Raw genomic sequence first — 56,143 nt, forward strand, 5'->3', positions numbered from 1 at the left:
ATATATTGGAATTAAAAGGCAGTAACAACTATCATATAATACTTTGCAGAAATGTTTTGATATATTTTAGTGATGAAAATATCAAAAAGACTTTGAATAACTTAATAAATAATCATTTAACCGATAATGGCTACTTGTTTGTAGCACCGGGGGAATTTGCCTTGCTACAAAGGTTTGGTTTTCCCATATATGTAGATTCGGATGTAACATATTTCTGTAAAGATGCAAAATTAAATCTTCAAAAGAGTATTACGTCGCATAAAACAACTGCTCCTAAAAAATATTCATTTGACTTCAAAAAAACTTTCAATTCACTCTTAATGCAAAGAAAATATGAAAGTGCAAAAAACCTTCTAAAAAATATAGAAAAACAAGCTCAAGAAGAGCCACAATCTAAAAAAGAATTAAAATTATCAAATATTAAACTTTTAATCGCACAAAATAAAATAGGTGAAATATCCGAATCAGACTTAAAAGAGCTAAGTAACGATGAAAAATTTTTCATCTTAGGGCTTAAAAACTATATCAATAAAGATTATGCTAAAGCAGTTGACTATTTTCGCAAGGCTACCTATTTAAAAGATGATTTGATATACAATTACTTTCAGGCTGTAGCACTTTTCAACCTACAAGATTTAATTAACGCAAAAAGAATCTTTACAAATATAAATTCATTCACTAAAATAGAATCACGGTTTTATGACATTTTTGATGAGCAGATACTAAAAAAAACTGCTCTGAGTTTTTCCTCTGCCCTTCAAAGGAGGCAACCATGAGATATAAGTACAAAATTTTGGCAGTAGATGATGACCCTACTGTCCTTGAGGCATTAAAAAAGAATATTACAAAGCAGATAATTTTTGACTTTATCGGATTTACTAATTTTGATGATGCCTATAAATATTTGTTAAATAATCGTGTTGATGTTATCCTTCTTGACGTTAATATGCCTGACAAAGATGGTTTTGAGTGTTTTGAGATTATAAAGAATGATGAAAAAATAGATAAAGACATCCCTATTATTTTCCTTACTGTAAGTGCTGATGAAGAAACAGTTAACAAGGCATTTGAAATAGGTGCCGATGATTACGTAATCAAGTCTAAATATGAGGCTGAACTTTTGGCAAGGATAAAGCGTATTATTACCGAAAAAGAAAATAAAGAGAAGATGATGCAATACGAAAAGGATAAAGTAGTATTGCAATTTGCAGGCTCAGTGGCTCATCATTTTAATCAACCGCTTACTGCCCTTACTATGATAAATCCTATTCTTTCTGAGCTTATGGCTACAAAATATCCTGAAGCGTATGACTCAATAAAAAAATACCTGACATTTATAGATGAAGCTACTGAAAGACTAACAGAGCTTGTCAATAAAATTTCCAAACTTAAAAGGTATTCAACAATCGAGTATATTCAAAATATAGACATACTTGACCTTGACCAGGTGGAAAATAACAAGGCACTTTTAAGTATAAAAATAAATAGAAATATAATGAGCTGAAGTCCCTAAAATTACAAAGATATGCCATATTTCGTGGAATCCAAACATACCGGGGACAGGATTTGGTCTTTTTAAAGCGTATATAACTGCACCTACAGTATAGAATAACCCTCCGGCAGCAAGCCACATAAACCCATTTAAAGACAGATTATTATAGATAGGCTTTATGGCAAAGATTATTATCCACCCCATAACAACATAAATTGCCGTATACAATATCCTCGGTGCATTTAAACAGAATATTTTAAAAAAAAGCCCCGCAAGTGCAACAGACCAAATTATGCCAAAAATTGACCACCCTAATACCCCCTTTAAAGTTATCAAACAAAATGGGGTATATGTCCCTGCAATGAGAAAAAAAATCATAATATGATCTAATTTCTTAAACAATTTCTTTATGTCAGTCTTGCTTGGCAAAAAATGATAAATACCGCTTGAAAAATATAATAAAATCATCGAAATGCCAAAAATAGAGTAAGAAACAATATGATATGGACTCCTTAAACTTACCCCTTTAATAATGGCAATAATAGTCAAAAATATTGCAAAAATTCCAAAAATAAGATGTGTAAGTGAGCTGATTAACTCTTCCCTTTGCATGTGTAACATATTATAAACTTTAGATTTTTATGTCAAGAAAATTCAATATGATGTCATTTCATTTTTTTGCATCATTTAATTGTTCAAACTTCAAGGTTAGTGCTAAGTGTTAAGTACTAAGACTCTAAGACATAATTAGGCGAACATGCTCCAATAGTGTAGATAAATCTGAAAAATCGGTATATAATATTTTAGGCAATAACATTAAAAGGAGTAAACATGAATGACCAGTTGCAAAAAATGATTCTATCAAAAGTAAAAAACCTTCCTCCCATACCTCAAATAGCTTCTAAAATTATACAAATTTGTGAAAAACCTGATTATAACGTTTCAGAAATAATAATGCTTGTATCAAAAGATATAAGTCTTACAAGTGCTATATTAAAATTTGCAAACTCGGCAGCATTTTCACCGGCTTCTGAAATAACAGACTTGAGGCAGGCAACAACATATATCGGGATAAACAATCTGAGAAACTTAGTTATATCCCTTTCATTAAAATCGGTTTACAGTAAAAATCTTGACTTTATTTCTCAAAAGATATGGGAGCATTCTATAGCTGTGTCAATATTAGCAAGGCTTGTATCGTTAGTTAAAAAACCTGATATAGCTTCTGAAATGTTTACACTTGGTATGATGCACGATATAGGTCAAGTTATTTTCAAAATTTCTATCCCTGAGTATGAAGAATTTGTAGAAACAGCATTTAATAATAATATTCCACTTGAAGAAGTAGAGAGAAACTTTATCGGCTTTGACCATGCGGAGCTTGGGGGGTATACAATGAAAGCATGGAAAATGCCTATGCTGTTTGTTGACACCGTTTATTTTCATCATCAATATCAACAATCTCAGTATAAAAATCACAGCTTAATACTCGCTTATTCAAATAATCTGGCTAAACTTTATGCTGACTCTATCAGCAAAACAGTTAATGAGGAAGAAATCAATTTTTGTGAAGAGTTACTTAAAATATCTCAATCAGAAAAGGATGAATTAATTAATAATTTTAAAGAGATTTACGAACACGAAAAAGAGATGTTTCAACTTAGCTGAGGTGAAATATGAAACTTATTTGGAGCGATGATTTAAGGGTAGGCTTTAAAGCCATCGATAATCAACACAAGACATTAATCAATATAATAAACAAATTCCAAAATGCACTCTTAAGTGGAGAAGGGGTCGAATCGATTCAGAGTGTGGTTAATTTTCTTGAACTTTACACAAAAGTTCATTTCTCCACGGAAGAAAAATACATGGAGCAGTTTCAATACCCAAATACCGACACACATAAGCAAGAGCATAAAAAATTAATAGAATATTTAGCTGATTTGAAAAATAAGATTAAGGAAAATCCTAATAACCATAACCTTGCACTTGACCTTAATAACAAATTGAAAATTTGGTACGCTGAGCATATCAATAAAATTGATAAGCATCTTGGGGCCTTCTTAAAAATGAAAAAAGAAGAGAGAAACCTGCGTATTGAGGAAAATATAAAAAAGGCCCCATAAAAGGGGCCCTTTATTATTTATCCTTATTAAAAGCCAAAAACCTGCTGCCGTTTCTGGAAATTACTTTAAGGCCTACAACATCATCTTTCTTAATGGAATCGTAAATCTTATAAAAATCTTCACTGCTCTTTACCTCTTTTCTATTAATCCATACAATTATATCACCTTTTCTTAGACCTGCTTCATAGGCATTTGAGGTAGTATCTACATCTATTACTTTTACACCAAAATTGATATTAAGCTGTTTCATCTCATTCTCAGTCAAATCTTCTACAGAAACAGGCAAATCCTCCCTGATTTTTGACTCGCCCACTTTTACACTACCTTTCCTTTCTCCTAGTTTGACTTTGATATCTATCTTTTTACCATCTCTTAAAACTTTTAATACAACTGTTTCACCTGGGGATTTTGACCCTATAATATTTATAAGCTCTTTTTGATTTTCAAGCTTGTTACCGTTAATTTCAAGAATTATATCACCAGCTCTAAGTCCTGCTTTATCAGCCGGGTCACCTTTTATCACATCGGATACCAGTGCCCCTTCAGGCTTGTCAAGTCCAAAAGTTTTTGCTAATTTTTCATCCATTTCCTGCAATACAACACCAAGCCAACCTCTCTTAACCTCACCTTTCTTAAGCTTTGGAAGAAGGTCTTTTAACATATTAACTGGAATTGCAAACCCAAGTCCCTGCCCTGAAGGAATTATTGCTGTGTTTATACCGATAACTTCTCCGTCCAAGTTTACCAAAGGACCGCCACTATTCCCCGGATTGATGGATGCATCTGTCTGCATAAAATTATCATACGGTCCTTCACCCAATTCTCTCCCTTTGGCACTAATAATACCTGCGGTTACAGTCCAGGAAAGTCCAAAAGGGTTACCAATAGCAACTACCCAATCTCCTACTTCTATCTTATCAGAATCACCCAGCTCTATTTCGTGTAATTCTTCTTTCGTAGGGTCAATTTTCAGCAAAGCAAGGTCTGTAAGTGGGTCGCGCCCTACCACCTGTGCGGGTATTTCATTATTATCGGTAAATTTGATGAGGATTTCATCTGCCCCTTCGATAACATGGTTATTAGTAACAATATATCCTTCTTTGGCATCAATCACAAAACCTGATCCAAGAGATTTTGATTTGTATTCTTGCGGGGCGTTATTGTGAAAATTATCAAACTGATCACCAAAAAATCTTTTAAAAAGGTCGTCATTGAAAAAATCAGGGATAGGTTTCCTTTTAATTATCTTGGTAGTGCTGATATTAACCACACTGTTTTTTGTCTTTTTTACCACATCCGAAAATGAGTCGGGGGTAAATGCATAACTTTGTACAGCCACCAGAAATAACATTGTAAAAATAGTCAGTAACTTCTTCATTTTAATTTCCTCCTTTTGTATCTATTTTCTTATCTTTTATAAACTTTATCACCTCATTCATCTCACTATAAGGTATCGTCCCCACAACCGTATAAGTTGAGTTGTCCAAATTTGTTGAGTAAACGTAATTTCCCAAAATTATTCTTTTAACCTCCTCTTTCATAATAGCCGGCGTTGTTTTAAAAATACTAAAGCTATTCACCCCATCATCATACAAAATATGCAAAGCTCCATTCGATAGTCTCTTAACCATCTTTATATCAAAACCTCGATATCCAAAACCTTGAAAATATTCTTTCGCAGATTGTGCGTATTCGTTATTTTCTTCAAAACTGTCTTCTGGCATATCCCCTGCATGACCGTAGGCATACATAAGCTTTCCTTCAAGATCGTAAACCTCTTTTCTTACGATACAATTTTTATTGACCCATAGTATCTGGCTAAAACGATCTTTAAATACCGGAAAAAGTTCATATACACTGACCGATTTTCCATTAAATTTTAAATTTGACTTTTTCTTGATATTGTAAAATTCCTTTTTTGTTTTATTAATATCAAAATATAAGTCCTGATATTTACTGAATATAAAGTGAAGATTCTTATTTACATTTTCAATTTCAGAAAACTCAAAGGATGAGTAATGAGTTTCGTCTACTGCTATTTTGAAAAATATTCTGTCAGCAAACAGAAGGTTGGGGAGCAAAAACAGTATGAATATTATATATTTCATTTTTCATAGACTACGCTTGACACTGCCATAGTTGAAAAGTTATTTATATTCGTCCTATCAAGATGCTCAAACACAAATTCTTGTAATTTTTCCTCAGCACCACTATTAATAACAGCTTTATCATTATTAGCAAAAGTATTGGTTGAATAAGTTCCTTGAAAAAAAGCAGCCATACCACCTAAAAATGCAAACAAAGCAAAACCGGCCACATAATACATAAATCTGCTCTTTTTTTGAACCTTTTTGACACCTATTTTAGACATCACAGATGCAGTAACATCAACCCTGACATTAGAAGCAGGAAATGATGATTTTATATATTCTTTTAATTTTAGTTCATTAAGATAAAACCTTTTGCAGTCGCCACACTCAGCAATATGCTCAAGCACTTCATCCACATAAGAAGAATCCAAACAGTTATCTGCATAATCAGAAATAAGTTTATGATACTTTTGACATTTCATCAGCCAACCCCTGTCTAATTAATCTTTGTTTTATAAACTGTCTGGCATTAAATAGTCTTGACCTTACTGTCCCGATAGGAATATTTAACATTTCAGCTATCTCTTCATAGCTAAAATCTTCAACTTCCCTTAATATAATAACTGCCCTTAATTTATCAGGGAGGGCATCTACAAATTTTCTTACATATTTGCGCATCTCATCAGTGAGAAGCTCCTCTTCAGGATTTGAGTAGTCAGATACTCTGTCAAAAAAAGATTCGTTATTTTCATCTATATCTCGGTCAACATCAACCATCCTTCGATTCTTTTCAAAGTGCATAAAAGCATTATTTATGGCAATTCTCTTTATCCATGCATAAAACTGGTCTCTATTTTTCAACATTTCAAGTTTTTCAAAAGCCTTTACAAAGGCATCCTGAACAAATTCCTCAGCCATATTATAATCTTTAGTTATATTGATAAGTGTTGAAAAAAGCTGCTGCTGATATTTTATAACCAACAACTCAAAAAGCTCTGACTTTCCAGCAAGTATTTTCTCAATTATCTGTGCGTCGGTCAAGGTATCCTCCTACCATAACTGATAAAAAGATTTTTATATTAAATAAAAGTTCAAAAAAAATTATCAGTTTTAATTTAAATATTCTAACCTTAATGGAAAAGTTTGTCTATAATTTCTCTATATTTCTTTTCAATATAATGTCTCTTTTTCTTCAAAGTATTTGTCAGCTCCTCGCCAAGAGTAAATTCTTTGTCTAAAAAGAAAATATTATGTATTTTTTCATAAGGCTTAAACCCTTTTTTTGCATGAAGAAGCTTGTTAAACTCCTGCTTAATCTTATCTACCAATTCTCTATCATTTAAATTTTTGAAAGTATCACTTATCTTGTTATATTTTTTTTCCATATACTCTTTAAGAGCGTCAAAATCAGGGACTACCAAAGCTGCCAAACCTTTTTTATCCTGCCCAACTAATACAGCATCTTTTACAAAAGGTAGCTGAGAGATTTCAGATTCAATTCTTGATGGGTCAATATTCTCACCACTTGATAAAACAATTATCTCTTTTGAGCGCCCTGTAATAACAAGCTCACCAGTAATTGTAAGCATACCCAAATCACCTGTCTTAAAAAAACCATCTTCAGTAAAACATTTTTTATTTTCTTCTTCATTTTTATAGTAACCGGGCATTACCTGCGGTCCTTTAATAAGAATCTCACCTTGGACACCCGGCGGTAATTCATTCCCTTCATCATCAACAATTTTTACTTGCGTATTTTTTAGAGGCTTACCAAGCGTTCCAAATATATCACAATCTAACCCTCTTCCTGCAATCCCCGGAGCACATTCTGTCATACCATAAGCATTTACAATTCTAATCCCCAAAGCATCAATCCATTCATCCAAATAAGCGGGTAAACTTCCCCCGCCACTTACTGCAAGTCTCAATCTTCCGCCAAATTTTTCTTGAACCGCCCTAAACTTCTTTCTCGCAAGTTTATTTGGCAAATAAAGAAAAACGAGTTTAACAAAGGCTATGAATTTTTTAAAAAAGCTGACAATAAAAAAATCTTTTTTAAATCTTGGAAGCTTATTTGTTAGTACTCTCATATTTCTATTATATTTTGCAGCTATTTTTACAAGTAAATTAAAAATCTTGTGTTTTGAAGCTGACTGCTTTGCCAAAGCAGTATTTATTTTGGCATACAAAGATTCCCATACCCTTGGCACAGTAGCGACAACTGTCGGTTTAAACTCCTCCAAATCTGTAGCAAAATTTTTCACTGAGCTATAAAGTGTAGCACACCCTTTTGCTACTGCCACATGTTCAACAACCCTTTCAAATATATGCCATGAAGGCAAAATTGAAACAAAGCTGTCATCCTCCCTTAGACCTACAAGGTCGGGGATAACATTTAAGTTTGCCAAGAAATTTTTATTTGTAAGGACAACCCCTTTAGGCACACCTGTAGTACCTGAAGTATATATAAGTGTAAATGGATCTTCTAAGCCGGTTATATCTCTTCTTGATAAAAAATCGTTCAAGTCGTCAGATGTGTATTCTCTATCCTTTAAAATCTCATTATAAGAATAAATATTATTCAAAAACTTATGAAGATTTTCCCCCTCAATAACAAAAATATTTTTAAGTTTTATCTCTTTAAAAATTTCCTCATGCTCTTTATATAACTTTTCATTTTCCAAAATAGCAAAATCTGCCTCAGAGTGCTCTATGATAAACTTAAGCTCTTTTGTAGGAGTATCACTGCCTCGAGGGACACTTATGGCACCTAAACTAATTAGTGCAAAATCACTCACTATCCATTCATAACGGTTATCAGAAAGGAGCAAAACCTTAGAACCTTTAACTATCCCTTTGCTCTTAAAGGCTTTAGACAGTATTAAAACATCTTCAAAGAGTTTTTGGTATGTTACCTCAAGTTTACTTTTTCCAAATCTATATAAAAATGCAATCTTACCTTTATTTTTCTCACAAGTGTCAAGAAACCCCTGAAAAATATTTGTATACCCCATATAAACCCCCGTTGTGTTTAATATATAATTTAATATAATATCGCTTATTAATCAACCAAATAATCACTTTTGCGTTTTGTATCAGTCAATAAAAAGATTAAATAAAGATTTTTAAGAGTTTCAGGTTTCACCCATAAACCATTTAACTTAAAAATTTTAAAAGATAAAATCGCTAAAATATTTAGTTAAAAAAAAGCGACCCGAAGGCCGCCTAAGCATCACTTCCTACTTTTTCAAGAACTTTTTCACATATCTTTTCAGGGTCTTCCAAACCCCAACATAACGGCTTGTCATTCATGGAAACATATGGCAACGGCAGCCTGTTTTCCACAATAGTATTCACATCATCGATATAATCAAGCACCTCAGGTGAAGATATATCTACATACTGCAACTCAAAGCTTTCAGAACCAAGTTTCTTCGTTAACAATGCATCCAAATCTTTAGAAAGCTCAAAATACGGATCAGTCGTCGTCCCGCAACCTGCAGGAAAGTATGAAGGGCTTCAGCCTGACACAAAATCCATACTTGTACCAAAAAGCCTAATCTTGTTTTTTTCCATTATACACCTCTTTATTAATTTACCTTAGGATTAAACTCATCTTCATCAATATACATGGTTGGATAGTCACCACTAAAGCATGCATCACAATAGTTCATCTCACCTACACATTGGCACATCCCCTGTAGGCTCAAATATCCAAGACTATCAGCAGTAATATATTTTCTTATCTCTTCCAAATCATGCGTAGAAGCAATAAGCTCTTTTCTCGTAGGGGTATCAATACCATAAAAGCAAGGAAACATTGTAGGCGGCGAAGAAACTCTGAAATGCACCTCTTTTGCACCTGCTTCCCTTAGCATTTTTACTATTTTCCTACTTGTTGTCCCCCTTACAATTGAATCATCCACAACTACTATACGTTTACCATTAATAACCGATTTTACCGGATTAAGTTTAATCTTCACGCCAAAATGTCTAATAGACTGTGATGGTTCAATAAATGTCCTGCCAACATAGTGATTCCTTATTAATCCGAGTTCAAAAGGGATTCCGCTTTTTTCAGAGTACCCAAGGGTAGCAACAATCCCCGAATCTGGTACAGGGATAACTAAATCAGCATCAACGGGATTTTCCTCAGCAAGCTTTGCACCCATCTTTTTTCTTATATCGTAAACATAGTTATTGAAAATGAGTGAATCAGGTCTTGCAAAATATATAAACTCAAATATGCACGGCTTTGGTACCGCCTTATCAAACGGTTTCACACTCTTTATCCCTTCTTCACCAATAATTATCATTTCCCCGGGCTCAATTTCCCTTATAAACTCTGCTTCAATCAAATCAAGTGCACACGTTTCACTGACTAAAACATAACCTGTCCTTTTTTTGCCCAAAATAAGAGGTCTTATTCCAAGGGGATCTCTAATCCCAATCATATGATTTTCAGTCATAAAAATTATGGAATATGCCCCTTTTAGCTCCGACAAAGAATCAATAATCGCTTCTTCAAGATTATCTTTTTCACTTTTTGCAATAAGATGGATTATAATCTCACTATCTGAAGTAGAAGTAAAAATAGCACCTTTTTGAACAAGCCTCTCCCTTATTTTATGTGCATTTACAATATTGCCGTTATGTGCAAGGGCAACCTGCCCTTTGTTTATTTCAGCAACTATCGGTTGAGTATTTTTCAAGAGATTTGCACCGGAAGTCGAATATCTGTTGTGACCGATGGCAACGCTACCATTAAGACGGCTAAGTCGTTCTTGTGTAAATATATCGCTTACAAGTCCAAGCCCTTTTTCGGCATGTATTTGATTGCCATCAAGAGCAGCAATGCCTGCTCCTTCCTGCCCTCTGTGCTGTAATGCATAAAGGCACAAATATACTAAATTTGCAGCCTCTTCATCACCGTAAACACCGGCGACACCGCACTCCTCTCTAAATTTATCAAAAATCATTGCATCTTACCTTTAATTGCATTTTCATAAATATATTTTGCAGCCAACACATTAATATCTATTAGCTTTTCACCATTATTCTTAACAATAATAGAGTTCCCTAAAGTCTTCCCTGCAATAGTGTAATACAGGCCAAACTTATTTAATAAATCTTCTACCTTTTCAAGATTAATAGAATTCACTTCTACTATAGCCCTTGCTTGAGTTTCTGAAAAGAGCAAGAGATCACTTCGAATATTTTCATTAAAAGCAACTTCACAACCAATCTCATTCTCAAGTGTCATTTCAGCAAGTGCAACGGCAAGTCCACCTTCTGAAATATCATGAGCAGAATTAATAAGTCTTTCATCAACTGCTTTTACCATAAAGTCAATGAGCTTTTTTTCCGCATCCAAATCTGCTTCAGGTGCATCCCCTGCAACAGTAGAGTGGCAAACTTTTAAATATTCGCTTGCACCTATCTCATATTTATCTTTTCCAATTATAATAATGTAACTTCCAAAGCTTTTAAATGAAGACTTGATTGCCTTAGTCACATCATCAATTGCTCCAACCATTACTATTGTAGGTGTGGGGTATACCCCCTTCCCTTCCGTTTCATTATAGAAACTGACATTTCCGCTCACAACAGGTGTAGACAGAACAAGACATGCTTCTTTCATCCCTTCAAGGGCTTCAACAAATTGCCACATAATTTCGGGTTTTTCGGGATTGCCAAAATTCAAACAATTAGTAATGGCAAGTGGTTTAGCTCCACTCATTGCTACATTTCTTGCAGCCTCCGCGACAGCAAGACTACCACCTTTTTTCGGATTAACATAACAATATCTCGGGTTACAATCACTTGACAACGCTATACCTTTATCAGACTCTTTAATTCTAAGGACAGCAGAATCTGAGCCGGGATTTACCACGGTATTTGTCCTAACCATATAATCATATTGCTCATATACCCATCTTTTTGAAGCGACATTGGGGCTATTTAAAAGATTAAAAAGACAAGTATTTAAATCAGCAGGCTCTTTTAAATTCTCAACACTAAAATCTCTCAATTTATCAATATAACCAGGTTTTTTATAAGGTCTATCGTAAACCGGTGCATTATTTGACAATGGGTCAGCTGGCAAAACAGCAACCTCTTCACCATTCCAATACAATCTTACAAAGCCATCATTAGTCACTTCACCAATTGTGGCAACATCCAAATCCCACTTTTTAAAAATTTCTATTACTTTGTCTTCATACCCTTTTTTAGCAACCAAAAGCATTCTTTCCTGTGACTCAGAGAGCATAATCTCATAAGGGGTCATATTTTTTTCTCTGACCGGGACTTTATCAAGATAAAGTTTTACACCAGCACCGGATTTTGATGCCATTTCAAAAGAGGAACTTGTCAATCCCGCTGCTCCCATATCTTGGATACCTATAAGATATTCATTTTTCATAAGCTCCAAGCAGGCTTCAAGCAAGAGTTTTTCTTTAAAAGGGTCGCCAATTTGAACATTTGGTCTTTTACTTTCAGAATCGGCTGAAAATTCTTCACTTGCCATCGTAGCACCATGGATGCCATCCCTTCCTGTTTTGGCACCAACATAAATAATTGGATTACCAACACCTTCAGCCTTTGCCAAAAAAATCTTATCCTTTTTGACAATTCCAAGAGCAAACGCATTTACAAGAGGATTTTTTTGATAGCATTCATCAAAGAAAACTTCCCCTCCAACAGTTGGCACACCAAAACAGTTACCATATCCTGCAATTCCCGATACAACTCCATCCATAATTTTAATTGTTTCATCATTATCAAGAGTCCCAAAGCGAAGAGAATTCATTGCTGCAACAGGCCTTGCTCCCATGGTAAAAACATCTCTTAAAATCCCGCCAACACCTGTAGCAGCCCCTTGATAAGGCTCTATATATGACGGGTGATTATGACTTTCTACTTTAAAGCATGCACAGATATCACCGTCAATTTCAATTACACCTGCATTCTCTCCCGGACCTTGCACCACCCAATCGGCTTCTGTGGGAAGCTTTTTTAAATGAAGCCTACTGCTTTTATAACTGCAGTGCTCACTCCACATAGAAGAAATTATACCTATCTCTATATAGTTTGGATTTCTACCTATAATTTTTTTAGCAAGCTCATACTCTTCAGGCTTTAAGCCCATCCCCTTTGCAACATTAACATCTACTTCAGGATATTTAAACGATTCATAAACACTCATATTCCACCTTTCAAAAACTTCTTAACGGAATTAAATATATGGATGCCATCAGTATTGCCAAGAATTTCCTCCGCACATCTTTCAGGGTGAGGCATCATACCAAGGACATTACCCTTTTTGTTTATAATTCCTGCGATATTGTCAATTGAACCATTAGGATTAGCATCATCAAGAGTTTCACCTGTATCATTGCAATATCTGAAGACTATTTGCTCATTTTCAATCAAGTCTGCAAGCCCTGGCTCGTCTATAAAATAGTTGCCATCCATATGTGCAATAGGGATTTTAATAACTTCACCTGAACTGTAAAATTTTGTAAAAGGGGTGTTTACATTGCTTACAACAAGATTCACATCTTTACAAATAAACTTCAAATCTCTATTTCTTAAGAGTGCTCCCGGTAAAAGTCCTGTTTCCGTCAAAATTTGAAAACCGTTACAAATACCGAGCACAAGTCCACCTTTTTCTGCAAAATCAATCACAGACTCAATAATTTCAGACTGACTTGCAATAGCTCCACATCTGAGGTAATCCCCATAAGAAAAACCACCCGGCAAAACAATGAAATCAACATCTTTCAACTCTTTATCTTTATGCCATAGAAAAACCGTATCTATTTCCAAAACATGCTTTAAAACATGATAACAGTCATGGTCACAGTTTGAACCAGGGAATACTACAACTCCTGCTTTCATAACTATTCACCCATTTTAATTGAATATTCTTCGATAATAGGATTTGCTAACAGCTTGTCACAAAGCTGCTTTACTTTCCCCTCAAGATTGTCCGTATCTGAAACTTCAAGCTCAAATACCTTGCCAACTCTTACATCTTCGATAAAATCGTAGCCATTCCTCTTAGCTGATTGCAAAATAGCTTCACCCTGTGGGTCTAAAACAGTATCTTTTAGTTTGACATAAACTTTAACTTTCATGATTTTACCTCGATTTTTTTATGAATTTAGCATACTTTTGAGGATGTGTCACCGCTTTTTTATTCCGATACATCACTTTAGCAAATAGCCTAATAATCAAAAAATGACTATAAGTATTTTAAACAGCTTTACCGGCAACTTTATTTGATATAAAGGCCCAACCACTTCTTATATGTCTTTCAACAAGCTTTTCCACCCTATCAGCATCCCTCTCCTCAAACGCCTCAATTATCTCTTTATGCTCATCAAGCACCTTTAAAATCCTTCCTGTTTCAGTAAATGAGTAAGCGGTTGCCCTTTTAAATTGTCTAAGCAAACTTTCAAGAAATTTTACAAGCCTTAAATTGTTACACTTACTTATAAATAGATTATGAAACTCAGAATTTAACTTTATCAAATTTGCCACATTTTTCGTCAAAGAGTATTTTTCCATTTTCTCATTTATATCTTCTAACTTTTTTATATCTTCATTGGTCAAGTTTTTAACAGCTAACCTTGCAGCCAATGACTCCAGTTTCATTTTCAAAACAAATATTTCATCAACATCCTTATCTGTTATCACAGAAACAACAGCACCTCTCCTCGGAAATATTTCCACAAACCCTTCCATCTCTAAGAGTCTCAGTGCCTCTCTGATGGGTGTCCTACTTATTCCGAGCATTTCTGAAAGCTTGGGCTCCGTAAGTCTGTCACCGGGCTTTAATGTGCCGCTTAAAATATAACCTCTAATGGTTTCAGCTATCTTTTCACTTAACGTGGCATTATCAATAGATATATCCTTCATAGATTATCCTCTTTATTAATAAATTTACGAAGATATTTCCAACTGCTTTTAATGTGCTCCCTTACGGTATTTTCAGCCAACACTGGATCTTTTTTCTCAAATGCCTCAATAACTTTCTGATGTTCCACATATGCATCTTTAGACCTATCGGCTTTAGCAACCAATATCCCTTTAAACCTTTGAAAGTTTTTGGAAAGCCCTTCTAAAATTTCTATTAACTTATTGTTCTTAGAAGCTATGATAAAAATATTATGGAAATCAATATTGTACGACAAATACTCATCTACAATATTCTTACTACTCTTTGATAAACTAAAAAATTTTTCATTAATAAGTTTTAATTTTTCAATTTCTTCACGAGTAATGTTTAAAGTTGCTTGATTAGCCGCCAAACCCTCAAGATTTGCCTTTATTGCGTACAAATCGTCCAAATCTTTAATAGTAATGGTCTTAACTACAGCCCCTCTTCTTGGGACGATTTCAATAAACCCTTCACTCTCAAGTTGCCGCAAAGCTTCCCTTATTGGTGTCCTGCTTATACCCAGTGTCTCAGCAAGTTTAGGTTCAACAAGCCTCTCACCGTCGGCATAAACGCCTTTAATAATATCTGATCTAATTCTGTCGGCAATCACCTCTCTGAGAGGTTTAGATTCATAAAAATAAATATTCTGAGTCACACTCAAACCCTTATTAAATTATTGGATACTGTATTCTGTATACAGTATCCAAATATACAACATTATAAATCTATCGTCAACAAATTTTTTCTCTTTGTAAGTAATTAGTTAAATAACGATTAACAGTTAATCTTAAAGAAAAATATCTATCCGCAAATTGCGTAACAAAAGACTTTTGTTTAACAATATGTTTACTCAGATTTATTTTTCAAATCGTTATATAAGTGATATGCACAGTCAGGACCAATCAGTTTTTTTGCTACAGAGATATTTACTTTGAGCTTTCTTTTTAAAATCATCTCTTTATATTTATACTTTTTTGCAATAATATTTGCACTTTCAGATAATCTTTTATCCATGCCACTTACCACAGAGCTCGTAAAAAGCTATTGCCGCACTTTGAGATGCATTTAAAGAATCTATGTTTGAAACCATAGGTATTTTAAAAATTATATCAGCTCTTTTTAAAACATTAGGTCTAATACCGTTACCTTCAGAACCAATAACAACAGCCTTCTTTCCATCACTGCTAACGGAAGAAATATATCTCTCCGTATGCACATCAGCCGCATAAACATAAAAATCCATTTTTTTTATCTCATCCAAAGTCTTTGCTATATTAACAACTTCTACAACTTTAGAGTAAATTAAACTCCCGGCACTCGTTTTAAATACAGTGGGCGTAATCTTGCATTGATTATCTTTGGCAACAATGAAAAATTTTACTCCAAAGCAATGACCTGCCCTAATAATTGCTCCATAGTTATGTGGGTCTTGAATATGATCCAATACCGCAACACATTTTTCATCTTTTAACTCTTCAACTACATCATAAAAATCATAAGTTTTAAAATCTATATCAGCAACTACCCCTTGGTTTTTGTCAGGAAATTTTAGCTCAAAATCATTTTTTTTCAAAACTGTAACCTTAATTTTATCAATATTCACATTATTAAGAATCGTCACTCCATCCCTTAAAAAAATCTCTTTTATTTTTGTATGAGCTTTTAAAGCTTCAAACAGTGCATTTTTCCCATAAATTAACATATTCACCTACAAATAACTTTACAAAAAATATTTTTTTATTATAACTACCCGACATGAAAATATTAGAACATATCTTAAACGGTTTCAAGAACGGAATTAAAATCAGCAAAAAAATAGTAATTTTTACATTCCCCTTTTATCTTTTGGTAGATATTTTAAAGCAGACAGAAATACTTGGAGCAATCGGCTCGTTTTTTTCCCCTTTGATGAAGCTTATAGGTCTTCCAGGGGAAGCTTCAATTGCTATGATTTCCGGCATGTCACTCAATCTATATGCTGCAATCGCAGCTATGCAGCCTCTTGACTTGACAGTCAAGCAGATAACTATCATTGGACTTTTTTTAGGGATAGCTCACAACCTTATCATTGAAACAGTTATTCTAACGAGGACAGGGGTCAGAGCATTTCCGGTATTATTAACAAGATTATTAACTGCATTTCTTGCAGCTTTTACGGTAAACATTTTATGGATATAACAATCTTCGAGCCCCTAAAGAATGCACTTTATCTTTGTGTAAAATTAACAGGTATAATCGTTATGTTAATGATAGTTTATGAATTTTATGAAAATTCAAAACTGTATAAATTGTCCCAAGATATTCTAAACAAACCATTTAGCTTCATAGGAATAAAATCTAACGCATCGATAACTATGGTCGTAGGTCTTGTTTTGGGAATAGCTTACGGAGCAGGTATATTAATCAAAAACGCCATGTCAGGTAATATGAGCCAAAAAGAAATCATTTTAACTTCAATATTTTTAAGCGTGTGCCATGCTGTCTTTGAAGATACGCTCCTCTTCGTAGCAGTCGGAGCAAACGGGTTTATAATAATAGGTATTAGAATAGTATTAGCATTTATCATCATACTTTTTCTTAACAAATATTTTTCAAAATCAGAGACTGTCTAATAATTATTTAGCAAATATTAGACTTATTTCTCTTGATAAATTAGGGTTTTAGTGCTAAAAATCACCCTCAAAATAAAATACATTAAGAGGTCACAATGGAATACAAAGATACTTTAAATTTACCTAACACCAATTTTCCGATGAAGGCCAATTTGAGCAATAGTGAGCCTGAACGGATAAAAAAGTGGGAAAAATCTAACTTATACCATAAAATAATTTCAACAAGAAACAAAAATAAAAGATATATTTTACACGATGGCCCACCCTATGCAAATGGTCATATCCATATTGGACACGCCCTTAATAAAATCCTAAAAGACTTTATTGTCAAAGTTAAAACCCTTGAAGGTTACTACTCACCATACGTACCGGGATGGGATTGTCACGGCCTTCCTATTGAACATCAAGTTGATAAACTCCTCGGCAAGAAAAAGTATGAAATGGAAAAATCACAAATAAGAAAAGAGTGCAGAAAATACGCTGAAAAATTTATCGACATACAAAGGGAAGAATTTAAAAGGCTTGGAGTTTTAGGTGAATGGGAAAATCCTTATATTACAATGGATTATGTTTATGAGGCTGTTACTCTAAAAGAACTTTATAAGTTTTTTAAAAATAAAGGTGTTTATAAAGGATTAAAGCCTATTTACTGGTGTACAAGTTGTGTGACTGCTTTAGCAGAAGCAGAGGTAGAATACGATAACCACACATCTAACTCAATCTATGTAAAATTTCCTGTAAGAAAAGAAACTGCTAAAAAGTTAGATTTACCAGAGAATACAAGTATTGTAATATGGACTACTACCCCTTGGACATTACCTGCAAATTTAGGTGTGGCATTCAACCCAAATTATCAATACTCGTTAGTCGAAATAATTGAAACAGAAAACAAAAACCTTTCCGTCGGTGAACATATTGTTGTAGCTACAGAGCTTTTAGAAAAATTATTGGAAATCTTCAATATCACTTCACATAAAGAGATAAAAAGGGTTAGCGGCTCTGATTTTGAAAACGAAAAAGCTAAACATCCTTTCTATGATAGAGATTCTTTAATGATTCTTGGTGACCATGTCACTCTTGAACAAGGTACAGGAATTGTCCATACTGCACCTGGGCATGGTCAAGAGGACTATGAAGTTGGCTTGAAATATGGACTTGAAATATTAAACCCTGTTGATGATAACGGATTATTTAAAAAGGATACTGAAATCTTTGCCGGTGAACATATTGTCAAGGCAAATGATAAAATAATTGCTTACATGGATGAAAATGGAACACTTTTAAATTCCGGAAAAGTTGACCACTCTTATCCCCACTGTTGGAGATGTAAAAGTCCTGTAGTTTTCAGAGCAACACCGCAATGGTTTATATCAATGGAGCAAAATGACTTGAGGAAAAAAACATTAGAAGAAATTAAGAAAATTAAATGGATTCCAAATTGGGGTGAAAATAGAATAACTGCTATGATTGAAAATAGGCCGGATTGGTGTATTTCAAGACAAAGGACTTGGGGTGTGCCAATCGCAGTATTTTTATGTCAGGAATGTGGGGAAGTGGTTATAAATGATGATATTATGGATAAAGTTTATAATGCATTTTTAGAGCATGGTGCTGATGCGTGGTTTGACTTTGATAATGAATATTTTCTTGGAAAAGATTTTAAATGCCCTCACTGTAATTCAGATAAAATCAGAAAAGAAACTGACATATTAGACGTTTGGTTTGATTCAGGCGTTAGCCATGCGGCAGTCTGTGAAACAAGAGAAGAGCTTGGTTGGCCTGCGAATATGTATCTTGAAGGGAGTGACCAGCATAGAGGGTGGTTTCACAGCACTATTTTAGAAAGTGTCGGGACACGAGGAAAAGCACCATATTCTGAAGTGTTGACACACGGATTTGTGGTTGATGGCAGTGGTAAAAAAATGTCAAAATCACTCGGTAATGTGGTGACACCTGAAGAAATCATCAAAAAATATGGAGCTGAAATTTTAAGGCTTTGGGTAGCTGCAGAAGATTACACAGAAGATGTTAGAATCTCCCAAAATATTATCAAAAGGCTTGTAGAAGCGTACAGAAAAATCAGAAATTCTTGTAAATACATCTTGGGCAATATTTCAGATTTTAATCCTGATACGGATATGGTAGATTTTGCCAATTTACTTGATATCGATAAATATATGTTAATGAAATGGCAAAACGTCAAAAAAAGAATCTATAACGCTTTTGACAACTATCAGTTTCATGTGTTTTTCCATACATTGAATAATTTTTGCGTAAACGATTTGTCAGCATTTTACCATGATATTATCAAAGACAGGCTTTACTGCTACAAGAAAGATTCAAGATTCAGACGATCAGCTCAAACTGTAAATTTCATAATTCTCAAAGAGCTTTGTATCCTGATGTCGCCTATTTTATCATTCACTGCCGATGAAGTATGGGAATATTTACCTAACTATAAAGGTAAACCGGAATATGTATTTATGGAAAATTTTGCTGAAGTAGATGAATCTATTTATGATGAATCTATTTACAATAAATGGAATCAACTTTATGAAATTAAAAAAGATGTCAATAAGGCACTTGAGCTTAAGAGAGCCGAAAAAGTAATAGGACACCCACTTGATGCAAAAGTAACAATAGGTGCAAAAAAGGATATTTTAGATATATTATCTGCTGATGAAGGCATTGAAAAGATATTTATCGTCTCTGAAGTTGAACTCAAAAACTTTGATGATGTAGAGGGTGGATATATCCCTGAAGATAAAAAAATAAAAATATTTGTTGAAGCATCAAGTAATGAAAAATGTGAAAGGTGTTGGATAAAATCTGAAACGGTGGGTAAGTTTGAAGACCACAAAACAATCTGCGAAAGGTGCTATCAGGCAATTTCTTAAATAACAAACAAAGGGGCTTTGCGCCCCTTTTTTTATAATATTGTAAAGAGGTGGTTATGAAAAAATATCTTCCTGTAATTTTCGTCTTGGTTTTAATCGACCAAATATCAAAATTTTATATAAAACATATTTTTGATTTATATGAAACCAAAGAGATAATCCCTGGATTTTTCAATCTTACTTTTGTTTTAAACCCCGGAGCAGCTTTTGGCTTTTTAGCAAAATTAGATGACTCTTACAGACAAATATTCTTTGTTATAATAACGGCATTAGCAATATTTATAGTCATTTACCTTATGTATAAGGAGATTGACCATAAATTGAGAGCCTTTGCCTATACGCTTATTTTATCTGGTGCAATTGGAAACTTTATAGACAGGATTTATCTTGGCAGTGTTGTAGATTTTCTCGATTTTTATATACAAAATTATCATTGGCCTGCCTTTAATGTTGCCGACTCTTGCATAACTGTTGGAATATTTTTTCTATTTATAGATATACTTTTTAAGAAAAAGGGGGATACAGATGTTAACCAAGCCTAAAAGAGCACTAATAAGTTTGTCTGACAAGACAGGAATTGTTGAGTTTGCAAAAAAACTTAAGTCTCACGGTGTAGAAATAGTGTCTACAGGTGGCACAGCAAAACTTTTAAAAGAAAGCGGAATTAATATCGTTGAAATATCAGAATTTACTGGATTTCCCGAAATTTTGGACGGCAGGGTAAAAACATTAAATCCTAAAGTGCATGCAGGGATTTTAAATATCAGGGATAATGAAAACCATCAAAAAACGATGCAAGAATTAAACTTACAAGACATAGATATGGTTGTGGTCAATCTCTACCCTTTTGAGAAAACTATCGCCAACAAGAGTGTTGAGCTTGATGTAGCAATAGAAAATATTGATATAGGCGGCCCTACAATGATTAGAAGTGCTGCCAAAAATTTCAAATTTGTAACGGTAATCGTTGACAATAATGATTTTGCAAGAGTTGAAAAAGAGCTGGAAGAAAATAATGGTATAACTTATGATACAAGAATTGATTTAGCAAGAAAGGCTTTTACCCACACTGCAGTGTATGATAGTATCATATCAAGCTACTTTAATAAAATATTAAACATTAAATTTCCTGATGAAATTGCCATTGCAGCAAGAAAAAAACAGGGGATGAGATACGGGGAAAACCCACATCAGGAAGCAGCTTTTTACACTCAGCCAAATATCAAAGAGCCAAGTGTTTCAACGGGAAAACAGTTACAAGGGAAAGAGTTATCTTTCAATAACATAATTGACATAAATGCTGCTGTAGAAATAGTTAAGGAGTTTAAGGAGCCTGTTGTAACAATCATAAAGCACACTAACCCTTGCGGAACAGCAGTGGGAACAGATAATCTTGAAGCATATCTAAAAGCTCTTGAATGTGACCCCGTAAGTGCATTTGGTGGCATTGTAGGGACAAATAAAAGTGTAGAAAAAGAATTAGCCGAAAAGTTGGCTGAAATATTTTTAGAAGTAGTTGTAGCGCCAAAATTTTCAAAAGAAGCCGTTGAAATTTTATCTTCTAAGAAAAATTTAAGACTCATAGAAATAGAAAATCTGGATAATTTTGAACGAGATGATGAACTTGACATTAAAAAGGTAACCGGAGGAATGCTTTTAGCTGACCGTGACTTACATACATTTGAAAGTATAAGAGATTTAAAAGTGCCAACCAAAAGAAAACCTACAGAAGATGAATATAAGGCTTTGGAATTTGCATGGAAAATTGCAAAACATGTCAAATCCAATGCAATAGTCTATGCTACAAATGATAGAACAATCGGAGTAGGTGCAGGTCAAATGAGCCGTGTGGATTCATCTAAGATAGCTGCAGATAAGGCAAGAAGTCCTCTACAAGGGTGTGTAATGGCAAGTGATGCATTTTTCCCGTTCAGAGACAGTGTTGATGAGGCAGCCGGCAAAGGAATCACCGCTATAATTCAACCCGGTGGCTCTATCAGAGATTCAGAGGTTATTGAGGCTTGTGATGAACACAATATAGCAATGGTACTTACCGGTATAAGGCATTTTAAACATTAAAAGGGGTAACAAATGAATATTTTACTCATAGGCTCTGGTGGTAGAGAGCATGCAATTGCATGGAAACTTTCACAAAATGAAAACATAAAAAATATCTTTTGTGCTCCCGGTAACGGCGGGACGGCAAAAGAAAATAAATGTCAAAATGTAGATATAAAAGTTACCGATTTTGACAGGCTAATACAGTTTGCAAAAGAAAATGATATTTACATGACAGTAGTTGGCCCTGAAGACCCTCTTGCCCTTGGAATAGTTGACAGGTTTGAATCAGAAGGGCTTAAAATATTTGGCCCCAACAAAATGGCAGCAAAAATTGAAGCGAGCAAAGCTTTTTGCAAAGAGATTATGGTATCGGCTAACATACCCACTGCCTTTTATGGAGAATTCACAGATTTTGAAAGTGCTAAAAAATATGTTTTGGAAAAAGGGGCGCCAATTGTAGTAAAAGCGGACGGACTTGCAGCGGGTAAAGGTGTTACTGTTGCTGCCACTGTTGAGGAAGCAATTGATGCTCTTAAAGAAATATTTATTGATAAGATATTCGGAGACGCAGGCAATAAAGTAGTAATAGAAGAATTTTTAAAAGGTGAAGAGGCTTCCTTTTTGGCTTTTACGGATGGTATAACTGTCGTACCAATGGTTTCAAGCCAAGACCACAAGCCTGTTTACGATAATGATAAAGGCCCAAATACCGGAGGTATGGGTGCATATTCCCCTGCCCCTGTAATGACTGAAAAGCTTTATAATTTTGCCCTAAACAAAATTGCATACCCTTTGGTAGAAGAACTAAAAAAGAGAAATATCGTTTACAAAGGGATTATATATGCAGGGCTTATGATTGATGGTGAAGACGTAAAGGTTTTAGAGTTTAACTGCAGATTCGGTGACCCTGAGACTCAACCTCTTTTGATGAGGCTTGAATCTGACCTTCTTGAAATATTTGATGCCTGTATAAATCAAAATTTAAAAGAGATAAAAATTAATTGGTACAGTGAGCCTACCGTTTGTGTGGTAATGGCTTCAGGAGGATACCCTAAAGATTATAAAAAGGGGTATGAAATTACAGGGATAGATTCAGCAGAGCAACTTGGTAATGTAAAAGTCTTTCATGCAGGCACTAAACTGGAAAATGAAAAGGTATTGACTAACGGAGGAAGGGTGTTGGCTGTTACTGCAAGAGGTAAAGATTTAAAAAGTACTATAAAACTTGCATATTCTGCTGTAGAAAAAATAAATTTTAAAGATATGCACTTTAGAAAAGATATAGCTCAAAAAGCCTTAAGGAGGTTATAATGGCAAAAGTCGGTATAATTATGGGAAGTAAATCAGATTTACAAATTGCAGAAAATGTAATTGCAGTATTGGAAGAGTTTGAAATTGAATACGAAGTTATAGTTTCAAGTGCTCACAGGACACCTGAGAGGACATCAGAATGGGCAAGAAATGCTGAAGCAAACGGAATAGAGGCAATCATTGCAATTGCAGGTGCTGCAGCACATTTGGCTGGCGTAGTTGCAAGCGAATCAAATCTTCCTATTATTGCCGTCCCTGTTGCTGCCACATCCCTTGCAGGATTTGATGCACTTTTATCAATGGTGCAAATGCCTGGCGGAATACCTGTAGCTACTATGGCAATTGGTAACGCAGGCGCAAAAAATGCTGGTATATTTGCCTGCCAAATATTAGCTGTCAAATATCCACACATAAATGAAAGATTAAAAAAATACAGACAATCTATAAAAGATAAGGTTTACAAAGATAATGAAACAGTGCAGGAAATCTTAAAAGAAAGGAAAAAATAGACCTTGCTTATTCTAAAATCTAATAAAAATAACTTTATAAATATGTTCAATCAGGCTCATAAAGAAAATGAGCCTGTTATTTTTCCCACTGATACAATTTACGGTATTGGTGCTTTTTTTGATGATGAAAAGGCTAATAACAAAATTTTTGAATTAAAAAATAGAGATTTCACAAAACCTTTCCCTATTCTAATTTCTGATTTTTCTCAACTTGAAATGCTAAAAATACCTCTCACCAACTCACAAAAATTGATATTAGAAAAATATTGGCCGGGAAGATTTACCTTTTTACTTAACACCAGACTAAACTATAGCTATTGTGTTTTAGAGGCTAAAATTGCTGTAAGAATGGTAAAAGATTTACCTGTATATGAAATGATTAATCATTTTAATAAACCCGTCACTGCCACAAGTGCAAACCTTTCAGGCCAACCTTATAACCCTTCTATAAAATCTATTATCAATAGCTTTGCAAAAAAAGTAAAATATTTCCTCACGCAAAATGATGGTAATGATAAACCTTCAACTATTATTGACTTGACAACATCACCATTCAATATTATAAGAAACCCTCTCAACATTAGTTTAGATCAAATTTAAGGAAATAATTTGAAAAAGATAATATTTTTTTTGATGCTTGCTGTATCTGCAACCCCATTTATAAAATCTCACCACGCACTTTTAATGGGAATAATATTAGGTTTAATCTTCCAAAACCCCTACCCTAAAGAGTCTGCCAATGCAAGCAAACAGCTTCTAAAACTTGCCGTTGTAGGGCTTGGATTTGGTGTCCCTCTTTACAAAGTAATTGAAGTGGGCAAAAATTCTATATTGTTCACATTTGTTGGGATTATTTTTGTGATAACCGTAGGATTTATCATTGGTAAATATATGAAAATTGAAGCTAATGCTAACAAGTTGATAAGTTTTGGCACAGCTATCTGCGGGGGTAGTGCCATTGCCGCATTAAGCCCGGTAATCGATGCCAACGAAAAGGAAATAGCAATCTCCCTTGGTGTTGTTTTTAGTCTAAATGCTCTTGGGCTTATACTATTTCCGCCAATTGGACATTTTTTTGGAATGAGTCAGCATGCTTTTGGTGCATGGGCAGCACTTGCAATTCACGATACAAGCAGCGTAGTCGGTGCCACATCTGTTTATGGAAATGAAGCATTGATGGTAGGCACAACAGTAAAATTAAGCAGAGCATTATGGATTGCACCTTTTGTTATATTTTTCAGCCTTAAAAATAGAAAAGGGGGGAAGATAAACCTGCCATATTTTATCCTATTTTTTATTTTGGCTGCTTTTATAAATTCATATTTTCAATCTCTGAAAACATTTTGGGATTTTTTATATGTTTGTTCAAAACAACTTCTTGTCATTACACTGTTTTTGATTGGAACAGGGATAACTAAAGATACGCTAAAAAGGGTAGGACTAAAACCAATAATTTTTGGCATAGTGCTATGGATTATAGTAGGTATTTCAAGCTATTTTGCGGTAATAAACTTTAACCTTATTTAACATTTATAGTTTGAAGGCACATAGTCGCAAAATGGTTCTTCAGCCATATATGAGCCTGTAACAGCATAAGCTCTTGCCCTGCATCCGCCGCAAACACCGAGATGTTTACACACACCGCATTTCCCTTCATAATCTTTAAAGCTTCTCAAATCTTTGAAGAGTTTTGAGTTTTCCCATATATCTTTGAGACTTTGTTCAAAAATATTTCCGGCTGCCATAGGGAAATAAGAGCAAGGTAAAACATCCCCCTCAGAGTTTACAAAACAAATTGACTGAGCAGCGATACAGCCTTTGCCGCCACCGGTTGAAAATGTTAAACTTCGTCTTGTCTTATCTGTGCCATCCTCTTTGCTTCTTTCATGCCATATTCTATAATACTGAGGTGCACATGTAGGTCTAACAAGAATCTCCTCTTCACCCTTTTCCATCTCATAATGCCAATTCAAGATTTCTTCATAGTCCTCTTTGCTGACGAGCTCTTTCATTATATCTTCACCGCGACCGGTTGGGACTATCAAAAACATATACCAAGCGGTAGCTCCAAGTTTTTTTGCCAGTTTATATACATTTGGGATATCATCTTGATTTCTCTTTGTAAAAGAAGAGTTTATAATAAATTTTATCCCGTGCTTATTAAAGTAATCAGCTGCCCTCATTACCCCTTCAAATGCACCCTTTTGACCTCTAAAATCGTCATGTATTTCAGGGGTAGACCCATCAAGGCTCAAAGAGACTATTTTTATCCCGCTGCTTTTGATTTTTTCACAAACTTCATCATCTACCAATACACCGTTTGTAGCCATACACATTCTAAAACCTTTATCTGTACCATATTTAGCTATATCAAAAACATCTTTTCTCATTAAAGGCTCGCCACCGGATAAAACTATGACCGGTGAAGCAAATGTGGCAATATCATCTAAAAGTGCCTTACATTTATCTAATGTAAATTTACCTTCAGCCGAGTGAATATCTGAGGAAGAGCGACAATGCACACAATTTAAGTTACACTTAGCAGTAATCTCCCACGCCATCCACTTTAATGTCCAATCTTTATTCATCTATCTCTCCATAAAATTTATTTTTCTCTATCAAATCCATAACATTATTGTAGAGATTATAATCTTTATTTAATTTGTCAATATTTTCTCTAAACTCTTTTCTCAACCTGCTGCTAACACTGCATTTATTTTCTATATCGATCAAATTATTCTCTTTTGCATATGTTTCTATATTTTTTCTACTGCAAAATGCAAAAGGTCTTAGAAAATTATACTTTTCAAAATAAACTCTCTTTAAAGGCATACTTTCAAGCCTTTTATGGTAAATTTGATTATATAAAAAGTTTTCCACAAAATCATTTTTATTGTGACCAAGCAATATGTTGTATACCCCATACTCTTTAGCAAACTCCAAAAGTGCCCTTTTTCTTAACCTGCTACATAAGCTACAAGAGATTGGAAAATTGACTTCTTCAAAAATATTCCCCTCATAAACTTCTTCTAACTCCAAGCTGTTTAAGCCATCCCCGAAAATTGGAATATGGCAGGCAAATGTCCTTGAAGTTATGTTATTATCCTTTTTATATCTCTTAATAACATCAAACAAGACTCTGCTATCAAGCCCGCCTGAAAAAGCAATTATACAATCATTTTTTAAAAAATTGTGGATTTTCTCAAATTTTAATAATGCACCGACTATCCTCTTATATGATTTCATATATCAAAAATAACCCTTGCCATGTAAAAGCTGCCAATATGTTCAACCTTATAGTTATGCTTAGTAACAGCTTTAATTTCGGTTTGTATCTGCTCATTAGTTTTAACTTTTTCATAAGTTACTTCATATATATTGTCCATTTTAGAAATAGAACGAACTTGTATTAACAGCTTTTTAGTATAAAGCGTAAAAATACTCTCCTCCAGTAAATTAAAGACTAATTCTTCAAGGGACTCAAAAGACTGTTTAACTTTTTCAACAGTTTCCATTATCTCGGGAAACTTATCAAAGCAAATATAATAAAAAGCATTCAAGCAATTTATCATCAATTCTAATTCATCATTGCCGCTTGCCTCAATACCTACATCTGCAGTTGTTTCAATAATTTTAAAATTACTCATCAATAAATTCCCCTAAACCCAAGCTGATAATTAAAATACCCGTCTACATTCAAAACTTTTAAAGAAAATGAGTCACTCAATGGCACTTTTCCCATAGTATTAAGTGCATTTACAGCAGCTTTATCCAAATCAGGATAACCACTACTGCTTACTATCTGTATATTTGTAATAGTCCCATCTTTTAAAATGGAAAACTTTATTCGCACTGTCCCCTCTTCACCTTTTAACACAGCTTGAGACGGGTATGTCCAAACATTATAAAGATTTTTTTTAAACTTGTAAAAATATGAGGCATACTTAAACTTCATAGAATTAAAATTTACGGTATCTTCCCCATCTTTCGATGAGCCTAAGTTGTAATTTGCAATATCATTTATAATTTCAGATGGATTTAAGATATTTTTGGCAAGAGTTTTATTATCGAAAATATCAGGCTCTTCTTGTTTAGCACTTTTCTGTTTCTCTTCGATAATTTCAATATTACTCTTATTTGGCTCAAAATTTTTTTTCTCTACTTTATCCTCTTTTAAAACTTTCTTTTCAGTTTCTTTCTTTTCTTGAAACTTTTTATTTTCATTAACCGGTCTTTCCTTTTGGACTATCAAAGGTCTTATATTTTCTTTCTCCTCTATGGGAGGGGTTTCATTCAAATTTTCAGTCTTTTTATTTAGATGTATATCTTTGTCACTAAGAATATTTGGTTTTTCTGTCGGTTTTTCAGTTTTTACTTCAGGTTTTTTATCTATTATATCTACATAAGTTAGTTTTTCTTTCGGTTTATCAGGTTTATTCAAAACCATATATTTTAAAACCAAAAAGTGTAAAATCGCAGATACAATTATAAAAACGATAATTCTTCTATTTTCCATAAGATTCTATTTTATCCTAAATTCATTTACAAATAAAGGATTTTTAAAATATTAAAACGTTCAAAAATATAATTTTATATTAAGCAAATAAAAAAACTTGACAAAGATAGACTCAAATATTATTATACAAGTAAAATAAAATTGCAGGAGGTATAATATGGCAATAGTAAGATGGGACCCTTTCAAGGACATTATGTCTCTTCAGGAAAGAATTAACAAAATTTTCGATGAAACCGTTCAGCAGGACAGAAAGTCACAATATGGAGACTGGTATCCACCTGTTGATATTTTCGAAAAAGAGGATGGTATAACCATCATAATGGAAATACCCGGAGTATCTGAAAACGATATCGACCTTCAAATTACAGATGGAGTTTTAACCGTTAGGGGTGAAAAAAAGCTCCCTTATGAAAAAAGTAATGAAAACTTCTACAGACTTGAAAGAAATTTTGGCAAATTTGCAAGATCATTCTCTTTACCAAACACTGTTGACCAAAATAAAGTTAAAGCTGGACTTAAGGAAGGTATACTCAAAATTGAAATTGGCAAAAAAGATGAGATTAAGCCAAAAGTTATAAAAGTCGAAAAAGAGGATTAATACTGAAAAGGAAGTGATGATCTATGACAAAACAGAACTATTACGAAATACTCGGTGTTGACAAAAGTGCTTCTCAGGATGACATAAAAAAGGCTTATAGAAAGTTGGCAAGAAAATATCATCCTGACATAAACCCTAATAACAAGGAAGCTGAAGAAAAATTTAAACTCGTATCCGAAGCCTATGCTGTTTTGTCAGATCCGGAAAAAAGAAAACAATACGATACTCTTGGTCATGACGCTTTTACTTCAGGTGGTCAAGGTTATGACTTTTCAAACATGAATTTTGAAGATTTAAGAAACTTTAAATCTCATGGATTTGATATTTTCGGAGATATATTCGATGAAATCTTTGGTAGTGGCAGATGGGGGAAGAAAACTTCCTCATCAGCCACTTTAAAAGGGGAAGATATCTATTACACTATCAATATCCCTTTTAGGGATGTTATATTTGGTAATACTTATGAAATCAGCGTAAACAGAAAGGTCGTATGTAAAAGATGCCTTGGAAAAGGTGGAAACAAAACCATCTGTCCAACCTGTCAGGGTACAGGGATGTCAGGTCAAAAATCAGGATTTATAAGTATGATGTCTACATGCAAATCTTGCGGTGGTAGTGGTGAAGCTTTTACTTCCGTATGCTCTGAATGTCACGGCACAGGTTTTAAAAACGTTACCGAAAAACTTAAAGTTAAAATACCTGCCGGAGTAGATAATAACTCAAAAATTAGAATCCCAAATAAAGGGAATGAAGGCTTAAATGGCGGCAAATCAGGTGACCTCTATATTATAACAAATATTACACCACATAATTTCTATAAAAGACAAGGTAATAACCTTTATATTGACATTGAAGTCGATATGTTTGAAGCAGCGCTTGGAGAGAAAATTACAGTTCCTACACCTTATGGAGCAGTTAATATAAATATCCCTTCCGGGACTCAACCAAACCAACAACTAAGGATTCGTGGAAAAGGTGTGCCAAAAATTAATAGTGATGTTAAGGGTGACCTTTATGTAAATATAATAGTTAAAATCCCACAAATTGCTATCGAGCAGGACAGAGAGTCCCTTAAAAGCATGAAAACCAGATACAATGTGGCAGATAGAAAAAATATTTTAGCAAAAGGTCAACTATAATCCTGAGGTGATATATGAAGAAAAAACCGCTTTACATGATTAGCATAGTTTCGGAAATGTTTGAAATTCACCCTCAGACCTTGCGACAATATGAACGGTTGGAACTTTTAAAACCCTCAAGAAGTGAAGGAAATACAAGACTGTATTCAGCTGAAGATATAGAAAAACTTAAATTTATACTCACCCTTACAAGGGATATGGGGGTCAACCTTGCAGGGGTTGAAATAATTTTAAATATGAAAGAGCAGATAGAATCTCTGCAAAATCAAATCGACATGCTTTTAAGCTATATAAAAGAAAATTGTGAAAAAATTAAAAGGGAAGGTGCTCTTGTCCCTTCTCCTAAAAAAGAAATAATTAAGATAAAAGTTCAAAAGGAGGAGTAACTATGATAAATTGGAATAAATTAACAATAAAGTCAGGAGAAGCTGTTCAAAGTGCACAAGCACTTGCAGAGCAGCTTAGCCATCAACAAATAGAGCCGGAACATCTTCTTGCAACACTTCTAAAGCAAGAGGAAGGAATTGTTAAGCCTATCCTGCAAAAAATTGGGGTTAACATACCAAATCTTTTCGAGGATATACAAGAAAATCTTAAAAAATTGCCGAAGGTAAGTGACGTCAGCCAAATATACATTTCTGGCGATACTAAAAAAGTATTCGATTATGCATTTAAAATTTTAAAGGAGTTTGGAGATAGCTACGTATCCACAGAGCACCTTTTACTTGGCATTGTTGAAAATGCAGGATATTCAATTAGACAGATATTTACAAAATACGGTATAGATACAAACACGGTAAAAAAAGCAATCAAAGAGATTAGGGGTTCAACAAAAGTTGATAGCGAAGACCCTGAATCAAAAACCGAAGCACTTAAAAAATATACTATCAATCTTACCGAATATGCAGAGCAAGGTAAACTTGACCCTGTAATAGGAAGGGATGAAGAGATAAGACGGGTTATCCATGTTCTCTCTAGGAGGACAAAAAATAATCCCGTGCTAATTGGTGAACCGGGTGTTGGAAAAACAGCTATTGTTGAAGGTCTGGCTCAGCGAATTGTAAGTAAAGATGTCCCTGAAACTTTAAAAGATAAAACTGTCCTAACTCTCGATTTGGGAGCTCTTATTGCCGGCACAAAATTCAGAGGGGAATTTGAGGACAGATTAAAAGCAATCTTAAAAGAGATTAAGGAAAGAGAGGGTGAAATAATACTTTTTATTGATGAAATACATACACTTGTTGGTGCAGGAGCTGCCGAAGGGGCAATGGATGCGGCAAACCTTTTAAAACCTGCTCTTGCAAGAGGGGAACTTCACTGTATAGGTGCTACCACTCTTGACGAGTATAAAAAACATATAGAAAAAGACGCAGCATTAGAGAGAAGATTCCAACCAGTAATGGTAGATGAGCCTTCAGTAGAGGATACAATTTCTATCTTAAGAGGCTTAAAAGAAAAATATGAAGTACATCACGGCGTAAAGATAAAGGACTCTGCACTTGTTGCTGCTGCTTACCTTGCACATAAATATATTTCAGACAGGTTTATGCCTGATAAGGCAATAGATTTAATAGATGAAGCTACTGCAAAACTTAGAATGGAAATTGATAGTCTTCCGACTGAGCTTGATGAACTCGACAGAAAATACAGACAGCTTGAAATAGAAAGACAAGCTCTTTTAAAGGAAAAAGATGAAGCAAGTAAAATTAGATTAGAAAAGATTGAACAAGAACTTGCAAATTTAAGTGAAAAAATAAACCAATTAAAAGCACATTGGCAAAATGAAAAATCTATCATTCAAAGTATTAGAGAGGTCAAGGCCAACATTGAACAGTTAAAGAATGAAATGAGCACTGCCGAAAGAAATGGAAATTTTGAACTTGCATCACAAATCAAATACGGAAAACTTGTTGAAGAAAATAAAAAACTTGAAGAGCTTAATGAAAAGCTAAAAGAGATTCAAAAAGACTCAAAAATGCTTAAAGAAGAGGTAGAAGAAGAGGATATCGCTGAAATAATCTCAAAGTGGACAGGTATCCCCGTAACTAAACTTTTAGAAGAGGAAGCTGATAAACTTATAAAAATGGAAGATTTTCTCCATAAAAGAGTAATCGGACAGGAAAAGGCCGTCCAGGTAATAAGTGATGCCGTAAGAAGAAGCCGTGCCGGCCTTAACAATCCAAAAAGACCTATAGGCTCATTTATTTTCTTAGGGCCTACCGGAGTGGGTAAAACTGAGCTTGCAAAAGCTCTTGCGGAATTTCTCTTTGATACAGAAGATGCTCTTATAAGGCTTGATATGAGTGAATATATGGAAAAACATTCCGTTGCAAAGCTTATAGGTGCCCCTCCAGGATATGTAGGTTATGAAGAAGGTGGTCAACTTACAGAAAAAGTAAGAAGGAAACCGTATAGTGTAATATTAATGGATGAAATTGAAAAAGCTCATCCTGATGTATTTAATCTGTTACTACAAATTTTAGATGACGGCAGGTTGACAGATGCAAAGGGGAGAACTGTAAACTTTAAAAATACTGTAATTATAATGACATCAAACATCGGAAGTGAATCCATACAGGAATTCTTTGAACGTCATAAAGATTTTGAAAACAGATACGATGAAATTGCATCAGAAGTTTTTAAACATCTGTCCAATTTCTTTAAGCCTGAATTTTTAAACAGGGTAGATGATATAGTAGTATTTCATCCGCTCGGAGAAAACCATTTAAAAGAGATTGCAAAAATATTACTTGAAGAGTTTAAAAATAGGTTAAAAGAAAATTTCATCGAAATCGACTTTGACGAAAGTGTAATAAATGAAATTGTAAAAGTAGGTTTTGACCCTAAATTTGGTGCAAGACCTATGAAAAGAGCAATCCAAAAAATCATTGAAAACAAAGTAGCTGAAGCAATTTTAAAGGGGAAAATTGTAAAAAATTCTAAAGTGATTGCTACATTTGTTGATGGAGAATTAAAATTTGATGTGAAATTGGGATAAATATGGTATAATTGTCTGAACAAAACATAGAGATTAAAATCTATGATTAGAAGGCAGGTTAAATGACAGAACATAAAGATAAAGTAGAAGACATTGAAAATACTGAAATCGATGATAATGAGGGGATAGACTTCCTAACGGAGGATATCCCCCTCCCTCCTGTATCTGACGATTCTCTCAAAAGTTATCTCAATAAAATTTCCGAATACAGTCACTTTAAGAGAGAAGAAGAGTATGAGATAGGGAAAAAGATAAAAGAAGGGGATGAGGAAGCAATTAAAAAGCTTGTTTTGGGAAATTTAAAGTTTGTTGTTTCCATCGCTAACCGTTATAGAAATTCAGGACTTTCGATGAGTGATATTATTAATCAGGGGAATCTTGGACTTATTGAGGCAGCAAGGAGATTTGACCCTGATAAAGGTGTTAAATTTATTTCCTATGCTGTGTGGTGGATACGACAATCTATTATTCAAGCTCTTGCAGAGCAATCAGGCACAGTAAAGCTTCCTATAAAACAGGCAAGTATTTTATATAAAATAAATGAAGCTACTGAAAAACTTACTAAAGAATTAGACAGAGACCCGACTGCAGAGGAGATCGCTTCTTTTCTTGATATGGAAGTAGCTGATGTAGAAAATATCCTGAGAGTATCAAGAAATTATCTGTCACTTGAAACCCCTTTGAAAGATGGAGAGGATAAGACATTTATCGACCTGCTCGACTCAGGCTCAAAGTCTGTTGAAGATGAAATAATCCATACTAATCTTAGAAATTCTCTTGAAGAGATAGTTGAAGAGCTACCTGAAAGGGACGCTGAAATCATCAAACTCAGATTCGGACTTGAAGGTGAAACACCAAAAACACTTGAAGAAATAGGCGAAATGATGAAAATAAGCAGGGAAAGAGTTAGGCAGATTGAAGCTCGAGCCTTAAGTAAGCTTAAAAAGAAAGCAATGAAAAGAAAGCTTTACGATTATCTAAACTAATGACCCTCAGAAAAAAATTATACGAAATTATCTTTGAAGCTGAAACAAAAGCAGGCAAGCTATTTGATGTAGTACTCTTAATATCAATATGTATTAGCATATTAGTTGTTATCTTACAAAGTGTTGAAAGTATCCATGTAAGATTCGGAAGTATATTTTATGCGATGGAATGGTTTTTCACAATACTATTTACAATTGAATATGGACTAAGAATTTATACTATCGAAAAACCCATTAGATATATAAGAAGCTTTTATGGCATAGTTGATCTTTTGGCAATTTTACCTACGTATCTCGAACTTTTTTTAGCAGGTACACACTTTTTATTGGTTGTAAGGGCATTAAGACTTCTGAGAGTATTCAGAATTCTTAAATTAACGCACTATGTTAATCACGGCTCAATAATAGTAAAAGCACTTAAAGCAAGCAGATTCAAAATTGTTGTTTTTCTGTTTGCAGTAGTCAACATTGTAATTATAGTGGGCTCTGCAATGTATGTCATAGAAGGTGGTGAAAACGGTTTTACCAGCATACCAAGAAGTATATATTGGGCTATTGTTACATTAACAACCGTCGGTTATGGGGATATTTCCCCATCTACACCCCTTGGACAGTTTATAGCATCAATGCTTATGATAATTGGTTATGGAGTTATTGCAGTCCCTACGGGGATAGTTACATCTGAAATGACAAAATTCAACAAACCTGTTTCTGCTGAAGCGTGTCCAGCCTGTGGGCAGGATGGACACGATGTAGATGCAAAATTTTGTAAGTACTGCGGATACAAGTTATAAGCAAATTACTCACAAACTTTCTTAATTTCCTCTTTACTAAGGCCTATTTCCTGCATTTTCAAAATCTTATCAACGGTACACTTATTGGACTGTAAATCATTACTTTCTTTAACTGTTGTATTGTTAATAACTTGAGGGGTTATACTAACTTTAAGAGGTTTATTTTTCAAGGCTGCTACTGCCTCAGCAAATTTTGTTGCAGACTCTTTGTCTTTAAATGTTAATTCAAGATTATGAGAACAACCGAATTTTGAATAGTCATCCCAGATAACCTTCACACCATTATCAGAAACCCTTGGCTCATCAAATACATACCCGTAACAGTTATTATCCACTGAATTACTTGAAACTTTAATTGAATAATTTTTATCTTTTTCCTTCATATAAATAGTAAGCTCGTCCCCATAAATTTCCCAAAACCTCAAAAACATTTTATTGGTACCCTGTTTTTTAAATAAAAAAGCAATTGCATTCCCTTCTTCACTTGCAATAATCTTTTCATATTTTAGATTATCTTCAATAATCAGTGAGCCTATACTTGACTCCATTAATTTCAATGCCCCATCCCTACTAAGCTTACTGCCTTTTGTGTCAAGTTTGACCCCTTTTGAGCAAGAAATCACAGCAAAAATCAAACACATCAAAACTATAAACCTCTTCATAAAACACCCCTTATATTAATTTAAAAACTATTATCTGTATTGCACCAAAAATAAAACCCAAAACAAATCCTAAAATATTAATCCATTTAAATTGATCTCTCATAAAAGAAAAAAGCATATCTTCCACTTCATACAAATTCAAAGAATTTATTTTGTCCTCAACAATATTTTTTACATCAAGTGCCTGCAATATAGGAGCAACATTCCTATTTAAAAGTTCATTTATTTCTGTGGTGAGAAAATCAACAAACTGCCTGAAACTCTTTTGAGAAATTTTCTCATAAATATTTGTTATTCTTATTTTTCCAATCATCAAAGCAATATTGAATACCGCAATCTCCTTTACTTTGTCCTGCTTTAATTTGTCAAAAAGCTGCTTTCTATGGCTTATTTCAAAAGAATCATCACCGATTATATCCAATACATCCTTTAATCTCAGGTTGTTAAGCTCATAAGCATTAGCAGAAATAATATATTTAATTTTATCCACTAAAAATTGAGAGTTCATAAAATCAAGTAACTTACCTTCAAAGAAAGTTTTCAGCGAATAGAAATCCTCTACTTTGAACTTTTCTATAAGCTTATAAATTGGTTTATTTAATATATCCGATAACTTCTCTTTAATGATATTTGAAATTTTATCTTTTATTTCATCACTTGCAGAAATATTTTGAATTATTTCTGGAAATTTTGACTTTACCAAATCCCGTATAACATCTTCATTCAAAAAAAGATTAAGCATACCAAGTTTTATCTGGTCAAATACCCCACTCTTAAAAGAATTATTCTTAACCTCAATAAGCTTTTGAACAATTTTTTCTTTAACCTCATCATCTTCTGAAATTTTCTTAATATATTCCAAAACTTTAAGTGTCATATTTTCTGATACTGACAACATTGATGCGTAAAAACTTTCCGGCATAGCTTGGCAAAGCGAAACACCTGATAAAATAATGTTATTAAGGTAAGCGGAAACCTCTTTTATGAGCTTACCTTTCCATTTGGTATCTCCAAATACCTTCTCTGCAACCTTTTTAAGGCCATCTTCCGCATCAAAAAAGTCTGATATTCTTAACTCACTTATACTTTGTAATAAAACATTAATAACCGAATTAAAAAGCTCTTCATTAAGAATAACTTTATTGTATAACAATAACGCAACTTCATGGCTATCAATTCCTATTTTTTCAAATATAAGATTCAGCTCTCCAAAATCTTTTGAGAGCAAATCTCTCAATTCATTCCTGATAGAATTTTGAAGATATATTTGAAACTCCTCTTTTTTCAAAGAATTAAGGATATCCTTTTCAGTTAGCAAATTATTACCAACAAGATTTCCAACCTCTTTTGCAAGCTTTGACCTGTTTCTCGGGATAACCCCTTGCCAACCAAAGCTGTACCACTTTCTTTTATGGGGCCTAAATAACATTTTTATAGCAAGATAGTTTGTGAAGTAACCGACAAAACCGGTCACAACTGGCGTAACTATTTCACCCGCAGTCAGAAACAACCAAACCCTCCCTTAATCCAAAATCGCTTATGATTATTTCATTTAATTTAAAATGTTCCATAGTCTTAATAACAATTGCTGCGCCGGGAATAATCAAGTCACCTCTACCCTTTTCAAGGCCAACGACATTTTCCCTTTCGTCAATTGTCATTGAGCATAAATTGTCAAAAATCTCTTTAACTCTCTTGTATTGTATTTTATAACCATTTACTTTTCGATAATCATAATTTGCAAGTTTCATATCTATGGCAGCCAATGTGGTTGCTGTGCCTGCAGTCCCCACCAATATCTCAAATTCAATATCAGGGACATGTGAAATAATAGTTTCAATCTCTTCAAAAAGCTGCTTGAAGATACCTTCTGAAACAACTTCACGAAAATTATACTTATCGGCGAGTTTGACCACACCCATATCAAAGCTTTTACAATCAACTATATTGCCTTTATCCACTGCAATATATTCAGTAGAGCCGCCGCCAATGTCAAACAAAAGTGCCTTATTATCTTTTAAATCCAGAGTTGCAGAAACTCCTCTAAACATCAACTCTGCCTCTTTTTCAGAAGTAATAATTTCTATTTTTATACCCATATTTTTATATATATTATTTATTATCTCCTCTCCATTTGAAGCCTCTCTAAGAGCACTCGTCCCTACAAACTTTACATTGATATCTCCAAATTGATTAAGGAAATCTTTTATATGAAAAAGAGCATCAGTTAACCTTTTTTCAGCAGCTTCAGATATTTTGCCAAATTGCTTTATCCCCTCCGCCAACCTTATTATATGCCTTTGTTCATAAACTATATTTTTAATTTTACCTTTACTTACTTCTGCAACAATTAATCTTAACGTATTGCTGCCAATATCTACAGCACCACAAATCATTTACTAACACCATTTATAAGCTGAGCAATATTAAAAGTATGATCACCTGCTTTTTCAAGATTATTTAAGATATCCACATATACAATACCAGCGTCAACGGTGCATACACCCTCATTAAGCCTTTTTATATGATTATTTTTAAATTCTTTTCTGAGTCTGTCTATAATATTTTCATCCTCAGTGTTTATATTATTTTCAAATGCTTCCTTGTTGTAAGCATTCAAAATATTTTTGGCAAATCTTATAACCACATCAAATATCTCTTCCATCTCTTTGTTAGCTGTTTCCGAAAAATAGATACCTTTTTCGATAATCTTTTCTGTAAATTTAGCAATGTTTTCAGAGTGGTCTGCAATCTTCTCAATGTCATGAAGTACATGCAGAATACCGTCTATAGTTTTTGAACTTTCGTCACTCAAAGATTTTTGAAAAAGTTTGACGACAAAAACAGAAATATCTTTTTCAAGTTCATCTACAATATTTTCCCTTTCGTAAATACTCTCTATAAGCTTTGTGTCTCTTGTAAAAAAAGCTTTTTTTGCATCCTCTAACATAGAAATAGCTATGTCAGACATCCTTTCAACCTCTTTTTTGGCCTGAGCAACTGCAAGTGCAGGTGTATCAATAAGCCTATCATCGATATATTTAGTCGTTTTCTTTTTCTCGGAAGAATCTTTGATAAGCTTTTCACATATAATAACCAAGTATCCAAGTAGAGGTAAGAATACTATTGTGTTTATAATGTTAAACATTGTATGAAAGTTTGCAATATGTCTTGCCGAATAAGGGGCATTCCCTTGAGCATCAATAAAATATGGATCACCAGGGGTGATAATATCAACAAAGTGTGCAAAATATTTTAGAAAAATATACATATAGGCCACACCCAAAACATTAAACAATAAGTGTCCTAATGCAGCCCTTTTTGCAGCAGCATTGGCACCTATGGCAGCCAAATTGGCAGTTATTGTGGTTCCTATATTTTCTCCTAACACGAAAGCCACTGCAGCCTGATAATCTATAATACCTGTAGTAGCTAATGCAAGAGTAATACCCATTGTAGCCGAGCTGCTCTGAACAATCATAGTCAAAACTGTCCCGGCAAAAATTGCAGCCAAAGGATTTTTAGAAAAATATATAAAAGCCTGAGTGAATTCAGGACTTTTTCTCAAAGGCACAAATGCATGTTTCATTGTTTCCATACCTAAAAAAAGTAAACCAAAGCCAAACAGGACCTCACCTAAATATTGTCTCTTTTTATTTTTTGAAAACATTCTAAAAAATGCTCCCAAAGCTATAGCAGGTAGAGCAAGACTGCCCATTTTAAAGGCTATCAACTGCCCGGTAATAGTAGTACCTATATTTGCACCTAACACTACACTCAAAGCTTGAGTCAAATTCATTAAGCCTGCATTTACAAAGCCAACTACCATAACCGTTGTAGCGGAACTACTTTGAATTATGGAAGTAACAATCAGCCCCACAAAAACACCCAAATATTTGTTTGTGGTAAGCTTTTCAAGGATTCTTCTTAAACCGCTTCCGGCTCTTTTTTGTAAGCCCTCCGACATCATCTTCATGCCGATTAAAAAAAGGCCAAGCCCTCCAAACAGCCCTGAAAGAACTATCGGCCACGCTATAGTTTGCACAAGACCCTCCTAAGTAATTATTTTATATTTTGCATAAATTTTTCTACAATATCATAGCTTCTTTTGGTGCAGTCATTGATACCTACACCATAAAGTATATTCCCGCCAACATAAAAATTACCAATAGCATCTGAAATGTCTTCAATATTTTTAACAGTTTTAAGATGCCCAATGTAGTATTGTGGTATAGCCTTTTCCCACCTGAAAAATATTTTACTTTTAGGCTTATTATTAATCTTAAGAGTATCTTTTATCTCATTGAAAGCTATATTAAGAAGCTCCTCATCCGACTTGTCAAGAATCCATCTGTTTCTATCACCGCCCATTATAACTCTCACAAGCTTTTTGCCATTTTTAGCCCTTTCAGGAAAAATTGACGAAGTAAAAAGTGCCCCCAATATTTTTCTATTCTCCTTTGCAGGAATAAGGTATCCAAAACCATCCAACTTATCTTCAACATCTTTCTCATCAAATCCCAAACCAACCACAAAGACAGGAGCATAAGGTATATTCGCAAATTCTTTTGACAGATTTTCATTCAAATATTTTGTCATTTTAGAAGCTTCATAACTTGGACAAGTCATAATTAAATAATCAAAACTTTCCTTTTCATCTCTATAAAAAACTTCAAACTTATCATTATTTTTTATGATTTTATCAACCGGAGAGTTTAACCTTACCTCTACATTTAACGATTTATCTATAACATCATTTATTAAGTTAATGAGTCCCCCCGAATAAGAAGTCAAAACTCCACCAGGGCCTGCAGGGCCACTTTTTTTCCCTCTTTTTTTCAACATCCCTTTAAAAAGACCACCATAGTTTACTTCTAAGTCATATATTACTGGAAAACATGCCCGCAAACTCATCTTTTCCGGGTCACCGGCAAAAATACCGGAAACCATCGGACTTATCAGGTAATCGCAGGCCTCCTCACCAAGCCTTCTTCTTGCAAAATCTGCAACTGTTTCATCCTCAAGTATTTTTTGAGGAATAAAATATTCAGCAACTACCCTTAATTTTCCTTTAAATGTAAGCAAATCAGTTTTAAAAAATTGTGGTGGTTTTTCAGGAAGCCTTATCAATCTTCCATACCTCATTATAAACCTTTTTCTTGCCAAATCATTACTTTTATATAGTTTGTTTTGGATTCCAGCATCTTCTACCAATTTAAGAGTATAAGGTTTTGAATCAAGAAAACCGTTAGGGCCGGCTTCCACAGTAAAATCTCCATTAGTTACAGTATCGATAGCACCACCTAGTTTGCTACTTTTTTCAAAAAGAATAACTTTAAAATCTTTATTACTCTCTGTTAGTTTCTTGGATAACCAAAAAGCTGCAGAAACTCCGGAAATTCCACCACCTATTATGGCTATTTTCATATTTTTCCCTCCGAAAAACAGTTGTTTTTTAAATCTGACAAATTTTCAAAAGGTACTAAAACAATACCTGCATTGTAATTTTTAATCAACTCACATACTTTATCAATTCTATATTTTGATATTTTTGTCTTTTCATTATTAAACTCTCTCACCTGTATCTTTACTACAATATTTTCCGGAAGAAGCATTTTTGACATTTTATTTAACATCTCGTTTAAATAGCTGAGTGTATCTTGAAAATTTATTTTTAATTCGCCCATTATTTGCTCATGGTATGCCATTACTGCAAAATACGAAAAATCAAGCTTTTTGTATTGCTCTATCGATTGGGCATACCACTTAAGCCCTTTTTCGGGATACACAGGTGTTTCATAATAAATGTTAACAGCAAATTTTATTTTTGGGTTTATCTTTTTAGTTTCGTATCTAAGCTTGTCTAAAAATCCAGATAAATTTGATAGTTTCCATTTAAACCAATCATCATCTTTATTATCAGGCAATTTGCCGTAATCAACATAATATCTTGTTTTACTTAAGTCAGACAGGCCTTCATTCATCCTTAATATAAAATCGTCTTGAATCAATATACCGTCTATATCATACATTGCCAATTCTCTAAAAAGCTCAATAAGTGAATTTCGAGCATCTTTATCAAAAATATTTACACCGTATCCGTTTTGAATATTGCCATTTCTAAATTCAAGCTCAAGCTTGTGAGTCTCTTTCAAAAAGCTTAGACTCCTCGTAGCCATCCACGCAAAAACTTTAATATCGTACTTTTTAGCATAAGGGATAATTAAATCTAACAAATCAAATACGTTACAAGCAATTTTCGATTTGAAGTATACACCTGAAGCACATTTATTTTGCTCATCAAAATGTACCCTATCTGTTGAATTTTGAAAAACACGCACAAAAATAGTATTTACATTAGAACTTTTTAGAGAGCTAAAATAGTTATCTAAATTATATCTATACTCTTTATCAAAATTAAATATTTGTACGCCATTAATTTTATAATAAAAGGACTCCACAATTGTTATAGCATGAGCACCAATTGAGCAGAAAATGAAACAAACAGTAACTAAATGTTTTAACATTAATTTTTAACGATAAACCCTTTTATTTTATACTTCTCATTAATATCTTGCAGTTTATTTTTAGCCTCGTCCAAAGTTGAAGAGCTACAACATCTTACCCTATACCACACACCCTTAGTCCCAAGGTCAGCTTTGATATAGTAGATATCTGGTATGTCATTTTTATACTTTTGAACTACACTTTTAGCATCAGACTCATCTTTAAAAGCCATGAGTTGTACTGCATAAACTCCACTATGTGCAGTGTTATTTACAATACTTTTGGGTTTTTCTTCAACTTTGATTTTTTCATCAATAGGCTTGTTTTCCGGTTTTTTCTCCGGTTTTATTTCAACACTTGATTCCTGATTAATATTTTCATTCTTTTTCACTTGAATAGGAAGAGCTTCCTTTTTGACCTCTTCTTTTATTACTTTTTCAGGCTCCTTCGCGCCCCCTATTTTCTGCTCATTTTCACCTGACAAATTCTCTTTTAAAGAATCTTCAGCAGCTTTTTCAGCTACCTCTTTCAATTCTGAAACTTTGATTTTATCGCCATCAAGTTTGTATTCCAATTTTTTGCCATCTTCAACAGGAGTAGCTGAAACCTGAACATTTTTACTCTCTTCAAGCTCTTTCTTTAAGGTAAAATATTGAGTAGTAAGTTTTATTATGGCAAATGTTATAATCCCGAAAACAATTAAAAATAGCAATACAAAGCCAAGAATTGACTTAACTTCATCCTTTTCTTTTTTCTCTTTTATTTTATCTATATCTCTCATAACCCCATCCGTATCAGTTTTTTAGCTACATTTTATCGGGAGCACCAACACCGATAAGGCTCAAAGCAAACTTTATTACCTCTTTTACACCAAGAGACAAAGTAACTCTTGCTGAAGTAGTTTCGATATCATCCTCTATTAATATCTGATTATTCTTATAATAATTATGGTATAAAGCAGCTAAATCTTGAAGATAATAAGGTATCCTGTGAGGCTCTCTTGTCCTGCCTGCTGTCTCCAATACCGACTTGAACTCATATAATTTTTTAATCAAGGCAATATCCTGCTCAGAATCAAGTTTATTTAAATATTTACCTACTTCAAATTTTATATTCTTTTCTTCGGCATTTCTAAGAATTGAACACACCCTTGCATGGGCATATTGAATATAATATACCGGGTTATCAGAAGTCTTACTTTTTGCAAGGTCTATATCAAATTCAAACTGAGAATTAATATCTCTCATAATATAAAAATATCTTGCCGCATCACTCCCAACCTTTTTGGTCAACCAACTCAACTCCACAAAAGTACCGGCACGAGTAGACATTGATATTTTTTCTCCGCCTTCAATAAGGCTAACCATCTGCACAAGCTTTATCTCAAGCATTTCCTCATTATATCCTAATGCACTTATGGATGACTTTAACCTTTTCACATAACCGTGGTGGTCAGCACCCCAAACATTGATAAGATTGTCAAAGCCTCTTTTTATTTTGTTTCTATGATATGCAATATCAGAAGCAAAATATGTAAGCTCCCCGTTACTTCTTCTTAAAACTCTGTCTTTATCATCACCATATTTTGTAGAGTTAAACCAAAGAGCTCCATCTTGCTCATAAGTTTCCCCTCTTTCTTGCAACTCTTGTAGAGTTTGCTCTACTTCTCCAGAAAGATATAGGGACTTTTCACTAAACCATTTATCAAACGTCACACCGAAATCTTCTAAATCTTTTTTTATAGTATTTGTAATCTCCTCAACCCCAATCTTAAAACATATATTTACTGCTTCCTCTTTTGGCATTTTAAGAAGACTGTCCTGATACTCATTTTTAATATCTTTTGCTATATCAATAATATATTCCCCTTTATACCCATCCATGGGAAATTCATCATTTATTCCGTGAAGCTCAAGATATCTGCTATAAATACTCAAAGCCAAATTATTCATTTGGTTTCCGGCATCATTTATATAATACTCTCGCTGAACATCAAAACCGCAAGCTTCAAACACCCTTGCAAGACTATCCCCGTAAGCAGCACCTCTACCATGCCCAATATGTAAAGGACCGGTAGGATTCGCACTAACAAACTCCACTTGCACCTTTTTGCCTGCACCCATATCAGATGTTAGAACAGTCTTGTCTTCCAAAATTGAAAGCAAAAAATTGTGAAAAAAACTTTTGGACACAAAGAAATTAATAAAACCAGGTCCAGCCACTTCAACTTTTTCGAAGATTGCATCGACTAAATGCCCCTTAATACTTTCAGCTATTTGTCGTGGTGGTTTTTTTAAGAGGGAAGCAAGCTTCATCGCCACATTTGTAGTAAAATCACCATTTTTGTAATCTTTCGGGACATCTACTTCATAAGATAAGTCACCAATTATGGCAACATCATTAACAATTTCCTTCAATACTTCATCTATTTTCTTCCTAATAATCGATTCCATAATGCCTCCATAAAGTTTGTAAACTCTATAAATGATATGTCAGTTTATGTAAAGAGTGAAATAAATAATTTTTGAATGTTATAGCACTTTTCAAAAAAACTTTTAAACTTTAGTTGCAAAATAACTTTTATAGTGTAAAATATTACCATGAAAGTAAGAGTTTTAATTATTGCCTTAATCTCATTATTTTTTTATACTTATGCCAATGCCTATGAAAGTGACTTTTACCCTAAAAGTCTGATGTCTGAAATGGAAAAAGTTGTTCAATTGCCAAATGAGCAAAACTTAGATAAGCTTTATCAAGAATTTATTAAATTTAAAGGGCTTGAGGATGAAACTATCGCATATGCCGTTGTAGAGGCATTGTTAAATCACCCTAAAGAAATTAATGAGAAAACAATAGTTATTGCTCAAAAGTTCAGTCCTACAAATAAAGACAAAATTGGGATAATACTCTCAGACAATATAATTTTAAAAATCATAAACAGTCATATATTTTTTAATAAGTTTGCCGTCTACACTTTTTTGAGATATACATCATCAATATTTATTCTCCTTGTATTTTTATATCTTCTGTTTAAAAATTACTTCATATTTTTTCACAGTCACAAATTTAATTTAAAAGCGATAGGTTTTGCCAAATTAATTATCTTTTTACTCCTGACGATTGTCATTTCAATAACCTTTAATAACTATTTATTTGTAATCTTGGCAGGATTTACAATATTACTTCTTATCCCGGAAAATATTGCTTCTAAAACTGCTGTAATACTCTTTTTGTCCGTATTTTCTATCCTAAACAGTATTGACTACAACAAAAATGAATTGCAAAAAAACAAATATCTTGAAATCATCAACAAACCTGTATCAAAAAATTACATTGAAAGATATCTTGAAAAAAGTACTTCCCCATTTACGAATATTATAGCAACTATTAAATATCCCGAACTATCTGAAAAGAACAATTTTATTCGGTTTACGCCTAAAAATAAGTTTGAAGCAGCAAACTATGCAATATACTTATTAATTACTGAGAAAGTAGACGAATTTAACTCTTTAGCAGAAAAGTTTAACCTTACTGAAGACCCCATAATTATGATTAATGTTGCTTCATTTTACTCTAAAAAGTTTAATTTTGAAAAATATGAAGATATTATAAAAAATCTTTATACATTCTATCCTGAATATCATAAGTTATTGCAAAATCTTCAGCTCAACCTCAACACATATGTATTTTTACCATACAACTTTCAAGAAGGTATGAACAAGGACACCCTTACACTAAATTATACCAGTGTCTTAATATTTTTTATTTTGCTTGCTGTTGGAATCATTATTAATAGATTTTTTTATAATTTTAGGCTCTTCAAATGCATTCAATGTGGAGAATCTTTTTGTATTAAATGTGATGACGGCTATTTACACGGTAATATTTGTGAGAAATGCCGTATCTTTTCACATAAAATTGCAAAAGCTGACGCTTCTACCCTTGTAATGCAGCAATTTCAGATAGAAAAATATAAACGAATAACAAAATTTAGAAATATAATTCTTATGTTAATTGCTCCGGGGGCTGATAGACTGTTCATCAACCAACCGGTTGTAGGGCTTATTTTAACTGCTTTACACTCTATACTTATATTTATCCTAATTTTTCAAACTGTACCATTTATTTCCCCAACAAATATCGGTTTTCAATTTTCAATAAATTATCTTTATTATTCATATATTTGCTTATTTTTACTCATATACATTGCTAATATGCTAATAAAAAGGGACAATAATGGCATTTAAAGGGAATATAAAAGAATTTAGTCTTCTTGATGTTATACAGCTTATTTGTCAATCCTCTAAAACCGGTATTTTAGAGGTTGAATCGGAAGATTTTGCAGCAAAAGTATTCATCAGAGAAGGTAAATTAGTAGATATTAAAGCAAATACGAACAACTTTGATTTTAAAATTGGTAACTATTTAGTCTCAAGAGGTGCGATTACTGAAGGTGATTTGCAAATATATCTCGAAAAACAAAAGAAGATGCCTATAAGACTTGGGCAAATTTTGATAGAAGAAGGAATTCTCACAAAAGAGCAGTTAAAACAAATTCATACAGACCATCTTAAATCTAATTTTGAAAAAATATTGGCAATAGAAAAAGGAAGATATGAATTTGTGCCTACTGTTGTCGAATACAATGATAGCGACATTACTCCGATAAGTATAGATTCAATCTTGCTTGATGCTTTAAAAAATATTGATGAAGTTAAACTGTTTAAGAAAAAGATAAGCAGTCTCAATCTTATTTACAAAAAGATAAACAACGATAGCAAATACACCGTTGACAATAAAATAACAAGCAAAGACAACCCAATTATTGTAAAAAATGGAAGAATTCTTTTTAATACTGATGCTCAAATCGTTTTTAATAATATTGATGGTCACAACACAATACAAAAAATTATGTCTAAGTCTGCACTTGATGAGGTTTATGTCTTAAAAATAATATATCTGCTTCTTGAAAATAACTTAATAGAGCATTCAACGGCTGAGCCAATTAAAACAAAAACTAAGATTTCTTCAGTATTAAATGTCATTTATGGAATAATTATTTTTGCCACTTTAATATTTGTAACCACTCTCATCTCCAAAAAACTTGCTGTAACTGATATAGTTTTTAATGAAACATACATAAAAAATAAAAAAGAGCATATTGAGCAATATAATCTGGAACTAAAAAATATTTCACAAATCTATACCAAAAATCAAAATAATTTTAAAAAGCTGAAGTTATATACTGCCGAAAAGGGGATTTTCAGTGACTAAAAAACATATTCATATTATTGAAGATTCCGAATTAACTATTTACACGATTAAAAATGCCCTTGAAGAGGAATATAAAATTTCATTCAGCACCAATTCGGTAGAATTTTTTAAAACTTTTAAGTCAGGCTTTTTGCCGGACTTGTATATTATTGACCTAAACCTTCCAGACATAGATGGAATACAAATATTGAACGAGCTGAAAGACATTGATATACCAAAAATAGTATATTCAGCTCAAACAAACCCAGAAATTATAGAAGAATGTTTCAATTTGGGTGCTTACGATTTTCTAAAAAAGCCGACCCCGTTAAAAGAGATGAAGTCAAGAATTTACAAAGTATTTCAGTATCATGAAATGCTTAACGGGAAAAAAGATAAAATCAATATTGAAGAGATTAAAGGGACTGTGGCACATTATTTTGGGCAGCCTTTGACAGCTCTCGGGGCAGAAATATATATATTAAAAAAACAGCTTCCGAATACCGAAGATTCTGTAACCTATTCCTCTGTTCTAAGGATGGAAAAGGCATATCAGGTATTAGTGTCATATTACAATGCCTTTAAAAATATTGACTCGGCAAAAAAGGTAAGTTATTTAAATGGAAAAAATATTTTGGATTTGACAAATGAATAGAAGTTTTAACTCTAACATAAAATACAACGGAAAGGTATATCACATTCAAACAGAAATATACACAGACAAAGTTGTTACTCAAATTTTTGATGGTGGTAGGATTATAAATTCAGTCAAATCTCAATTTACTGATTTTAAATCTACTATTCAACAACACAAACAAGTAGAAGAGGCTGTTTTAAAAGGAAATTTCTTAAAAAATGATAAAATTCTTTAATGTATCTGTAGCATTCTTCGGAGAAAAAAAAGCTTTAGATAATATTTCTCTTAAAATTGATAAAGGTGAGTTTGTATATATTACCGGTGCAAGTGGTGCAGGGAAATCTACCCTATTAAAGCTAATATATGCCGACCTTTTCCCCACAAGAGGTGTAGTACTAATATCAAACAAAGATATCACAAATATTACCGAAAGAAGCATTCCTTACCTCAGAAGAAATATCGGTGTAATATTTCAAGATTTTAAATTATTAGAGAATAAGACTGTCTTTGAAAATATTTTTATGACTCTTGAAATATTTTATATGGACTCAAAACAGATAGAGGAAAGGATTTTTTCCCTTCTCAGAAGGCTTGGACTTTTCAGCAGAAGAGATACAATAGTAAAAAAACTTTCCGGTGGTGAAAAACAAAGGGTTGCAATTGCAAGGGCATTAATCAACGAGCCATCTATTGTATTGGCAGATGAACCTACAGGCAACTTAGACCCGGAAAGAGCAGAAGATATAATAAAACTTTTAAAAGATATAGCCAATCAAGGGAGTACTGTACTTGTGGCAACCCATGACAAACATCTTATAGAAAAGTTTGGTGGTAGAACAATTTATCTTAAAAACGGAAAAATAGAGGCTGACAGCAAAACTGATGAAAAAATTTTTATATCTGATAAATAAAGGGTTTGTATTTTACAAATCCAACTTTAAGACTTCTCTAATATCACTTCTGACGCTTACTACTATATTTTTTATATATCAATTCCTTTTCACTATAGGCTACTCTACGAATATGTTTTTTAATAACCTTTCTTCCGTTCAAAATGTAAGGGTATACCTTAAAACAGACGATAATGAATCAATTAATGAATTTATAAAAAATATCAAAATTCTCAATTCGGTTGAAAGTGTGACATACTATTCCAAAGATGACTCTTATAATTACTTAAAAAATAATACTTATGATCTTAAATACATTGAAAATATTTCTAAAGATTATTTTCCTTCTTTTATTGAAATTCAATTAAAAGATAAATTTAAGGATATAATTTTTATAAACCAAATCAAGAATGAAATAGGCAAGTTTGATATTGTTGATGTTGCTTCATTTGGGGAACAGTGGGTATTAAAGTTTGCATCCCTAAAATATTCTTTGCAAATATTTATACTTTTTGTAACAATTCTACTTTCAATATCTGTGGCTTTTATCTCAATGAATGTAATTAGTCTTAACCTTTACAAGTTTAGAGAAGAGATTAAAATATACAGCCTTGTTGGTGCTACAAAAGCATTCATTATAATTCCCTTTATTTTTGCAACTGTAGTTGAGTTTTTTGTTAGTTTTATTGTCTCATTGGGTTTAAATACAGCAGTTTTTTATTCACTCAACACAACAATAATGCCTGCTGTAAGCCTTAACTTTATTAGAATACCAAACATTTACATATACTCACTAATGGCAATATATTTCTTTTCCATCAGTATTTTTTCCTCATATTTTACTTCAGTGAAGTTTCTAAGGAAGGCAAGTAAAATAGATGAATAAATTTTTTATTTTAATTTTATTGTTTTGCTCTGTAGCAAATGCAAATGTTATCGACGATTTTGCCACATACGAAAATTATATAAACCAACTACAAAAGGATATTAAAGAACAAAATAAATATCTAAAAGATATTGAAAACTCTAAAAAAAACCTAATATCAAAAATAGATGCATTACAAAAAAAGATAGCCTCACAAGAGGAAACAGTAAGGGTCACTTCTATCAGTTTAAAAAAACTTAACCAACAAATCAACGAAATTGAAGAGAAAATAATGATTTTAGACAATGATATCAACATACTTTCAAAACAAATTGAAAAATTTAATATTTATCTTATAGATAACAGAAATATTACTTCAATAAAAATACTTTTATTTTCCAAAGATTTTTACACCCTTATAAAAAATATGGAGATAGTTGAGAAAATAAACATAAAAATCAAAGAAAAAATTGCCGAAATAAATGGCAAAAAAAATCAAATAAACTCACTCAAAGTTGAATTGGAGCTTAGAAATAATGCCCTACAAAGAATTTTGGCATTAAAAGAAACTACATTAAATGATTTGAAAAATGAGAAAATAAAGCTTAGTCAACTATCGAAAATATTGCAAGAGGATGAAGAGAGTAAAAAGGAATACATTAAACTCCTAAATGAAAAGCACAATGAATTACAAAGTAAGTTGGAAAAAATTAAACCTCAAATTGAAAAAGAAGGGGGCACACAGTTTTCTGAAAGCAGTTTCTTCAAATCCAAAGGTAAGCTCCCCTGGCCTGCTACCGGTAAAGTGATTGAGCACTATGGACCCAAAAAAATTAATGATTTTAATGGTGAAGTCTTTATAAAAGGGATAAAAATCAAGATAGAAGACGAAGGGTATGTGAAATCTGTATTTGATGGTGTTGTAAAGTATGTTGATTGGGTAAGGGGGTATGGCAACATTGTTATTGTAAAACATGACGAATTCTTCTATACACTTTATGCCGGATTGGATGAAATTTTTGTTACTATTGATCAGAAAGTTAAAGTTAATGAAAAGATAGGTTTAATTGATGTTGACGTGAAAGATATTTCTCCCTATCTTTACTTTGAAATAAGAAAACAGGATACTGCAGTTGACCCTGAGAAGTGGTTAATCGCTAACGGAGGTACGAATGATTAGAAAAAAACTTTTACCCGTATTTTTAAGTTTGATAGCAGTTATTGCTTTCATAATGGGCGCCCTTACAATTAAAATATCAAATGTTTATGCAAAAAATGAAAACCGATTCCAGCAACTTGAAAACTTCTCTGACGCACTAAGCATAATTGATAAATATTATGTAGAGGATGTAGAGCTAAAAGACCTTATTAGTGGTGCTATTCAAGGGATGTTACAAAATCTTGACCCTCACTCAAGCTACTTGGATAAGGAAACATACAAAGAGTTTAAAGTAGAAACTAAAGGTGAATTTGGCGGTTTAGGCATCACAATTGGGATGAAAGATAAGGTGCTGACTGTTATTTCCCCTATTGAGGACACACCTGCCTACAAAGCAGGTATTAAAGCCGGGGATAAAATAATTAAAATAGACGGCAAACCCACTGCAAATATTACCCTTGACGAAGCGGTGAAAAAATTAAGAGGAAAACCAGGGACAAAGGTCACTGTCACAATCCTAAGAAGTGGTGTGGAAAAACCTTTTGATGTTACTATCACACGGGCTATCATTAAAATACAAGCCGTTAAAAGTAAAATGATAGACAATATTGCGTATGTTAGATTAACAAGTTTTAAGGAAGATGCATCAAATGAAATAAAAGATGCCCTAAAAAAACTTTCCAAGGAAAATTATAAAGGGATAGTTTTAGACCTTAGAAATAACCCCGGCGGTCTTTTAACTGAGGCGGTAAATGTTTCTAACTTATTTTTACCTTCAGGCAAAACTGTAGTATTTACTAAAGACAGGGACGGGAAAGAAAACCATTTAAAAACTTCTGCCTTTAATGATTTTGACTCAAAAACCCCTCTTGTTGTTTTAATTAACGAAGGGAGTGCTTCAGCGTCTGAAATAGTAGCCGGTGCATTACAGGATTATAAGAGGGCAATAATTATAGGACAAACAAGCTTTGGTAAAGCTTCTGTTCAAACAATAATCCCCCTTGCCGATGGCTCAGCTATAAAGCTTACTACTGCAAGATATTATACACCAAATGGAAGATCTATCCAAGGTGTGGGGATAAAACCTGATATTGAAATCGGTACAGGGAAGATTGTTTACACTGAATCTCACTTTTCTTTTAAAGAAAGCGATTTGGAAAATCACCTAATCGGTGAAGCAGAACAAAAGCTTGATAACAAAACTGAAAGTAATTTAGATAACAGCACAGCTGAAAATTTAGACGATGATATTCAACTTAAAACAGCTATAGATATACTAAAAGGACTTATTATATATGCCCAGAAAAGCTAAAAGCAACACAAAGAGAACAAGAAAAAAATCTTTCAAAATTCCGCCGGGGCTCATCGTCGGCGGAACTTTTTTTCTGCTACTTCTTGTTATTATCTTTTCAATTATTAACCTGAAAGTCAGTAACCTAAAATCTGAAGTTACCAAGGCTAACACTCTAAAAAAGGATATTACACTTATTGAAAACAGGATAAAACTGCTTTTATTTGACTATGAGCTGGATAAAGATCATTTTAAGAAGTATGTGGAAAATAACGTTATAACTTTTGAGCTTACTATCCCTGAAAATCAAATTTACGGTATAAGACAGGCGGTTATATCATTAGCCAATGAAAACGGATTTAATGACAATTCAGATTTACTTTTTTATAAAAATAATTCTCCTGCTTTCAAAGTACTTATAATACCATTTACTGCATACAAAAATACAAATAATAATAATCTTCAAAGTGAAACTTCTGAGAATATAAAGAATGATAAGCATAAAATAGCCATTATCCTTGATGATGCAGGAAACAGTCTTGATTTGGCAGAGGAAATACTTAAAACTCCATATAAAATTACTCTCTCCGTAATTCCATTCACTCAATACGATAGAGAAACCGCAGAAATGGTAAAGAAATATAAAAAAGAGCTTTTTCTACATTTGCCAATGCAGCCAAAGTCTTACCCATCAACCGACCCGGGAAAAGGTGCAATACTTTTAAATACGCCGGAATCACTTATCAATATAATAATTAAAAAAGATATCGAACGACTTGGTAAAGTTGACGGAGCAAATAACCATATGGGCTCAGCCCTTACAGAAAATACACAAAAGATGAAACAGGTATTAAAATATCTTAAAAAGTATACCGACACATTTGTTGACAGTCATACTGCAAAAAACACTGTAGCTTACGATGTTTGTAAAGACTATATGACTTATTGCGGAATTAATAATGTCTTTATAGATAATGTAGATGATGCTGACTATATAAAAGATAAAATTAATAAAGGTATAAATCTTCTTGAAAAAGAAAAAAAAGTTATTATGATTGGACACTTGCGCCCAACAACGGTAAAAGTTTTAATGAGCTATTTACCTGAGCTTGAAAAGAAAGGAATAAAATTTTCAACGGTAAGAGAGGTTTTGGCAAATTGATAACGCTTGGTATAGAAACTTCCTGTGATGAAACATCCGCATCTATAATAGATAGTGGTAAAAATATACTTTCTGCAAAAATATTCTCTCAGGCAGATATTCACAAAAAATTTGGAGGAGTAGTCCCTGAGGTAGCTTCAAGAAATCATGCTTTGAAAATTAGACCTATTGTAGAAGAAGTTATAAATGATGCAAAGATATCTGTAAATGATATTGACTTAATAGGCGTAACAAACTCTCCGGGGCTTATTGGAGCGCTCTTTGTGGGGGTATCATTCGCAAAAGGTTTGAGCTATACATTAAAAAAACCGCTTATTCCGGTAAACCACTTGACCGCCCATATACTGTCAGGTGAAATTGAAAATGATGATTTAACTCCCCCATATGCGGCACTTGTAATCTCTGGAGGACACACGCATCTATTTCATGTTTCTAAATCTTATGCTTTTACTCTTATCTCAAAAACTATAGATGATGCAATTGGTGAAACATTTGACAAAGTTTCAAAAACTCTTGGATTTGGATATCCGGGCGGACCTGAAATTGAAAAAAATGCCTCCTTTGGAGATGAAACAAAAATAAATTACCCTATAGCCATGAAAAATGAGCTTAATTTTAGTTTTAGCGGCTTAAAAACTTCTGTAATAAATTCATATAACTCAGAAAAATATACTAAAGAAGATATTTCGGCTTCTTTTCAAAAAATTGCTGTGGACACAATAATCCATAAAATCAGACTTGCATCCGAAACACAAAAAATTTCAAAACTTGTTGTTGCCGGTGGCGTTGCTTGTAACGGATATTTAAGGAAAAGACTTCAAAGTGAGCTAAAAAACATTAGAGTATTCTTTCCATCCAAAGGACTTTGCACTGACAATGGTGTAATGGTTGCTTATACTGCTTATCAATTTTTCAATAAAAGAATTTTTATGGGTTTCAACTCAAAAGCATTTGACAGAGATGAAAATATCAAACTCTTCTAACCGCAACTTTTATAAAGAGATACTTGCTAAAAATGACCTTGTGGCTGCCCCTATGGCCGGTATTACAAATATACCTTTCAGAAAAATTGTAAGAAAATTTTTTGACGGACTTATTTTCACTGAAATGGTTTCAACGGAAGGGGTTTCAAGGGATATAGACAAGTCTTTAAAACTTGCTAAAATCACTGACTTAGACAAACCCATAATAATTCAACTTTTTGGCAAAAATCCTCAATCTTTTGCCGAGTCTGTAAAAATCCTTGAAGATAAATTTGATGCTGATGGATATGACATTAACGCCGGTTGCCCTGTAAAAAAGGTAATAAAATCAGGCTCAGGTGCATACCACTTAAAAGATTTGAAAAATTTACAAGCAATTATTACTTCTCTTAGAAAATCTACCGACAAACCTATATCTTTAAAAACAAGACTTGGTTACGAAAAAGATAATTTTGTCTACAAAGAGATTTTAAATATTTGCCACAATGAAGGGATCGATGCACTCACAATTCACGGTAGGACAAAGGCGGAACTTTTTTCAGGGGATATTCACTATGATAAAATAGCAGAGATTGTCCGGCTTTCAAAAATAATTATCATAGGCAATGGTAATGTTGTGGATTATGAAAGCTATAAAAAGATGAAAAAAACTGGTGTAGACGGGATAATGATTGGAAGAAAGATGATGAAGGCACCTTGGATATTTAAGACTATCAAATCTTATCCTGAAGAATATTCTCCCAATAAAAAGGAGCTTTATGACCTTATATTAGAAATAGCCGCATATGAAAAAGAATACAGAGGTGAAAAATACTATCTTGATGTTGTGAGAAGGCTTGCCGTCTGGTTTTCAAAAGGATTTGTCAATTCAAGTGATTTTAGAAAAAAGGTTTATGACTCAAAAACAGACAAAGAATTTTTTGATATATTGAACACATTTTTTAATTAATCTAAAACACGCTCTAATTATTTGCTAACATACCTTATTAAAATAATAATTCATAACTTTCATTTGCAATATTGCTAATCTTATAATAATATTAAGTATGAAAGTTACTTCAAATGAGCCGATACAAATTGCAAAAGATATATACTGGGTGGGACATAATCTGCCTGATGACCCCTTTCAATGCCATGTATACCTCATTAAAAATGGCAAAAATTCAATATTAATTGACCCCGGCTCAAAACTTACTTTTAAGGAAACTCTTAATAAAATTGAAAAGATAATTCCATTTTCGTATATCAAGTATATTATATGTCATCATCAAGACCCTGATATTACCGGGGCACTTTATATAATCAATGAAATATTAAACAGAGATGATGCTGTAATCATTTCTCATTGGAGGGCTATAGCCCTTTTGAAACATTATGGACTTAACATACCATTTGAATGTGTTGAAAAAAATAATTGGAAGTTGAATGCAGATGGTAGGGAATTGGAGTTTATCTTTACTCCGTATTGTCACTTCCCGGGGGCATTTTGCACTTATGATAAAAAGACAAAAACTCTTTTTTCCAGTGACCTATTTGGTGGATTTACTGAAGAGTGGAGCCTATTTGCTGAAGATATGAAGTATTTTGATTCAATCTCAGCATTTCACGAGCATTATATGCCAGCAAAAGAAATACTTTTTCACAACTTAACTAAAATA

Annotated in this window: 58 protein-coding genes; 31 read left to right on the plus strand and 27 right to left on the minus strand. The window is 33.2% G+C overall.

Translation table 11 applies throughout. The features are described 5' to 3' along the window. Together LF845_RS08570 and LF845_RS08575 are read left to right on the plus strand one after the other, a co-directional pair. On the plus strand, nt 1-776 hold a 776-nt coding region (locus LF845_RS08570; RefSeq protein WP_242820601.1), incomplete at its 5' end, for a CheR family methyltransferase. Then, on the plus strand, nt 773-1,504 hold the full coding sequence (locus LF845_RS08575; RefSeq protein ID WP_242820602.1) for a response regulator: 732 nt from the start codon (nt 773-775) through the stop codon (nt 1,502-1,504). The genes LF845_RS08570 and LF845_RS08575, both read left to right, overlap by 4 nt. On the opposite strand, the gene trhA is transcribed toward LF845_RS08575, so the two are convergent. Continuing rightward, on the minus strand, nt 1,469-2,113 hold the full coding sequence (trhA, locus tag LF845_RS08580) for a PAQR family membrane homeostasis protein TrhA (protein WP_242820603.1): 645 nt from the start codon (nt 2,111-2,113) through the stop codon (nt 1,469-1,471). The two genes, LF845_RS08575 and trhA, sit on opposite strands and share 36 nt — an antisense overlap. Nucleotides 2,114-2,323: 210 nt before the next feature. On the opposite strand from trhA, the gene LF845_RS08585 reads away from it, so the two are divergent. Then, complete coding sequence (locus tag LF845_RS08585; protein WP_242820604.1) at nt 2,324-3,160, plus strand: HDOD domain-containing protein; 837 nt, start codon at nt 2,324-2,326, stop codon at nt 3,158-3,160. Between the two features lie 8 nt (nt 3,161-3,168). Then, nucleotides 3,169-3,618 carry a bacteriohemerythrin gene (locus tag LF845_RS08590; protein ID WP_242820605.1) on the plus strand — a complete coding sequence of 150 codons (450 nt, stop codon included), beginning with the start codon at nt 3,169-3,171 and terminating at the stop codon, nt 3,616-3,618. 13 nt (nt 3,619-3,631) lie between these two features. On the opposite strand, the gene LF845_RS08595 is transcribed toward LF845_RS08590, so the two are convergent. The 14 genes from LF845_RS08595 to rlmB form a co-directional block, all read right to left on the minus strand. Next, nucleotides 3,632-4,996: a DegQ family serine endoprotease gene (locus tag LF845_RS08595; protein WP_242820606.1), complete on the minus strand. Its 1,365-nt coding sequence runs from the start codon at nt 4,994-4,996 to the stop codon at nt 3,632-3,634. A 1-nt stretch (nt 4,997) separates the two neighbouring features. Then, nucleotides 4,998-5,726, minus strand: a complete 729-nt coding sequence (locus LF845_RS08600) for a hypothetical protein (protein WP_242820607.1) — start codon at nt 5,724-5,726, stop codon at nt 4,998-5,000. Continuing rightward, on the minus strand, nt 5,723-6,190 hold the full coding sequence (locus tag LF845_RS08605) for a zf-HC2 domain-containing protein (protein ID WP_242820608.1): 468 nt from the start codon (nt 6,188-6,190) through the stop codon (nt 5,723-5,725). Before LF845_RS08605 ends, LF845_RS08600 begins: the two co-directional genes overlap by 4 nt. Beyond that, nucleotides 6,168-6,749 (minus strand): sigma-70 family RNA polymerase sigma factor, encoded by a 582-nt coding sequence (locus LF845_RS08610; RefSeq protein WP_242820609.1) that lies wholly within the window; start codon nt 6,747-6,749, stop codon nt 6,168-6,170. The genes LF845_RS08605 and LF845_RS08610 overlap by 23 nt, the downstream gene beginning before the upstream one ends. Nucleotides 6,750-6,838: 89 nt before the next feature. Continuing rightward, the gene (locus LF845_RS08615; protein ID WP_242820610.1) at nt 6,839-8,722 is read right to left on the minus strand and encodes an AMP-dependent synthetase/ligase; all 1,884 of its coding nucleotides are present in this window, start codon (nt 8,720-8,722) and stop codon (nt 6,839-6,841) included. A 211-nt stretch (nt 8,723-8,933) separates the two neighbouring features. Beyond that, entirely contained in the window at nt 8,934-9,161 is a 228-nt protein-coding gene (locus LF845_RS08620) for a hypothetical protein (protein ID WP_242820611.1), read from the minus strand. 137 nt (nt 9,162-9,298) lie between these two features. After that, nucleotides 9,299-10,687 (minus strand): amidophosphoribosyltransferase, encoded by a 1,389-nt coding sequence (gene purF / locus LF845_RS08625; RefSeq protein ID WP_242820612.1) that lies wholly within the window; start codon nt 10,685-10,687, stop codon nt 9,299-9,301. After that, on the minus strand, nt 10,684-12,915 hold the full coding sequence (gene purL, locus LF845_RS08630; RefSeq protein ID WP_242820613.1) for a phosphoribosylformylglycinamidine synthase subunit PurL: 2,232 nt from the start codon (nt 12,913-12,915) through the stop codon (nt 10,684-10,686). Before purL ends, purF begins: the two co-directional genes overlap by 4 nt. Then, nucleotides 12,912-13,610, minus strand: coding sequence for a phosphoribosylformylglycinamidine synthase subunit PurQ (gene purQ / locus LF845_RS08635; RefSeq protein WP_242820614.1), 699 nt, complete (start codon nt 13,608-13,610; stop codon nt 12,912-12,914). The genes purL and purQ overlap by 4 nt, the downstream gene beginning before the upstream one ends. Nucleotides 13,611-13,612: 2 nt before the next feature. Beyond that, a complete protein-coding gene (gene purS, locus LF845_RS08640; RefSeq protein WP_242820615.1) occupies nt 13,613-13,849 on the minus strand; it encodes a phosphoribosylformylglycinamidine synthase subunit PurS in 237 nt (78 codons plus the stop codon). Between the two features lie 118 nt (nt 13,850-13,967). After that, nucleotides 13,968-14,633 carry a GntR family transcriptional regulator gene (locus tag LF845_RS08645; RefSeq protein WP_242820616.1) on the minus strand — a complete coding sequence of 222 codons (666 nt, stop codon included), beginning with the start codon at nt 14,631-14,633 and terminating at the stop codon, nt 13,968-13,970. Then, nucleotides 14,630-15,310, minus strand: coding sequence for a GntR family transcriptional regulator (locus LF845_RS08650; RefSeq protein ID WP_242820617.1), 681 nt, complete (start codon nt 15,308-15,310; stop codon nt 14,630-14,632). The genes LF845_RS08645 and LF845_RS08650 overlap by 4 nt, the downstream gene beginning before the upstream one ends. Before the next feature lie 191 nt (nt 15,311-15,501). After that, nucleotides 15,502-15,669, minus strand: coding sequence for a hypothetical protein (locus LF845_RS08655; RefSeq protein WP_242820618.1), 168 nt, complete (start codon nt 15,667-15,669; stop codon nt 15,502-15,504). Continuing rightward, nucleotides 15,662-16,357 carry a 23S rRNA (guanosine(2251)-2'-O)-methyltransferase RlmB gene (rlmB, locus tag LF845_RS08660; RefSeq protein WP_242820619.1) on the minus strand — a complete coding sequence of 232 codons (696 nt, stop codon included), beginning with the start codon at nt 16,355-16,357 and terminating at the stop codon, nt 15,662-15,664. Before rlmB ends, LF845_RS08655 begins: the two co-directional genes overlap by 8 nt. A 53-nt stretch (nt 16,358-16,410) precedes the next feature. On the opposite strand from rlmB, the gene LF845_RS08665 reads away from it, so the two are divergent. From LF845_RS08665 to LF845_RS08705, 9 genes are all read left to right on the plus strand, one after another. Beyond that, nucleotides 16,411-16,833: a nucleoside recognition domain-containing protein gene (locus LF845_RS08665; protein ID WP_242820620.1), complete on the plus strand. Its 423-nt coding sequence runs from the start codon at nt 16,411-16,413 to the stop codon at nt 16,831-16,833. Then, nucleotides 16,824-17,267, plus strand: a complete 444-nt coding sequence (locus LF845_RS08670) for a nucleoside recognition protein (RefSeq protein ID WP_242820621.1) — start codon at nt 16,824-16,826, stop codon at nt 17,265-17,267. The genes LF845_RS08665 and LF845_RS08670 overlap by 10 nt, the downstream gene beginning before the upstream one ends. Nucleotides 17,268-17,362: 95 nt before the next feature. Further along, a complete protein-coding gene (ileS, locus tag LF845_RS08675; protein WP_242820622.1) occupies nt 17,363-20,164 on the plus strand; it encodes an isoleucine--tRNA ligase in 2,802 nt (933 codons plus the stop codon). A gap of 56 nt (nt 20,165-20,220) precedes the next feature. Then, nucleotides 20,221-20,706 carry a signal peptidase II gene (gene lspA, locus LF845_RS08680; RefSeq protein ID WP_242820623.1) on the plus strand — a complete coding sequence of 162 codons (486 nt, stop codon included), beginning with the start codon at nt 20,221-20,223 and terminating at the stop codon, nt 20,704-20,706. Continuing rightward, nucleotides 20,690-22,243, plus strand: coding sequence for a bifunctional phosphoribosylaminoimidazolecarboxamide formyltransferase/IMP cyclohydrolase (gene purH / locus LF845_RS08685; RefSeq protein ID WP_242820624.1), 1,554 nt, complete (start codon nt 20,690-20,692; stop codon nt 22,241-22,243). Before lspA ends, purH begins: the two co-directional genes overlap by 17 nt. 12 nt (nt 22,244-22,255) lie before the next feature. Further along, complete coding sequence (gene purD / locus LF845_RS08690; protein ID WP_242820625.1) at nt 22,256-23,536, plus strand: phosphoribosylamine--glycine ligase; 1,281 nt, start codon at nt 22,256-22,258, stop codon at nt 23,534-23,536. Further along, entirely contained in the window at nt 23,536-24,045 is a 510-nt protein-coding gene (purE, locus tag LF845_RS08695) for a 5-(carboxyamino)imidazole ribonucleotide mutase (protein ID WP_242820626.1), read from the plus strand. The genes purD and purE overlap by 1 nt, the downstream gene beginning before the upstream one ends. A 3-nt stretch (nt 24,046-24,048) precedes the next feature. Further along, a complete protein-coding gene (locus LF845_RS08700) occupies nt 24,049-24,645 on the plus strand; it encodes an L-threonylcarbamoyladenylate synthase (RefSeq protein WP_278252213.1) in 597 nt (198 codons plus the stop codon). A gap of 9 nt (nt 24,646-24,654) precedes the next feature. Next, complete coding sequence (locus tag LF845_RS08705) at nt 24,655-25,572, plus strand: YeiH family protein (protein WP_242820628.1); 918 nt, start codon at nt 24,655-24,657, stop codon at nt 25,570-25,572. On the opposite strand, the gene LF845_RS08710 is transcribed toward LF845_RS08705, so the two are convergent. From LF845_RS08710 to LF845_RS08725, 4 genes are read right to left on the minus strand one after another with little or no spacing between them, the layout of a single operon-like run. Next, entirely contained in the window at nt 25,569-26,633 is a 1,065-nt protein-coding gene (locus tag LF845_RS08710) for a radical SAM/SPASM domain-containing protein (protein WP_242820629.1), read from the minus strand. The genes LF845_RS08705 and LF845_RS08710 overlap by 4 nt on opposite strands. Then, nucleotides 26,626-27,291, minus strand: coding sequence for a PP-loop family protein (locus LF845_RS08715; RefSeq protein WP_242820630.1), 666 nt, complete (start codon nt 27,289-27,291; stop codon nt 26,626-26,628). Before LF845_RS08715 ends, LF845_RS08710 begins: the two co-directional genes overlap by 8 nt. After that, nucleotides 27,288-27,692 (minus strand): archease, encoded by a 405-nt coding sequence (locus LF845_RS08720; RefSeq protein WP_242820631.1) that lies wholly within the window; start codon nt 27,690-27,692, stop codon nt 27,288-27,290. Before LF845_RS08720 ends, LF845_RS08715 begins: the two co-directional genes overlap by 4 nt. Then, nucleotides 27,692-28,561: a TonB family protein gene (locus LF845_RS08725; RefSeq protein ID WP_242820632.1), complete on the minus strand. Its 870-nt coding sequence runs from the start codon at nt 28,559-28,561 to the stop codon at nt 27,692-27,694. Before LF845_RS08725 ends, LF845_RS08720 begins: the two co-directional genes overlap by 1 nt. A 157-nt stretch (nt 28,562-28,718) precedes the next feature. Between LF845_RS08725 and LF845_RS08730 the strand changes: the two genes are divergently transcribed. The 6 genes from LF845_RS08730 to LF845_RS08755 all read left to right on the plus strand — a co-directional run bounded on the left by LF845_RS08730 (nt 28,719) and on the right by LF845_RS08755 (nt 35,076). Next, entirely contained in the window at nt 28,719-29,159 is a 441-nt protein-coding gene (locus LF845_RS08730) for an Hsp20/alpha crystallin family protein (RefSeq protein WP_242820633.1), read from the plus strand. Between the two features lie 23 nt (nt 29,160-29,182). Further along, nucleotides 29,183-30,298, plus strand: coding sequence for a molecular chaperone DnaJ (gene dnaJ / locus LF845_RS08735; RefSeq protein WP_242820634.1), 1,116 nt, complete (start codon nt 29,183-29,185; stop codon nt 30,296-30,298). Nucleotides 30,299-30,312: 14 nt separating this feature from the next. Further along, complete coding sequence (locus LF845_RS08740) at nt 30,313-30,684, plus strand: heat shock protein transcriptional repressor HspR (RefSeq protein WP_242820635.1); 372 nt, start codon at nt 30,313-30,315, stop codon at nt 30,682-30,684. A gap of 2 nt (nt 30,685-30,686) precedes the next feature. Continuing rightward, complete coding sequence (gene clpB, locus LF845_RS08745) at nt 30,687-33,296, plus strand: ATP-dependent chaperone ClpB (protein ID WP_242820636.1); 2,610 nt, start codon at nt 30,687-30,689, stop codon at nt 33,294-33,296. A gap of 62 nt (nt 33,297-33,358) precedes the next feature. Beyond that, complete coding sequence (locus LF845_RS08750) at nt 33,359-34,282, plus strand: sigma-70 family RNA polymerase sigma factor (RefSeq protein ID WP_242820637.1); 924 nt, start codon at nt 33,359-33,361, stop codon at nt 34,280-34,282. Further along, nucleotides 34,282-35,076: an ion transporter gene (locus LF845_RS08755; protein ID WP_242820638.1), complete on the plus strand. Its 795-nt coding sequence runs from the start codon at nt 34,282-34,284 to the stop codon at nt 35,074-35,076. The genes LF845_RS08750 and LF845_RS08755 overlap by 1 nt, the downstream gene beginning before the upstream one ends. Nucleotides 35,077-35,081: 5 nt before the next feature. Here the strand turns inward: LF845_RS08755 and LF845_RS08760 are convergent, their stop codons facing one another. Genes LF845_RS08760 through argS form a run of 8 tightly spaced genes read right to left on the minus strand, consistent with a single transcriptional unit; the run spans nt 35,082 to nt 44,698 of the window. Beyond that, nucleotides 35,082-35,738 (minus strand): hypothetical protein, encoded by a 657-nt coding sequence (locus LF845_RS08760; RefSeq protein ID WP_242820639.1) that lies wholly within the window; start codon nt 35,736-35,738, stop codon nt 35,082-35,084. Between the two features lie 10 nt (nt 35,739-35,748). Continuing rightward, nucleotides 35,749-37,248 (minus strand): DUF445 family protein, encoded by a 1,500-nt coding sequence (locus LF845_RS08765; protein WP_242820640.1) that lies wholly within the window; start codon nt 37,246-37,248, stop codon nt 35,749-35,751. Next, entirely contained in the window at nt 37,229-38,134 is a 906-nt protein-coding gene (locus LF845_RS08770) for a Ppx/GppA phosphatase family protein (RefSeq protein ID WP_242820641.1), read from the minus strand. The genes LF845_RS08765 and LF845_RS08770 overlap by 20 nt, the downstream gene beginning before the upstream one ends. Further along, on the minus strand, nt 38,131-39,783 hold the full coding sequence (locus LF845_RS08775; protein WP_242820642.1) for a Na/Pi cotransporter family protein: 1,653 nt from the start codon (nt 39,781-39,783) through the stop codon (nt 38,131-38,133). The genes LF845_RS08770 and LF845_RS08775 overlap by 4 nt, the downstream gene beginning before the upstream one ends. Before the next feature lie 17 nt (nt 39,784-39,800). Continuing rightward, nucleotides 39,801-41,165, minus strand: coding sequence for a protoporphyrinogen oxidase (gene hemG, locus LF845_RS08780; protein ID WP_242820643.1), 1,365 nt, complete (start codon nt 41,163-41,165; stop codon nt 39,801-39,803). After that, nucleotides 41,162-42,265: a poly-beta-1,6-N-acetyl-D-glucosamine N-deacetylase PgaB gene (locus LF845_RS08785; RefSeq protein WP_242820644.1), complete on the minus strand. Its 1,104-nt coding sequence runs from the start codon at nt 42,263-42,265 to the stop codon at nt 41,162-41,164. The genes hemG and LF845_RS08785 overlap by 4 nt, the downstream gene beginning before the upstream one ends. Then, on the minus strand, nt 42,265-43,026 hold the full coding sequence (locus LF845_RS08790) for an SPOR domain-containing protein (RefSeq protein WP_242820645.1): 762 nt from the start codon (nt 43,024-43,026) through the stop codon (nt 42,265-42,267). The genes LF845_RS08785 and LF845_RS08790 overlap by 1 nt, the downstream gene beginning before the upstream one ends. Before the next feature lie 25 nt (nt 43,027-43,051). Then, nucleotides 43,052-44,698 (minus strand): arginine--tRNA ligase, encoded by a 1,647-nt coding sequence (gene argS / locus LF845_RS08795; protein ID WP_242820646.1) that lies wholly within the window; start codon nt 44,696-44,698, stop codon nt 43,052-43,054. Between the two features lie 147 nt (nt 44,699-44,845). On the opposite strand from argS, the gene LF845_RS08800 reads away from it, so the two are divergent. The 12 genes from LF845_RS08800 to LF845_RS08855 all read left to right on the plus strand — a co-directional run. Next, nucleotides 44,846-46,492, plus strand: coding sequence for a hypothetical protein (locus LF845_RS08800; protein WP_242820647.1), 1,647 nt, complete (start codon nt 44,846-44,848; stop codon nt 46,490-46,492). After that, on the plus strand, nt 46,482-47,519 hold the full coding sequence (locus tag LF845_RS08805) for a DUF4388 domain-containing protein (RefSeq protein WP_242820648.1): 1,038 nt from the start codon (nt 46,482-46,484) through the stop codon (nt 47,517-47,519). Before LF845_RS08800 ends, LF845_RS08805 begins: the two co-directional genes overlap by 11 nt. Continuing rightward, the gene (locus LF845_RS08810) at nt 47,512-48,153 is read left to right on the plus strand and encodes a response regulator (RefSeq protein ID WP_242820649.1); all 642 of its coding nucleotides are present in this window, start codon (nt 47,512-47,514) and stop codon (nt 48,151-48,153) included. The genes LF845_RS08805 and LF845_RS08810 overlap by 8 nt, the downstream gene beginning before the upstream one ends. Next, on the plus strand, nt 48,146-48,370 hold the full coding sequence (locus tag LF845_RS08815) for a hypothetical protein (RefSeq protein ID WP_242820650.1): 225 nt from the start codon (nt 48,146-48,148) through the stop codon (nt 48,368-48,370). The genes LF845_RS08810 and LF845_RS08815 overlap by 8 nt, the downstream gene beginning before the upstream one ends. Further along, on the plus strand, nt 48,354-49,046 hold the full coding sequence (ftsE, locus tag LF845_RS08820; protein ID WP_242820651.1) for a cell division ATP-binding protein FtsE: 693 nt from the start codon (nt 48,354-48,356) through the stop codon (nt 49,044-49,046). Before LF845_RS08815 ends, ftsE begins: the two co-directional genes overlap by 17 nt. Next, entirely contained in the window at nt 49,018-49,911 is an 894-nt protein-coding gene (locus LF845_RS08825) for a cell division protein FtsX (protein ID WP_242820652.1), read from the plus strand. The genes ftsE and LF845_RS08825 overlap by 29 nt, the downstream gene beginning before the upstream one ends. Further along, on the plus strand, nt 49,904-51,070 hold the full coding sequence (locus tag LF845_RS08830; protein WP_242820653.1) for a murein hydrolase activator EnvC family protein: 1,167 nt from the start codon (nt 49,904-49,906) through the stop codon (nt 51,068-51,070). Before LF845_RS08825 ends, LF845_RS08830 begins: the two co-directional genes overlap by 8 nt. Beyond that, nucleotides 51,063-52,361 (plus strand): S41 family peptidase, encoded by a 1,299-nt coding sequence (locus LF845_RS08835; RefSeq protein WP_242820654.1) that lies wholly within the window; start codon nt 51,063-51,065, stop codon nt 52,359-52,361. The genes LF845_RS08830 and LF845_RS08835 overlap by 8 nt, the downstream gene beginning before the upstream one ends. Continuing rightward, nucleotides 52,345-53,502 carry a divergent polysaccharide deacetylase family protein gene (locus LF845_RS08840; protein ID WP_242820655.1) on the plus strand — a complete coding sequence of 386 codons (1,158 nt, stop codon included), beginning with the start codon at nt 52,345-52,347 and terminating at the stop codon, nt 53,500-53,502. Before LF845_RS08835 ends, LF845_RS08840 begins: the two co-directional genes overlap by 17 nt. Next, on the plus strand, nt 53,499-54,485 hold the full coding sequence (tsaD, locus tag LF845_RS08845) for a tRNA (adenosine(37)-N6)-threonylcarbamoyltransferase complex transferase subunit TsaD (protein WP_242820656.1): 987 nt from the start codon (nt 53,499-53,501) through the stop codon (nt 54,483-54,485). The genes LF845_RS08840 and tsaD overlap by 4 nt, the downstream gene beginning before the upstream one ends. Continuing rightward, nucleotides 54,391-55,434 carry a tRNA dihydrouridine synthase gene (locus tag LF845_RS08850; RefSeq protein ID WP_242820657.1) on the plus strand — a complete coding sequence of 348 codons (1,044 nt, stop codon included), beginning with the start codon at nt 54,391-54,393 and terminating at the stop codon, nt 55,432-55,434. Before tsaD ends, LF845_RS08850 begins: the two co-directional genes overlap by 95 nt. Nucleotides 55,435-55,531: 97 nt before the next feature. Further along, on the plus strand, nt 55,532-56,143 hold a 612-nt coding region (locus LF845_RS08855), incomplete at its 3' end, for an oxygen-binding di-iron domain-containing protein (protein ID WP_242820658.1).

This window comes from Deferrivibrio essentukiensis, from assembly GCF_020480685.1.
GTDB classification, from domain to species: domain Bacteria; phylum Chrysiogenota; class Deferribacteres; order Deferribacterales; family Deferrivibrionaceae; genus Deferrivibrio; species Deferrivibrio essentukiensis.

Bases quoted from the DNA above. Each gene is read 5' to 3' on its own strand.
- LF845_RS08575 (WP_242820602.1), top strand. From the start codon at position 773: ATGAGATATAAGTACAAAATTTTGGCAGTAGATGATGACCCTACTGTC.
- trhA (WP_242820603.1), bottom strand. From the start codon at position 2,113: ATGTTACACATGCAAAGGGAAGAGTTAATCAGCTCACTTACACATCTT.
- LF845_RS08585 (WP_242820604.1), top strand. From the start codon at position 2,324: ATGAATGACCAGTTGCAAAAAATGATTCTATCAAAAGTAAAAAACCTT.
- LF845_RS08590 (WP_242820605.1), top strand. From the start codon at position 3,169: ATGAAACTTATTTGGAGCGATGATTTAAGGGTAGGCTTTAAAGCCATC.
- LF845_RS08595 (WP_242820606.1), bottom strand. From the start codon at position 4,996: ATGAAGAAGTTACTGACTATTTTTACAATGTTATTTCTGGTGGCTGTA.
- LF845_RS08600 (WP_242820607.1), bottom strand. From the start codon at position 5,726: ATGAAATATATAATATTCATACTGTTTTTGCTCCCCAACCTTCTGTTT.
- LF845_RS08605 (WP_242820608.1), bottom strand. From the start codon at position 6,190: ATGAAATGTCAAAAGTATCATAAACTTATTTCTGATTATGCAGATAAC.
- LF845_RS08615 (WP_242820610.1), bottom strand. From the start codon at position 8,722: ATGGGGTATACAAATATTTTTCAGGGGTTTCTTGACACTTGTGAGAAA.
- purF (WP_242820612.1), bottom strand. From the start codon at position 10,687: ATGATTTTTGATAAATTTAGAGAGGAGTGCGGTGTCGCCGGTGTTTAC.
- purL (WP_242820613.1), bottom strand. From the start codon at position 12,915: ATGAGTGTTTATGAATCGTTTAAATATCCTGAAGTAGATGTTAATGTT.
- purQ (WP_242820614.1), bottom strand. From the start codon at position 13,610: ATGAAAGCAGGAGTTGTAGTATTCCCTGGTTCAAACTGTGACCATGAC.
- purS (WP_242820615.1), bottom strand. From the start codon at position 13,849: ATGAAAGTTAAAGTTTATGTCAAACTAAAAGATACTGTTTTAGACCCA.
- LF845_RS08645 (WP_242820616.1), bottom strand. From the start codon at position 14,633: ATGAAGGATATATCTATTGATAATGCCACGTTAAGTGAAAAGATAGCT.
- LF845_RS08655 (WP_242820618.1), bottom strand. From the start codon at position 15,669: ATGGATAAAAGATTATCTGAAAGTGCAAATATTATTGCAAAAAAGTAT.
- rlmB (WP_242820619.1), bottom strand. From the start codon at position 16,357: ATGTTAATTTATGGGAAAAATGCACTGTTTGAAGCTTTAAAAGCTCAT.
- LF845_RS08665 (WP_242820620.1), top strand. From the start codon at position 16,411: ATGAAAATATTAGAACATATCTTAAACGGTTTCAAGAACGGAATTAAA.
- LF845_RS08670 (WP_242820621.1), top strand. From the start codon at position 16,824: ATGGATATAACAATCTTCGAGCCCCTAAAGAATGCACTTTATCTTTGT.
- ileS (WP_242820622.1), top strand. From the start codon at position 17,363: ATGGAATACAAAGATACTTTAAATTTACCTAACACCAATTTTCCGATG.
- lspA (WP_242820623.1), top strand. From the start codon at position 20,221: ATGAAAAAATATCTTCCTGTAATTTTCGTCTTGGTTTTAATCGACCAA.
- purH (WP_242820624.1), top strand. From the start codon at position 20,690: ATGTTAACCAAGCCTAAAAGAGCACTAATAAGTTTGTCTGACAAGACA.
- purD (WP_242820625.1), top strand. From the start codon at position 22,256: ATGAATATTTTACTCATAGGCTCTGGTGGTAGAGAGCATGCAATTGCA.
- purE (WP_242820626.1), top strand. From the start codon at position 23,536: ATGGCAAAAGTCGGTATAATTATGGGAAGTAAATCAGATTTACAAATT.
- LF845_RS08710 (WP_242820629.1), bottom strand. From the start codon at position 26,633: ATGAATAAAGATTGGACATTAAAGTGGATGGCGTGGGAGATTACTGCT.
- LF845_RS08715 (WP_242820630.1), bottom strand. From the start codon at position 27,291: ATGAAATCATATAAGAGGATAGTCGGTGCATTATTAAAATTTGAGAAA.
- LF845_RS08720 (WP_242820631.1), bottom strand. From the start codon at position 27,692: ATGAGTAATTTTAAAATTATTGAAACAACTGCAGATGTAGGTATTGAG.
- LF845_RS08725 (WP_242820632.1), bottom strand. From the start codon at position 28,561: ATGGAAAATAGAAGAATTATCGTTTTTATAATTGTATCTGCGATTTTA.
- LF845_RS08730 (WP_242820633.1), top strand. From the start codon at position 28,719: ATGGCAATAGTAAGATGGGACCCTTTCAAGGACATTATGTCTCTTCAG.
- dnaJ (WP_242820634.1), top strand. From the start codon at position 29,183: ATGACAAAACAGAACTATTACGAAATACTCGGTGTTGACAAAAGTGCT.
- LF845_RS08740 (WP_242820635.1), top strand. From the start codon at position 30,313: ATGAAGAAAAAACCGCTTTACATGATTAGCATAGTTTCGGAAATGTTT.
- clpB (WP_242820636.1), top strand. From the start codon at position 30,687: ATGATAAATTGGAATAAATTAACAATAAAGTCAGGAGAAGCTGTTCAA.
- LF845_RS08750 (WP_242820637.1), top strand. From the start codon at position 33,359: ATGACAGAACATAAAGATAAAGTAGAAGACATTGAAAATACTGAAATC.
- LF845_RS08755 (WP_242820638.1), top strand. From the start codon at position 34,282: ATGACCCTCAGAAAAAAATTATACGAAATTATCTTTGAAGCTGAAACA.
- LF845_RS08760 (WP_242820639.1), bottom strand. From the start codon at position 35,738: ATGAAGAGGTTTATAGTTTTGATGTGTTTGATTTTTGCTGTGATTTCT.
- LF845_RS08770 (WP_242820641.1), bottom strand. From the start codon at position 38,134: ATGATTTGTGGTGCTGTAGATATTGGCAGCAATACGTTAAGATTAATT.
- hemG (WP_242820643.1), bottom strand. From the start codon at position 41,165: ATGAAAATAGCCATAATAGGTGGTGGAATTTCCGGAGTTTCTGCAGCT.
- LF845_RS08785 (WP_242820644.1), bottom strand. From the start codon at position 42,265: ATGTTAAAACATTTAGTTACTGTTTGTTTCATTTTCTGCTCAATTGGT.
- LF845_RS08790 (WP_242820645.1), bottom strand. From the start codon at position 43,026: ATGAGAGATATAGATAAAATAAAAGAGAAAAAAGAAAAGGATGAAGTT.
- argS (WP_242820646.1), bottom strand. From the start codon at position 44,698: ATGGAATCGATTATTAGGAAGAAAATAGATGAAGTATTGAAGGAAATT.
- LF845_RS08800 (WP_242820647.1), top strand. From the start codon at position 44,846: ATGAAAGTAAGAGTTTTAATTATTGCCTTAATCTCATTATTTTTTTAT.
- LF845_RS08805 (WP_242820648.1), top strand. From the start codon at position 46,482: ATGGCATTTAAAGGGAATATAAAAGAATTTAGTCTTCTTGATGTTATA.
- LF845_RS08815 (WP_242820650.1), top strand. From the start codon at position 48,146: ATGAATAGAAGTTTTAACTCTAACATAAAATACAACGGAAAGGTATAT.
- ftsE (WP_242820651.1), top strand. From the start codon at position 48,354: ATGATAAAATTCTTTAATGTATCTGTAGCATTCTTCGGAGAAAAAAAA.
- LF845_RS08825 (WP_242820652.1), top strand. From the start codon at position 49,018: ATGAAAAAATTTTTATATCTGATAAATAAAGGGTTTGTATTTTACAAA.
- LF845_RS08830 (WP_242820653.1), top strand. From the start codon at position 49,904: ATGAATAAATTTTTTATTTTAATTTTATTGTTTTGCTCTGTAGCAAAT.
- LF845_RS08835 (WP_242820654.1), top strand. From the start codon at position 51,063: ATGATTAGAAAAAAACTTTTACCCGTATTTTTAAGTTTGATAGCAGTT.
- LF845_RS08840 (WP_242820655.1), top strand. From the start codon at position 52,345: ATGCCCAGAAAAGCTAAAAGCAACACAAAGAGAACAAGAAAAAAATCT.